This window comes from Nonomuraea corallina, assembly GCF_027620315.1.
GTDB lineage: Bacteria > Actinomycetota > Actinomycetes > Streptosporangiales > Streptosporangiaceae > Nonomuraea > Nonomuraea corallina.
In genome coordinates this window covers 1-40,823 of sequence record NZ_JAPNNL010000046.1, presented here as the reverse complement: position 1 = coordinate 40,823, position 40,823 = coordinate 1, and the positions used below count along the sequence as shown (strand labels likewise).

At 71.9% G+C, this 40,823-nt stretch carries 40 protein-coding genes and 1 pseudogene; 22 read left to right on the top strand and 19 right to left on the bottom strand.

Features of this window, described 5'->3' with window-relative positions; all coding sequences use genetic code 11:
• The 7 genes from cobA to OUY22_RS14375 all read left to right on the top strand — a co-directional run.
• Positions 1-884, top strand: an 884-nt coding sequence (gene cobA / locus OUY22_RS14405; protein ID WP_270155433.1) for a uroporphyrinogen-III C-methyltransferase, incomplete at its 5' end; no start/stop codon positions are given.
• Positions 881-2,962, top strand: a complete 2,082-nt coding sequence (locus OUY22_RS14400; RefSeq protein WP_270155432.1) for a GTPase — start codon at positions 881-883, stop codon at positions 2,960-2,962. The genes cobA and OUY22_RS14400, both read left to right, overlap by 4 nt.
• Positions 2,959-4,584 carry an ABC transporter gene (locus tag OUY22_RS14395; RefSeq protein ID WP_270155431.1) on the top strand — a complete coding sequence of 542 codons (1,626 nt, stop codon included), beginning with the start codon at positions 2,959-2,961 and terminating at the stop codon, positions 4,582-4,584. The genes OUY22_RS14400 and OUY22_RS14395 overlap by 4 nt, the downstream gene beginning before the upstream one ends.
• A 203-nt stretch (positions 4,585-4,787) precedes the next feature.
• Entirely contained in the window at positions 4,788-5,354 is a 567-nt protein-coding gene (locus OUY22_RS14390) for a single-stranded DNA-binding protein (RefSeq protein ID WP_270155430.1), read from the top strand.
• A gap of 248 nt (positions 5,355-5,602) precedes the next feature.
• Positions 5,603-6,889: a sensor domain-containing diguanylate cyclase gene (locus tag OUY22_RS14385; protein WP_270155429.1), complete on the top strand. Its 1,287-nt coding sequence runs from the start codon at positions 5,603-5,605 to the stop codon at positions 6,887-6,889.
• A gap of 65 nt (positions 6,890-6,954) precedes the next feature.
• Positions 6,955-8,619: an energy-dependent translational throttle protein EttA gene (gene ettA / locus OUY22_RS14380; protein WP_270155428.1), complete on the top strand. Its 1,665-nt coding sequence runs from the start codon at positions 6,955-6,957 to the stop codon at positions 8,617-8,619.
• Positions 8,620-8,770: 151 nt separating this feature from the next.
• The gene (locus OUY22_RS14375) at positions 8,771-9,280 is read left to right on the top strand and encodes a VOC family protein (RefSeq protein WP_270155427.1); all 510 of its coding nucleotides are present in this window, start codon (positions 8,771-8,773) and stop codon (positions 9,278-9,280) included.
• An 80-nt stretch (positions 9,281-9,360) separates the two neighbouring features.
• Here OUY22_RS14375 and OUY22_RS14370 read toward each other — a convergent pair whose 3' ends face one another.
• On the bottom strand, positions 9,361-10,515 hold the full coding sequence (locus tag OUY22_RS14370; protein WP_270155425.1) for an acyl-CoA dehydrogenase family protein: 1,155 nt from the start codon (positions 10,513-10,515) through the stop codon (positions 9,361-9,363).
• 103 nt (positions 10,516-10,618) lie between these two features.
• On the opposite strand from OUY22_RS14370, the gene OUY22_RS14365 reads away from it, so the two are divergent.
• On the top strand, positions 10,619-11,221 hold the full coding sequence (locus OUY22_RS14365; protein ID WP_270155424.1) for a TetR/AcrR family transcriptional regulator: 603 nt from the start codon (positions 10,619-10,621) through the stop codon (positions 11,219-11,221).
• Here OUY22_RS14365 and OUY22_RS14360 read toward each other — a convergent pair.
• Positions 11,208-11,909 (bottom strand): SDR family oxidoreductase, encoded by a 702-nt coding sequence (locus OUY22_RS14360; protein WP_270155423.1) that lies wholly within the window; start codon positions 11,907-11,909, stop codon positions 11,208-11,210. The two genes, OUY22_RS14365 and OUY22_RS14360, sit on opposite strands and share 14 nt — an antisense overlap.
• Positions 11,910-12,061: 152 nt before the next feature.
• Here OUY22_RS14360 and OUY22_RS14355 point away from each other — a divergent pair, with 152 nt between their 5' ends.
• Positions 12,062-12,436 carry an acyl-CoA thioesterase gene (locus OUY22_RS14355; protein WP_408638160.1) on the top strand — a complete coding sequence of 125 codons (375 nt, stop codon included), beginning with the start codon at positions 12,062-12,064 and terminating at the stop codon, positions 12,434-12,436.
• Positions 12,433-13,611 carry an MFS transporter gene (locus tag OUY22_RS14350; RefSeq protein WP_270155421.1) on the top strand — a complete coding sequence of 393 codons (1,179 nt, stop codon included), beginning with the start codon at positions 12,433-12,435 and terminating at the stop codon, positions 13,609-13,611. The genes OUY22_RS14355 and OUY22_RS14350 overlap by 4 nt, the downstream gene beginning before the upstream one ends.
• On the opposite strand, the gene OUY22_RS14345 is transcribed toward OUY22_RS14350, so the two are convergent.
• The 4 genes from OUY22_RS14345 to OUY22_RS14330 form a co-directional block, all read right to left on the bottom strand.
• On the bottom strand, positions 13,608-15,113 hold the full coding sequence (locus OUY22_RS14345) for a glycoside hydrolase family 13 protein (protein ID WP_270155420.1): 1,506 nt from the start codon (positions 15,111-15,113) through the stop codon (positions 13,608-13,610). The genes OUY22_RS14350 and OUY22_RS14345 overlap by 4 nt on opposite strands.
• A 17-nt stretch (positions 15,114-15,130) precedes the next feature.
• Complete coding sequence (locus OUY22_RS14340; protein ID WP_270155419.1) at positions 15,131-15,511, bottom strand: globin; 381 nt, start codon at positions 15,509-15,511, stop codon at positions 15,131-15,133.
• A 9-nt stretch (positions 15,512-15,520) separates the two neighbouring features.
• Positions 15,521-16,504, bottom strand: coding sequence for a mechanosensitive ion channel family protein (locus OUY22_RS14335; RefSeq protein ID WP_270155418.1), 984 nt, complete (start codon positions 16,502-16,504; stop codon positions 15,521-15,523).
• A gap of 300 nt (positions 16,505-16,804) precedes the next feature.
• Positions 16,805-17,083 (bottom strand): hypothetical protein, encoded by a 279-nt coding sequence (locus OUY22_RS14330; protein ID WP_270155417.1) that lies wholly within the window; start codon positions 17,081-17,083, stop codon positions 16,805-16,807.
• 276 nt (positions 17,084-17,359) lie between these two features.
• Between OUY22_RS14330 and OUY22_RS14325 the strand changes: the two genes are divergently transcribed.
• The 5 genes from OUY22_RS14325 to OUY22_RS14305 all read left to right on the top strand — a co-directional run bounded on the left by OUY22_RS14325 (position 17,360) and on the right by OUY22_RS14305 (position 23,731).
• The gene (locus OUY22_RS14325) at positions 17,360-18,928 is read left to right on the top strand and encodes an XRE family transcriptional regulator (protein ID WP_270155416.1); all 1,569 of its coding nucleotides are present in this window, start codon (positions 17,360-17,362) and stop codon (positions 18,926-18,928) included.
• Positions 18,925-19,410, top strand: coding sequence for a GNAT family N-acetyltransferase (locus OUY22_RS14320; RefSeq protein WP_270155415.1), 486 nt, complete (start codon positions 18,925-18,927; stop codon positions 19,408-19,410). Before OUY22_RS14325 ends, OUY22_RS14320 begins: the two co-directional genes overlap by 4 nt.
• A 238-nt stretch (positions 19,411-19,648) precedes the next feature.
• Positions 19,649-20,914 (top strand): DMT family transporter, encoded by a 1,266-nt coding sequence (locus tag OUY22_RS14315; RefSeq protein WP_270155414.1) that lies wholly within the window; start codon positions 19,649-19,651, stop codon positions 20,912-20,914.
• Positions 20,915-21,167: 253 nt separating this feature from the next.
• Positions 21,168-22,814, top strand: a complete 1,647-nt coding sequence (locus tag OUY22_RS14310; RefSeq protein WP_270155413.1) for a tetratricopeptide repeat protein — start codon at positions 21,168-21,170, stop codon at positions 22,812-22,814.
• A gap of 140 nt (positions 22,815-22,954) precedes the next feature.
• The gene (locus tag OUY22_RS14305; RefSeq protein WP_270155412.1) at positions 22,955-23,731 is read left to right on the top strand and encodes a hypothetical protein; all 777 of its coding nucleotides are present in this window, start codon (positions 22,955-22,957) and stop codon (positions 23,729-23,731) included.
• Positions 23,732-23,736: 5 nt separating this feature from the next.
• Here OUY22_RS14305 and OUY22_RS14300 read toward each other — a convergent pair whose 3' ends face one another.
• Together OUY22_RS14300 and OUY22_RS14295 are read right to left on the bottom strand one after the other, a co-directional pair.
• A complete protein-coding gene (locus OUY22_RS14300; RefSeq protein ID WP_270155411.1) occupies positions 23,737-24,174 on the bottom strand; it encodes an NUDIX hydrolase in 438 nt (145 codons plus the stop codon).
• Positions 24,171-24,521, bottom strand: coding sequence for an ArsR/SmtB family transcription factor (locus OUY22_RS14295; RefSeq protein ID WP_270155410.1), 351 nt, complete (start codon positions 24,519-24,521; stop codon positions 24,171-24,173). The genes OUY22_RS14300 and OUY22_RS14295 overlap by 4 nt, the downstream gene beginning before the upstream one ends.
• 40 nt (positions 24,522-24,561) lie before the next feature.
• On the opposite strand from OUY22_RS14295, the gene OUY22_RS14290 reads away from it, so the two are divergent.
• On the top strand, positions 24,562-25,437 hold the full coding sequence (locus tag OUY22_RS14290; RefSeq protein WP_270155435.1) for a TIGR03620 family F420-dependent LLM class oxidoreductase: 876 nt from the start codon (positions 24,562-24,564) through the stop codon (positions 25,435-25,437).
• A 65-nt stretch (positions 25,438-25,502) separates the two neighbouring features.
• On the opposite strand, the gene OUY22_RS14285 is transcribed toward OUY22_RS14290, so the two are convergent.
• Positions 25,503-26,153, bottom strand: coding sequence for a DUF47 domain-containing protein (locus OUY22_RS14285; RefSeq protein WP_270155408.1), 651 nt, complete (start codon positions 26,151-26,153; stop codon positions 25,503-25,505).
• Positions 26,150-27,094 carry an inorganic phosphate transporter gene (locus OUY22_RS14280; RefSeq protein WP_270155407.1) on the bottom strand — a complete coding sequence of 315 codons (945 nt, stop codon included), beginning with the start codon at positions 27,092-27,094 and terminating at the stop codon, positions 26,150-26,152. Before OUY22_RS14280 ends, OUY22_RS14285 begins: the two co-directional genes overlap by 4 nt.
• Positions 27,095-27,225: 131 nt before the next feature.
• Here OUY22_RS14280 and purU point away from each other — a divergent pair, with 131 nt between their 5' ends.
• Both purU and OUY22_RS14270 read left to right on the top strand, forming a co-directional pair.
• Positions 27,226-28,077, top strand: a complete 852-nt coding sequence (gene purU / locus OUY22_RS14275) for a formyltetrahydrofolate deformylase (protein WP_270155406.1) — start codon at positions 27,226-27,228, stop codon at positions 28,075-28,077.
• A gap of 41 nt (positions 28,078-28,118) precedes the next feature.
• On the top strand, positions 28,119-28,982 hold the full coding sequence (locus OUY22_RS14270; protein WP_270155405.1) for an SDR family oxidoreductase: 864 nt from the start codon (positions 28,119-28,121) through the stop codon (positions 28,980-28,982).
• Between the two features lie 79 nt (positions 28,983-29,061).
• Here the strand turns inward: OUY22_RS14270 and OUY22_RS14265 are convergent, their stop codons facing one another.
• The 3 genes from OUY22_RS14265 to OUY22_RS14255 are packed head-to-tail and all read right to left on the bottom strand — an operon-like array spanning position 29,062 to position 32,269.
• Positions 29,062-29,406, bottom strand: a complete 345-nt coding sequence (locus OUY22_RS14265) for a VOC family protein (RefSeq protein ID WP_270155404.1) — start codon at positions 29,404-29,406, stop codon at positions 29,062-29,064.
• Positions 29,403-30,206, bottom strand: a complete 804-nt coding sequence (locus OUY22_RS14260; RefSeq protein WP_270155403.1) for a helix-turn-helix domain-containing protein — start codon at positions 30,204-30,206, stop codon at positions 29,403-29,405. The genes OUY22_RS14265 and OUY22_RS14260 overlap by 4 nt, the downstream gene beginning before the upstream one ends.
• Before the next feature lie 8 nt (positions 30,207-30,214).
• The gene (locus OUY22_RS14255; protein ID WP_270155402.1) at positions 30,215-32,269 is read right to left on the bottom strand and encodes a prolyl oligopeptidase family serine peptidase; all 2,055 of its coding nucleotides are present in this window, start codon (positions 32,267-32,269) and stop codon (positions 30,215-30,217) included.
• Between the two features lie 293 nt (positions 32,270-32,562).
• On the opposite strand from OUY22_RS14255, the gene OUY22_RS14250 reads away from it, so the two are divergent.
• Positions 32,563-33,069, top strand: coding sequence for an HNH endonuclease (locus OUY22_RS14250; RefSeq protein WP_270155434.1), 507 nt, complete (start codon positions 32,563-32,565; stop codon positions 33,067-33,069).
• Positions 33,070-33,235: 166 nt separating this feature from the next.
• The gene (locus OUY22_RS14245; protein ID WP_270155401.1) at positions 33,236-33,442 is read left to right on the top strand and encodes an FmdB family zinc ribbon protein; all 207 of its coding nucleotides are present in this window, start codon (positions 33,236-33,238) and stop codon (positions 33,440-33,442) included.
• An 86-nt stretch (positions 33,443-33,528) separates the two neighbouring features.
• Here the strand turns inward: OUY22_RS14245 and OUY22_RS14240 are convergent, their stop codons facing one another.
• The 4 genes from OUY22_RS14240 to OUY22_RS14225 form a co-directional block, all read right to left on the bottom strand.
• Positions 33,529-34,023: a WYL domain-containing protein gene (locus tag OUY22_RS14240; RefSeq protein ID WP_270155400.1), complete on the bottom strand. Its 495-nt coding sequence runs from the start codon at positions 34,021-34,023 to the stop codon at positions 33,529-33,531.
• Between the two features lie 78 nt (positions 34,024-34,101).
• Positions 34,102-35,940, bottom strand: a complete 1,839-nt coding sequence (gene ilvD / locus OUY22_RS14235) for a dihydroxy-acid dehydratase (protein ID WP_270155399.1) — start codon at positions 35,938-35,940, stop codon at positions 34,102-34,104.
• A 280-nt stretch (positions 35,941-36,220) separates the two neighbouring features.
• The gene (locus OUY22_RS14230; protein ID WP_270155398.1) at positions 36,221-37,189 is read right to left on the bottom strand and encodes a TIGR03885 family FMN-dependent LLM class oxidoreductase; all 969 of its coding nucleotides are present in this window, start codon (positions 37,187-37,189) and stop codon (positions 36,221-36,223) included.
• Between the two features lie 166 nt (positions 37,190-37,355).
• Positions 37,356-38,177, bottom strand: a complete 822-nt coding sequence (locus OUY22_RS14225) for a nuclease-related domain-containing protein (protein WP_270155397.1) — start codon at positions 38,175-38,177, stop codon at positions 37,356-37,358.
• A 260-nt stretch (positions 38,178-38,437) separates the two neighbouring features.
• Between OUY22_RS14225 and OUY22_RS14220 the strand changes: the two genes are divergently transcribed.
• The gene (locus OUY22_RS14220; protein WP_270155396.1) at positions 38,438-38,728 is read left to right on the top strand and encodes a hypothetical protein; all 291 of its coding nucleotides are present in this window, start codon (positions 38,438-38,440) and stop codon (positions 38,726-38,728) included.
• 6 nt (positions 38,729-38,734) lie between these two features.
• Positions 38,735-39,097, top strand: a complete 363-nt coding sequence (locus OUY22_RS14215; RefSeq protein ID WP_270155395.1) for a TPM domain-containing protein — start codon at positions 38,735-38,737, stop codon at positions 39,095-39,097.
• An 8-nt stretch (positions 39,098-39,105) separates the two neighbouring features.
• On the opposite strand, the gene OUY22_RS14210 is transcribed toward OUY22_RS14215, so the two are convergent.
• The gene (locus OUY22_RS14210) at positions 39,106-40,053 is read right to left on the bottom strand and encodes a hypothetical protein (RefSeq protein ID WP_270155394.1); all 948 of its coding nucleotides are present in this window, start codon (positions 40,051-40,053) and stop codon (positions 39,106-39,108) included.
• Positions 40,054-40,233: 180 nt separating this feature from the next.
• Positions 40,234-40,823, bottom strand: a pseudogene (locus OUY22_RS14205) (hypothetical protein); the annotation flags it as partial.

The following is a 40,823-nucleotide window of genomic DNA, read 5'->3' as shown; positions in this document are numbered from 1 at the left end:
GCGGGGTCGACGAGATCAGCGTGGCCGTCACCGCGGGCGGCGACCCGCGCAGGGCGGCCGGGATCCGCGACGCCGTGGTGGGCGCCCTGCGCGACGGCACCGTCGACGCCCGGCGCAACCGCACCAAGCCGGTGGGCGTCGCCCTCGTCGGCGGCGGGCCCGGCGACCCCGGGCTGATCACCGTACGCGGCCGGCAGCTCCTCGCCCAGGCCGACGTGGTCGTCGCCGACCGGCTAGCCCCCCGCGCTCTGCTCGACGAGCTGGCCCCCGACGTCGAGCTGATCGACGCCGCCAAGGTCCCCTACGGGCGGTCCCTGTCCCAGGAGGCGATCAACGAGCTGCTCGTGGAGCGCGCCAGAGCGGGCAGGTTCGTGGTCCGGCTCAAGGGCGGCGACCCGTTCGTGTTCGGCCGGGGCGGCGAGGAGATGATCGCCTGCGCCCGGGCCGGCATCCCCGTGCTGGTCGTCCCCGGCATCACCAGCGCCGTCTCGGTGCCCGCCGCGGCGGGCGTCCCCGTCACGCACCGAGGGGTGAGCCAGGAGTTCCACGTCGTCTCCGTGCACGTCCCGCCCGGCGACCCGCGCTCCACCGTCGACTGGCCCGGCCTGGCGCGTTCCGGCGGCACGCTGGTGTTCATGATGGCCGTCGAAAGGCTGGCGGCGGTCGCCGAGACCCTCATCAGAGACGGACGTTCACCGGAGACTCCCGTAATGGTGGTGCAGGACGGTACCCTTCCGACCCAGCGGGCGGTCACCGCTTCGCTTTCCACCGTGGCCGACCGCGTGTCCGCGGCGGGGATACGGCCACCGGCGATCGTCGTCGTCGGCGACGTCGTCAAGGTCGGCCAGGAGGTCGAGATGGTTCGAGCGGAGCGCCTGCCGTGAACACCGCCATGGATGACGGGCGCGGGGAGTCGCCGGGGGAGCAGACCCTGAGGTTCCGCGCCATCACCGACGACCCCCCGAGCTCCCCGCCCGACCCGGAGCGCGACCTGGAGCCCGACGCCGGGCCCGACCTGCAGCGCGACCCGGGGCCCGACGCGGTAGAGCCGGCCGACGACCTCACCGCGTCCGGCGAGCCGCAGCCGGCCAAGGAGGACTCCGTACCTGACTCTGAGGCGGAGGCCGCAGCCGAGCTTGAGCCGGAGTCGGATTCCGAGGGTGAGGATCCATCCGAGCCCGAGGCGGAGGCCGTGTCGGAGGCCGTGCCGGAGCCCGAGGAGGCGGCTTCCGAGGCGGAGGACGCGTCCGAAGGCGCGGGTTCCTCGGCGGAGGAGGGGGAGTCCCGCGACGGCGGGGAGGCGCGCGAGCGCGAGGAGGAGCTGCCGCCCGAGGTGGTGGAGGCCCTGACGTCGGCGCTGGGGGCGCTGCGCGAGAGCGTGGCCTCGCTGCGGTTCGGGCTCGACCTGCCGGGCGCAGAGGAGGCCCGCAAGGCGAGCGGCGAGCTGCTCGCCCAGCTCGACGACTACGTGCTGCCCCGGGTGCGGATGAACACCGCGCCCGCCCTGATCGTCGTCGCCGGTTCGACCGGCGCGGGCAAGTCGACGCTGGTCAACTCCCTCGCCGAGAAGAACGTCTCACGCACCGGCGTGCGGCGCCCGACCACCGGCGTGCCCGTGCTGGTCTGCCACCCGGACGACCGCCCCTGGTTCGCCGAGGGCGAGCTGCTGGGCGGGCTGCGGCGGCTCGACCAGGCCAGGTCCGACGCCGGTCCACGGTCCATCGTGATCAGCTCCACGGAGAAGCTGCCCCAGGGCGTGGCGCTGCTCGACACCCCCGACATCGACTCGGTGGTCGAGGAGCACCACGAGATCGCCCGCCGGATGCTCGACGCCGCCGACCTGTGGATCTTCGTCACCACCGCCGCCCGCTACGCAGACGCCCCCGCGTGGAACCTGCTGCGCCTGGCCAAGGAGCGCGGCGCCCGGCTCGCCATCGTGCTCTCCCGCGTCCAGGACAGGGCGCGCGACGTGGTGCTCAAGCACTTCGTCCGCATGCTCACCGAGTACGGCCTGGGGGAGATCGACCGGTTCGTCGTCGGCGAGTCGAAGGTCGCCGACGGGCGGCTGCCCGACAGCGAGGTGACCGACCTGCGGCTGTGGCTCGCCGAGCTGTCCGTCGACGAGTCCCGCCGGGCGCAGGCGGTACGGGAGACGCTCAACGGCGTGCTCGACAGCTTCCGCACCCGCGTGCCGGCGCTGGCCAAGCACCTGGAGACGCAGATCGCCTTCCGCGGCGACCTGCGCCGCGACGTGGAGTCCGCCTACCTTGCCGCGCTCACCGACCTCGACAAGGCGTTCAGGAGCGGCGCGCTCATCCACGGCGAGGTGCTCGCCCGCTGGCAGGACTTCGCCGGTTCCGGCGACCTGATGCGCTCGCTCCAGCTGCGCAAGCGCGCCAGGAGCGGCAGGCAGACGCCGGAGCGGATCATCGCCTTCCGCGCGGCGCTGCGGACGGGCCTCGAATCGGTGATCGTGGCCGCCGCCACCCGCGCGGCCGAAGAGGTGAACGCCCGCTGGCGGCACCGCGCCGAGGCCGGAGCGGCGCTCGCCAAGGGGCTGGAACGGCCGTCCGACGACCTCGTACGGCACACCGGCCGCGCCGTCGCGGCCTGGCAGGAACACGTCACCGAGCTGGTCCGCACCGAGGGCGTGGCCAAGCGGTCGGTGTCGAAGCTGGTGTCGTTCGACGCCGACGCGCTCTCGCTGATCTTCATGGTCGCCATGTTCAGCGGCGGCAACGTCGAAGGAGTGCCGCACCGGCTGGTCAAGGCGCTGCTGGGCGCGGAGTCGCTGCGCGGCATCGGCGCCAAGGCGCTGAGCGACCTGAGGGCCAGGATCGGCATGCTGTTCGACGAGGAGTCCATGCGTTACGTGCAAGCGCTCGACTCGGCCGGGGTCCCGGACGAGTCCGCCGCGACGCGGCTCTACCAGGCCACGTACAACCTCGAGGTGGCACGATGACCACCGTCACCCCACAGAGGCCGGGGCTCGCCCCCCGGCTGACCGCGCTGTCCAAGCTCGTGGAGCTCGGGCCCGGACGGCTCGACCCGAAGCTGATGGCCGAGGCCGAGTCGCTGCTGCTGCGCGCCGGCGACCGGCTCAAGCTGTCGTCGGAGCACACCGTGGTCGCCCTCGCGGGCGGCACGGGCAGCGGCAAGTCGTCGCTGTTCAACGCCGTCTCGGGGCTCGAACTGTCGCCGACCGGCGTGCGCCGCCCCACCACCGCCCGGACCCACGCCTGCGTGTGGGGGCTCGAAGGCGCGGCGCCGCTGCTGGACTGGCTGCAGATCCAGTGGCGCCACCGGTTCGCCCGCGCCAGCGCGCTGGACAAGGGCGAGGGCCAGTTGCACGGGCTCATCCTGCTCGACCTGCCCGACCACGACTCGATCAGGGCGCTCAACGACAACGAGGCCGACCGGCTCATCGGGCTGGCCGACCTGGTGGTGTGGGTGCTCGACCCGCAGAAGTACGCCGACGCCTCCACGCACCGCCGCTACGTCACAGAGCTGGCGGGACACGAGGCGGTCACGGTGTTCGCGCTGAACCAGGCCGACCGGCTGTCCCCCGAGGAACTCGCCGAGCTGGTCATCGACCTCAACGACCTGCTGCGCCGCGAAGGCGTCGAGCACCCGACGGTCGTCCCCACCTCCGCCGTCACCGGGCGCGGCGTCGAGAGCCTCAAGAGCGTCATCGCGGCCGCCGTCTCCCGCCGCCGGGCAGCCATCCAGAAGCTGGAGGCCGACCTCCGCAAGCTGGAGCAGCGGATGTCGGCCGCCATGCCGGTCGGCGAGGCGCTCGCCGTCCCCTCCGCCGTCGACGAGGCCCGCAAGATGGGACTCGTGGACGCGCTCTGCGACGCCGTCGGCGTGCCCGCCGTGGGCGAGGCCATGGAGAACATCTACGTCGAGCGCTCCAACCGGTGGGTCGGCTGGCCTTATCCGCGCTGGATCGACCGGCTCCGCCCCGACCCGATCAGGGCACTGCGCCTGGAGGACGTGAGCGACGAGATCAAGGGGATCGCCACCGGCACGGTGAGCGCGCAGGCGGCCGAGGTCACCAACGCCGTCCAGGCGCTGGCCGAAGGGCTGTCGGGCGCCATGGATCCGGTGTGGCGCTCGGCGGTCCACCATGCGGCCCGGTCCCAGCTGGGCAAGGTGCCCTCCGCGCTCACCAAGGACCTCACCGAGGTCGCGCCCCAGCTCGACCGGGTGCCCGGCTGGTGGCGGCTGCTCAAGGTGTGGCAGTACGCCCTGGTCGCCGCGTTCGGGTTCGGTCTGCTCTGGATCACCTTGGGGCTGCTCGTGCCGGGCGCGCTGCCGCCCGCGCTGGAACTGATGGGCGACACGGCGGCGCTGCCCTGGGCGGCGCTGATGACGGTCTCCGTCCTCGGGCTGGGAGCGCTGTCGGGCATCGCCTCACGCAACTTCGTCGAGCTGGGCGCCTCGCGGGAGCGGGAGCGGCTCGAACGGGAGATGCGGCGGCGGGTGGCGGGCATCGCCGAGACGATGGTGGTCGAGCCGGTCGAACGCGAACTCGCCCGCCATCACGCCTTCTACACGGCCCTGCGGAGCCTGTCGAGCTGACCCCCCGGGCCGGCCGTGCCAGGCCGGCTGCCAGGTGGCCGGCTCGGCGCGGCCGGCCGTCTGCCGAGTCGGCGTTCCACAGGTCGCGCCGCCGCCAGGGGCGTCATCCCCAGAACGCGGCTCGGTGGCTTTCGGGGCCTGACGCCGGCGGCACCGTAGTCCCAGGTCGCGGGCGCCCGGCCCGCCACATGGGGAGGCAACGGATGAACGACATCTACATCACGCTCACCGGCAACGTCGCGGCGGAGCCGCGCGAATACACCTTCGACGACGGCTCCAAGGTCACCTCGCTTCGGGTGCTCACCGCCCATCGCTACTTCGACAGGAAGTCCGGCCAGTGGGTCGACGGCGAGAAGGTCTGCTTCGCGGTGCGCTGCTGGCGCACCCTCGGCGACAACGTCGCCCAGTCCGTCCACGTCGGCCAGCCGGTGGTGGTGTCGGGCAAACTACGCATCCGCGAGTTCGGTCCGGAGGGCGACCGGCGTTTCATGCCCGAGATCGAGGCCTCGGCCGTGGGCCACGACCTGCGCTGGGGCACCGGCACCTTCGTCAAGCCCGAGCGGGCCGGCGGGTCCGCCGTGAGCAGGGAGATGCGCGACCGCCTCGACGAGGAGACCCAGGACTGGGCGATGGGCGCCCGCAAGGGGCCGGGCATGGTGGTCAGGGAGGTCCCGGCGGACGAGGCGGCGGTCCGGATCATCGGCGCCGACGACAACGAGAAGGAATCCGAAGACACCGAGTGGCCGCAGGAGGAACGAGCGGCGGCCTGACCGCCCCGGCGGCGGGACGCCACCCCCGGCGTCCCGCCCCGATCACCCGGCCTTCTTTCGCGTCGGCTTTGTTCGCGGTGGCTTGTTCACGGCGGCTTGTCGCGGTGGCTTGCTCGCGGAAGCGAACCCTGTCTCCTCCAGACACCACATGACCTCGAGGGTTTCTCCGGCGAAGCCATCGTTTCCCATCGCGTACTGCACACTGCGCAACTAGTGTGTTACACATCGTTAGTGAGAGGGGTGTCCAGATGGCGGCGACCAGTCACGACTCGGTAAAGCGACGTGACGGTCTGTCCGCTCTGGTCACCCGGTGGCCATTTCTCGGGCAACGCCGGGCCCTGGTCGCCTACATCAGCGTGATCGTCGTGATCGACCTGGCCGCGATGGTGCTCACGGCCTTGGCGGTCCCCTTGGGCTGGCACGAGCCGCTGGTCTTCCTGGCGCTGATGAGCTGTGGCGCGATCTGCATCGAGGCCACCAGGCGGCTCGGCATGCCCGCCGGGGTGTCCCGCGACCTGCTGTCGGCGTGGTGGCTGCCGGTCGCGCTGCTGCTGCCTCCGATGTACGCGCTGCTCGCGCCGATCGTGCTGCAGACCTTGCTGCAGGTGCGGGTGCGGGCGGCGATGCTGCACCGGCGGGTGTTCAGCGCGGCCGCGATCGGGCTGGCCGGGTGTGTGGCGTCGTTGATGTTCCACTGGCTGGCGCCGCGGGCGTGGCCGCTGACCCAGAGCGACACCACGACCACCGTCCTGGTGGCGGTCCTGGCCGCCGTGGTGTTCGTGCTGATCAACACCACGCTGATCGCGATCGCCGCCCACACCGCCAATCCCGACGGCGGCTGGCGGGAGGTGCTGTGGGACCGGGAGAGCGTCACGCTGGACGTGGTCGAGTCGTGCCTGGGCGTCACGGTGACCGTCGGGTGCGCGCTGCATCCCCTCCTGCTCGTGCTCGCCCTTCCCCCGGTCGTGCTGCTGCAGCGCAGCCTCCTGCACGCCCAGTTGCAGGCCGCGGCCCGTACCGACGCGAAGACCGGTCTGCTCAACGCCGCCGCCTGGCAGCGGGAGGCGGACACCGAGATCGTGCGGGCGCGCCGGACAGGGGAGACGCTCGCGCTCCTGATCATCGACATCGACCACTTCAAGCGGGTCAACGACGCCTACGGGCATCTGGCGGGCGACCAGGTGCTGGTCAACGTGGCGGAGCTGCTGCGCAGCCAGTTGCGCGAGTACGACCTGGTGGGCCGGTTCGGCGGGGAGGAGTTCGTCGTGCTGCTGCCGAGGACCGATCTGCACGAGGCCCGCCGGGTCGCCGAACGCCTGCGGCACCGGATCGGGCGCATGTCCGTCCCCGCCGACGAGGCGATCATCACGGTCACCGTCTCGGCGGGCGTCGCGCTGATGGCGGTCCACGGCGACGACCTCATCGAGCTGCTCGCGGCCGCCGACCTGGCCCTCTACCGGGCCAAGGAGCTGGGGAGGAACCGCGTCTGCCTCCCGGTGGCGCCGCCCCGCCTGCCGGACGACACGGCAGGCTGATCCCCGGTCAGGCCGGGAGTCGCGGACGGCGGAAGCTCGGGCCCGGAGCCCCTAAGCTAGATAGCATGCCGGAGTACATCTATACGTTGCAGCGCGTGCGCAAGGCGCATGGCGACAAGGTTGTCCTTGACGACGTCACCCTGTCGTTCCTGCCAGGGGCCAAGATCGGTGTCCTGGGGCCCAACGGCACGGGCAAGTCGACGCTGCTCCGGATGATGGCCGGCCTGGAGCAGCCGTCCAACGGCGAGGCGCGGCTGATGCCGGGCTTCTCCGTGGGCATGCTCCAGCAGGAGCCTCCTCTCAACGAGGAGAAGACGGTGCTCGGCAACGTCCAGGAGGGCGTCGCCGAGACGATGGCGATGCTCCAGCGTTACAACGAGATCGCCGAGCAGATGGCCACCGACTACAGCGACGAGTTGCTCGACGAGATGGGCAGGCTGCAGGAGCAGCTGGAGCACCGTAACGCGTGGGATCTCGACAGCCAGCTGGAGCAGGCGATGGACGCGCTGCGCTGTCCGCCGCCCGACGCCGACGTGACCTCCTTGTCCGGTGGTGAGCGCCGCCGCGTGGCGCTGTGCAAGCTGCTGCTGGAGGCGCCCGACCTGCTGCTGCTCGACGAGCCGACCAACCACCTGGACGCGGAGAGCGTCCAGTGGCTGGAGCAGCACCTGGAGAAGTACGCCGGCACCGTCCTGGCCGTCACCCACGACCGCTACTTCCTCGACAACGTCGCGGGCTGGATCCTGGAGCTCGACCGCGGCCGTGCCTTCGCCTACGAGGGAAACTACTCGACCTACCTGGAGGCCAAGGCGGCCCGGCTCAGGGTCGAGGGCCAGAAGGACGTCAAGCGCAAGAAGCGCCTGGAGGACGAGCTGGAGTGGGTCCGGTCCAACCCGAAGGCCCGCCAGACCAAGAGCAAGGCCCGGCTCCAGCGCTACGAGGAGATGGCGGCCGAGGCCGACAAGCACCGCAAGCTCGACTTCGACGAGATCCAGATCCCGCCGGGCCCGCGCCTCGGCACCACGGTGATCAGGGCGGAGGATCTCACCAAGGGCTTCGGTGACCGCCTGCTGATGGAGAAGCTCACGTTCGACCTGCCGCGTAACGGCATCGTCGGCGTCATCGGCCCCAACGGCGTCGGCAAGACCACGCTGTTCCGCATGATCACGGGCGCCGAGCAGCCCGACGGCGGCTCCATCACCGTCGGCGACACCGTCAAGATCTCGTACGCGGACCAGAGCCGGGGCGGCATCGACCCGGGCAAGAACGTGTGGGAGGTCGTCTCCGACGGGCTCGACCACATCAAGGTCGGCGCCGTCGAGATGCCGTCGCGCGCCTACATCGCCGCGTTCGGGTTCAAGGGGCCCGACCAGCAGAAGAAGGCGGGTGTGCTGTCCGGCGGCGAGCGCAACCGGCTCAACCTGGCGCTCACCCTCAAGCAGGGCGGCAACGTGCTGCTGCTCGACGAGCCCACCAACGACCTCGACACCGAGACGCTGTCCTCGCTGGAGAGCGCGCTGCTCGACTTCCCGGGCTGCGCCGTCATCACCTCCCACGACCGGTGGTTCCTCGACCGGATCGCCACGCACATCCTGGCGTGGGAGGAAGGGTCCAACTGGTTCTGGTTCGAGGGCAACTTCGCCGACTACGAGAAGAACAAGATCGACCGGCTGGGCGCCGACGCGGCCCGGCCGCACCGGGTGACCTACCGGAAGCTGCACCGCGACTGACCCGCCGGGTCCTCACGGCCAGGCGAATCCCGCACGGAGAGTGTCTCCGTGCGGGATTCGGCGTTCTGGCCCGTGGGCGGCGCGGGGGTGCGAGAGACGGAGCGGAATGTCTAGAATCTGATTCTAGATTTCATCAGGGGAAGGAGTCCGGGTGGAGCTCGAACTGGACGGCATCGAGGTGGCCTTCGACCACACGGCCGTGGCCGCGCCGCGCATCAGGGACCTGCTGCCGATCTACCACGATCTGCTCCGCGGGCGGCATCTCGGGGGAGGCGGGGACAACCGGACGGCCGGATACCGGACCCTGCAGCTCGTCTATGCCAACGGCAGCAAGATCGAGCTGATGGAGCCGCTGGCCGGGTCGACGTTCTTCGACAGCTTCTTCGAGCTGACGCGGGGCCGGGGCGGCGTGCACCACCTCAACTTCCACGTGAGCGACATCGACGCCGCCGTGGCACGGCTGACCGAGCGTGGTTACCGGCTGCACGGGCTGAACCTTTCCGAACCTCGATGGCGGGAGGTGTTCCTGCACCCCAAGGAGGCGCACGGGGTGCTCATCCAGCTGGCCCAGGTCGGCCCCCGCCCGGACGGGCCGAGGGCGACGCTGGAGGAGGTGCTGGCCGGGAACGGCAGAAACGGCAACGGCGTCCCGAGCCCCTGAGCGAGGTCAGCCCTCCCGGCCCCGCGTCCGCGCGCGGGCCGGACCCGCTCGCCCGGGATCGGCCATCGGCGCGGCGGACGTCATTCCCCGATCGTGCCCAGCCGGGCGTGGCCCTTGATGAGGTTGCGCGCGATCGTGCGGCGCTGGATCTCGTCCGTGCCCTCGAAGATCCGCAGCAGTCGCAGCTCGCGGTACCACCGCTCGATCGGCAGCTCCTTGGTGTAGCCCATGCCGCCGTGGATCTGCAGCACCCGGTCGACGACCTGGTTGGCCATGACGGCGCCGTTCAGTTTGGCGATCGAGGCGGCGTGCCGGGCGTCCATGCCCTCCTGGACGCGCCAGGCCGCGTAGAGGGTGAGCCACTTGGCCGCCTCGATCTCCACCTGCGAGTCGGCGATCATCCACTGGATGGCCTGGTACCCGGCGATCGCCTGGCCCATGGACTTGCGGATCTTGGCGTACTCGACGGCCATGCCCAGCATCCGCTCGGCCGAGCCGATGGCCCTGGCGGGGATCATGTAGCGGCCCTGACCGATCCACTGCATGGCCAGGTCGAAGCCCTTGCCCGGCTCGCCCAGGATGTTCTCCTCCGGCACCCGGACGTCCTGGAACACCAGCGACGCGGGCCCCCACTCGCCCATGGTGGGGATGGGCTCGGACGTCCAGCCCATCTCGCGGTCGACGAGGAAGCAGGTGACCCCGTACGGCTCGGTGACGGCGAACACCATGACGAAGTCGGCCTCGTTGCCGCCGGTGATGAACGTCTTCTCCCCGTTGATGACCCATTCGGCGCCGTCGCGTACGGCTCTGGCGCGGATGTTGCGGGCGTCGGAGCCCGCTCCCGGCTCGGTGATGGCGAAGCAGGAGCGGCGCTCGCCCTCGATGGTGGGGATCAGGTAGCGGCGCTTCTGCTCCTCGGTGCCCGCGTACAGGATGTTGTCGGCGGTGCCGCCGAAGGTGAACGGCACGAACGTGCGGCCCAGCTCCATGGCGATGATCGCGGACATGATCGGCCCGAGCGCGGCGCCGCCGTACTCCTCGGGGGTGTTGATGCCCCAGAGGCCTGTCTTGCGTGCCTTGTCGCGCAGTTCCTGGTGGACGTCGGGGTCGAGCGCGGGGCGGCCGGCGCGTTCGTTGCGCAGCACGTCCGGCTCCAACGGCATGACCTCTCGCTCCACGAAGGCGCGGACGGTGTCCCTGATCTGCCGTTCCTCGGCGCTGAGCGAGAAGTCCACGGCCGCCTCATTTCCTAGAACAAACCTCTAGGACAAGATTCGGCTCTGGCGTGGCGGGTGTCAAGAATTCGATTCTAGAATCCATCGGCCATAAGATATCTCCATGGCACGGAAGACCTCGTGGGAGTGGAGCCGCACGGCGCAGACCCGCAAGAGCATGCTCCAGGCGGCGCGAGAGGTGTTCGGCGAGCACGGCTTCGCCGAGGCCAACGTCTCCGAGGTCGTCGCCCGCGCCCGCTCCAGCGTGGGCAGCCTCTACCACCACTTCGGCGGCAAGACCGAGCTGTTCCTGGCCCTCTACGAGGACCACCAGGCGGCTCACGAGCAGGCCGCGAGCGCCAGCGTGGCGCGCGCCAAGCAGGAGGGCGTCACCGACCCCGTCGAGCTGCTCATCGCCGGCGCCCGCGCCTACCTCGAGGGCGCGTGGGAGCGGCGCGACCTGGTCCGGCTGTTCATCGAGGGGGACGGGCCGCCCGGCTTCGAGCTGATCCGCCGCACGCGCAACCGCGAATGGGTACGGCAGAACGCCGTGCTGCTCGGGTCCGGCGGCGACCCGCTCGACCGGTTCACCGTGACGGTGCTGACCAGCATCATCGGCGAGGCCGCCCGCGAGGTCGCCACCAGCGACTCCGAGGAGGACGCGCGCGAGGTGGCCGAGGCGGCGATGACGCTGATCCGCCGCCTCGACCCGCTCACGATCCGGTGACCCCGGGGATCTCGCCGTTGGTCAGCGCGTTCGGCGCGGCCTTGCCGACCAGCGCGGGGATTACCTCGCCCAGCTCCGCCGGGTCCCATCGGGCGCCCTTGTCCACCCCGGGGCCGGCGTGCCAGCCCTCGGCCACGCTGATCCGCCCGGCCCGCACGTTGAACACCCGGCCGGTGATGCCGCGCGACTGCGCGCTGCCCAGCCAGACCACGAGCGGGGCCACGTCGCCCGGGTCCGCGTCGGCGTCGCCCGGGATGAGGCCGTCGGTCATCCGGGTCAGCGCGGTCGGCGCGATGGCGTTGACCGTGACGCCGTAGCGCTCCAGCTCCCTGGCGGCGATGACGGTCAGGCCCGCGATGCCGGCCTTGGCCGCGCCGTAGTTCCCCTGGCCGGGGTTGCCGTAGATGCCGGAGGACGAGGTGGTGTTGATGACCCGGGCGTCGACGGGCGCGCCGGCCTTGGCCTGTTCGCGCCAGTAGGCGGCGGCGTGGCGCAGCGGGGCGAACGTGCCGCGCAGGTGCACCCGGATGACCGCCGCCCCCGAGGAGCCGGTCCCGTCGACCTCCGCGCCCAGGTCGTTGACCACCACCTTGGCGCCCTGGCGGGCGAACTCCAGCGCGTGCCCCCGGCCGATGCCCCTGGCCGCGCCCGTGACGACCACCACGCGCCCCTCGGCGATCCCGCTCATCCGACACCTCGATCCTCGGCCTTACGGATGACGAACTGAATTCTAGTAACCAAATCTAGAAATGGTAGGGCCCCTCAGGCCGCGGAAGGCCAACCGGTACCGTTGCCTTCGTGGTTGAACATCCCCTGGCGCAACGGCACGTCTTCCCCCGCATGGTGCGATTCGCGGACATCGACTCGCAAGGACACGTGAACAATGTCCGCTTCCTCGACTACCTGGAGGACGCCCGCTGGGGCATGCTGCACGTCGATCCCTACAAAGCGGGCGATCCCCCCTTCAAAGGGCTGGTCGTGGCCCGCCACGAGATCGACTACCGGCGGCCGCTCGGCTTCCGCGCCGAGCCGGTCCGGGTCGAGACCTGGGTGACCGAGCTCGGCCGGGTGCGTTTCACCCTGCGCTACGAGATCCGCGACGACGACGAGGTGTACGTCACGGCCCTGTCGACGATGGTGGCCTACGACGCCGAGCGGGCGGCGCCGCGCCGGCTCACCGAGGACGAGATGGCATACCTCAAGCGCTTCGCGTGACCGCCCCGCACCGCAGGCGCTGGTTCATGCTGGCGCTCGGGGTCAACGCGCACGCCGGCGTCACCCTCGGCCTGTCCGGGCTGCCCCTGGTGATCCCCGACGTGCAGCGCCACTTCGCCGTCTCCCTGCCGGTGGCCGGGGTCATCGCCAACGCCCCCGGCATCGGCATCCTGTTCGCGCTGGTCGCCTGGGGCGCGCTGGCCGACCGCTACGGCGAGCGGCTGGTGCTCGGCCTCGGCGTCGGGAGCGCCGCCCTGCTGTTCGCCGCCGCGGCAGTCGCCGAGCGGGCCTGGGCGGTGGTGGCGCTGCTCGCGCTGGCCGGGGCGGCGGGCTGCGCCGCGCTGGTCGGCGGCGGCCGGATCGTGCTGCGCTGGTTCGAGCCGCCCGAACGCGGCGTGGCCATGGGGGTGCGGCAGATCTCCTACACGCTCGGCATCGCCGTGGCCGGTTTCACCCTGCCGCCCGTGGCGCGGGCGTACGGCATCTCCGGGGTCATGCTGGTCTGCTCGGGCGTGTGCCTGCTGGCCGCCGTGCTGGCGGCCGCGTTCCTGGCGGAGCCGCCGCACGCCGGCGGCTCCGCCAGGACGCCCGCCGGCTCCCCGTACCGGCAGCCCGCGCTCTGGCGCGTGCACGCCACGAGCGCGCTGCACGTCGTGCCGCAGATCATCGTCGGCACGTACGGGGTCGTCTGCCTGGTCGAGGTGTACGGGTGGGACGGCGTGGCGGCCGGGCGGCTGTTCGCGGCAGCGGCCGTCGCCGGGGCCGTCACGCGGGTCGCGGCGGGCCGCTGGTCCGACCTGACCGGGCTGCGGATGGCGCCGCTGCGCCTGCTCACCCTCACCACGCTCGCCGCCCTCGCCCTGCTCGTGCTCGGCACGTACGGGCGATCCTGGCTGGGCGTGGTCATGCTGGCGCTGGCCGCGGTGGTCAGCGTGGCCGGGAACGGGCTGGCCTACCTCGCGGCGGGCGAACTGGCGGGCCCGGCGGCGGCCGGCCGGGTGCTCGGCGCGCACAACACGGCGCAGAACGTGGTCGCCCTGGCCGTGGTGCCCCTGGCCGGGATGCTGATCACCCAGGCCGGCTACTGGGTCGCCTTCGCGGTGGCGCTGGCCTGCACGCTGATCTCGATCCCGGTCATCCCGGTCCGCCACGAGCGCGCCACCCGCTCCCCCTAGACCTCGCGCTCCAGCCAGACAGCAGTGTCGGGCGGCAGAGCCCCGCCGACCGGGCCGCTGGACAGCAGCACGCTCCGGTGCGGAGGCAGCGGCACCGCCTCGGTCCCGCAGTTGAGCACGCAGACCAGCGAGCCGCGCGCGAACGTCAGCACGTCCTCGGGCGACTCCAGCCACTCCAGCTCGTACGGGACGGTCCGCCCCAGCTCCCGCCGGCAGGCCAGCGCGCTCCGGTAGAACTCCAGGGTCGAGCCGGGGTCGCCGGTCTGCCGGGCCACGCTCAGCTCGGCGAACTCCTCCGGCTGCGGCAGCCACGGCTTGACACCCTCGGGCGAGAACCCGTACGAGTCGCCCCGGGCCGACCACGGGATCGGCACCCGGCAGCCGTCACGGCCGGGCAGCTTGCCCGCCGAGCGCTTGAACACCGGGTCCTGCCGCGCCTCCGGGGGAAGATTCTCCACCTCCGGGAGTCCGAGTTCCTCCCCTTGGTAGAGATATGCCGACCCCGGCAGGGCCAGTGTCGCCAGCAGGGCGGCCTTGGCCCGCGCCATGCCGGTGCCGGGGTCGGCCGTGCCGTAACGGGTGCGGTGGCGTACCACATCGTGGTTGGACAGCACCCAGGTCGCGAACGGGACCGTCGCCGTCGTGTCGTCGATCACCTTGCGGAACGCCGCGGCCGACCAGGGAGCCTGCAGCCAGGCGAAGTTGAAGCTCTGGTGCAGCTCGTCAGGACGCACGTACAGCGCCAGGTCCTCCAGCGTGTCGGTCCACACCTCGCCCACCGCCATCCGCTCGCCCGGGTAGGCGTCGAGCAGCGCCCGCCAGTCGCGGTAGACGTCGTGCACCTCCGGCTGGCCCCACACCGGCGAGCGGGAGGAGAACGACTGGTCGCCGACGTCCGGCAGCCCCTCCGCCTTGAACAGCCCCATCGCCACGTCGATGCGGAACCCGTCCACCCCCTTGTCGAGCCAGAACCGCAGGATGTCGAGGAACTCCTCGCGGACCTCGGGATTGCGCCAGTTGAAGTCCGGCTGTTCGGGGGCGAACAGGTGCAGATACCAGGAACCGTCGTCGAGCTGGGTCCAGGCCGGGCCGCTGAACGTGGACTGCCAGTTGTTGGGCCGGTCGCGGAAGACGTAGCGGTCGCGGCCCTCGCCGCGCAGCGCGGCCTGGAACCACGGGTGCTCCGACGAGCTGTGGTTGGGCACGAGGTCCACCAGCACCCGCAGCCCGAGGGCGTGCGCGTCGGCCACCAGCGCGTCGAAGTCGGCCAGGGTGCCGAACAGCGGGTCGACGTCGCGGTAGTCGGCCACGTCGTAACCGCCGTCGGCCATGGGGGAGGGGTAGAAGGGGGTCAGCCAGACGGCGTCGACCCCCAGGTCCTTGAGGTAGGGCAGGCGCTCGCGTACCCCGGAGAGATCGCCGACGCCGTCTCCTGAGGCGTCGGCGAAGCTGCGGACGTAGATCTCGTAGACGACGGCATCACGCCACCAGGGGATATCCATGTGGCGTGTCATGCCCGCTATGTAGGAGAGTTCACCAGGCTGTGGGCGGCGTTCACGAGGTAGGTCCAGAGCCGGGTTTCCTGCTCCTCGCTCAGGCCGAGATCGTCGACCGCGTCGCGCATGTGCCTGAGCCAGGCGTCGCGCTCCTGCTGACCGATCACGAACGGCACGTGCCGCATCCGCAGCCTGGGGTGTCCGCGCTCCTGGCTGTAGGTGGTGGGGCCGCCCCAGTACTGGACCAGGAACTTGCGCAGCCGCTCCTCCGCGCCCTCCAGGTCCGCGTCGGGGTACATCGGGCGCAGCAGCGGGTCGTCCGCCACCCCTTCGTAGAAACGGCGCACGAGCCGGCGGAACGTCTCCTCGCCCCCGACGGCCTCATAGAAGGAGGTTTCAGTCACGGCTCCAGCCTATGCGGCGGCGACCATGGGAATGCCCGCGGAGTCGAGCGCGGACTTGATCCGCAGCCGTAGCTCCCGCGCCACCTCGCCCTGCTTGGCGGGCAGCGTCTTGACCGACACGCGGAAGACCAGGCGGCTGTCGGAGAGCTGCTCCACGCCGAACACCTGCGGCTGCTCCACGATCGCCTTCTCGCGCAGCTCGGTGTCGGCCCACATCTCCTCGGCGAGGTGCTCCAGCAGCACCCGCACGGTGGTGATGTCGCTGTCGTAGGCGACGGGCACGTCCATGTAGGCGCGCGACCAGCCCTGCGACTCGTTGCCGACGCGGGTGATGGTGCCGTTGCGGACGTACCAGACCCGGCCGTCCTCGTCGCGCAGCCGGGTGACGCGCAGGGTGACCGCCTCGACGGTGCCGACGGCGGCGCCCGCGTCGATCACGTCGCCCACCCCGTACTGGTCCTCCAGCAGCATGAACATGCCCGCGATGAAGTCCTTGACGAGCTCCTGGGCGCCGAAGCCGATGGCCACGCCGAGGATGCCGACGCTGGTGAGCAGCGGCGCGATGGGGATGGTCAGCCGGTCCAGCACGGTCAGCACGGTCGTGCCGAGGATGACGATGGTGGCCACGTGCTTGAGCACCGACCCCATGGTCTCGGCCCGCTGCTTGCGCCGCTCGTGCAGCAGGGCGTCCACGCCGGCCGTGGTCGCGCCCTTGCGGAAGCGGCCCACCGGGCGGGTCGCGGCGCGGCTGACGACCCGCGTGATGAGGCGGTTGGCGATGTTGCGGACCAGGAAGCCGAGGATCACGATCAGCAGGATGGTGATCGCGCTCGCCACGAGCGGGGCCCAGGTGGCGTTGTCCATCCAGTCGGCCAGCACGGAGCAGAGGAGCGCGTCCCCTTCGCAGATCTCCGCCATCTTGGTGCTCATCTCATCGAGGTCCGGGACCATGGACGTCGTCGGCTCGGGGGATGGCGGGGACAGCGAAGACACGAAAGATCCTCCTCCGAAAAGCGGTTCGACCGGCGGCACGGGTCGCATACGACCCAGAATCTACCGCCGGTCGAACCGGCCGCCGTCACATCACGCCGGGGAAGACGGGGTCGTCAGGCCCTGGGCCGCGGAGGGAGGAACCTGACGCTCCGATGACGTGCGGCTCGGACGGGCCACGCACCCGGAAGCATGGCCCGTGCCGTTCGAGGGGGAGGGGGATCGGTTTTTCAGGAAGACCGGAGAAAAGCTATCGGTCGTCACTCTCCGTGATGGAGGGCGGTGGGACGGCCGCGCGCCTGATCACTCTCCCACCGCGGCGAGCACCCGGGCGACCTTGGTCGCGGCGCCGGCCGGGTCGTCGGCCGTGTGCAGCCGCTCGCCCCAGGACCAGCAGTACCACCAGTCCGGCAGGTCGGTCCCCGGGCGACAGGTGACGCTCTCGGACAGGCTGGTCGCGTTCGGATTGATCACCCGGACGAAGAGCCTGCCGCTCTGCGCCCGTACCACTCGTGCGAGCAACCCGCGGGCGTCGAGCTCCGACACCAGGCGCTCAAGATGCCCGAAGTTGTCGTCCCCCACCTTTCAGTCCTCCCTCGAATCGTTGCTGGTGGGCCCAAGATGACTCATGTCGGCTGTCGGCGCAACGCGCACAACCGGTCACAGGGAGTCGCCTTCTCCCTCCGGGAATGGAAGAAACAGTCCGTGGGGGGATGATTCTTATCCGTTACTTTCGGGAAGGCGTTTTCAAGGTGTCAACCTTGCGCCATAGTCGCATCTAGGCGGACTGCAACCTGGACGCTACTCTCAGTGACTAGGGTGAGAGTCGGTCAGGACGGATGCGTGAGAGGGGCCGGGATGTCCGGCAGACAACACCGGGAAACGGAGCTGGCGCGGCGGATCAGGGCCAAGGGCCTCGCCGCCGGCCGCACCGCCGCCCAGATCGCCGAGGAGATCCACGAGGCGTGCGGCGCGCAGTTCGCCACCACGAAGATCAAGAGCCACCGTCTCGCCCACGGCATCGCCCTCGCCGACGTCATCGAACAGGTCAGAGCGCTGTTCGAGCGCGACGAGAAGCCGGCGCCGGGCATCGGGGAGACCCTGCTGTCGGCGTACGAGAGCGGGCTGAAGCGCCCCGGCCCCGAGTATCTCCACTATCTGTGCACCGTCTACCGCGTCGAGCCCCCTTCTCTCGGCTACGACGGCCCGTGCATCTGCGGCCACGGCCATCGGATGCCCGGCGTCCTGCGGGGCGCCGACCTCCACGGCCGCCACGGCGCGGCGCTGCCCGAGCCGACCGAGCTGCGCACGCCGTCGATGCACCCCGACAAGAACGTCGACAGCGAGGAGGACGAACACACCGTCCGCCGCAAGCTATTAGCGATCCTGGGCCAGAAGCCCGGCGCCAACGAGCTCGACGGGCAGATGCTGGGCGCCTGTGAGGGCATCCGGCGGCGGATGGACTCCACACTCGTGTCGTCCACCGTCTCTCCCGCCATGCTGGACCAGTGGGAGGAGGCCACGCTCGCCTTCGGCCGGCAGTACACGACCACGGCGCCGCTCCGGCTGCTCTGCGACGTGCTGCTGGAGCTGAGCGCGGTACGCAACGCGATGTCCCGGCGCCAGCCGGTCGACCTCCAGGAGCGCCTGTGCCGGATGGCCGCGCAGCTCTCCGGGCTGAGCGGGATGATCATGATCAACCTGGGCGACCACCGGCTCGCCCGCTCGTTCTTCCGCACCGGACGCATCGCGGCCGACGAGACCGGCGACCGGGCGCTGCGCGCGTGGGTGACCGCGCGCGAGGCGCTCGTCCCGCTCTACTACGGCGACGCCCGCGAGGCGCTCAACCTCGCCAAGAAGAGCCGTGACCTGGCCGGTCAGACGCCGTGCGCGGCGCAGGCCATGGCCCCGGTCGTCGAGGCCAGGGCGCTGGCCGTGCTTTCGGGCACCGACAGCCGTAAAGAGGTCGTCGACCAGGCCAAGCGCGCGCTCGCGCGGGCGCGCAGCGCCTTCTCCCACATCAAGGAGGGCGAGCGCGAGGACGTCTGCTTCGGCTACACCGAGAAGCAGCTCTACTTCTACCAGGGCGACGTGCTCACCAAGCTCGGCCAGACCCTGGAGGCGGAGGTCATCCTCGACCAGGCCCTCCACCAGTATCAGGACCACATCCTCGACCAGACGCTGATCCGGCTGGACCAGGCCCAGTGCAGGCTGATCGAGGGGGAGACGGGTGAGGCGCTGCGCATCGCCACCGAGGCGCTGGGCCTGCTGGGCGACGAGTACCGCACCGACTTCATCCTGCGTCCCGCCGTCGCGCTGGAGCAGTCGATCATGGCTCGGGACCCCGACCATCCGGCCCTGCCCACCTACCAGGCGCAGCTGCGCCCCCGGCGGACCGCCGAGGGAGAAGGGGCCGGAGGTGCATGAAGCTCCGGATTCGCCGCTACAGGTGGTCTGACCTCGACACCCTCCTGACCCTCCACCAGATCTGCCTCGCCGAGGTGGGGCTGGTGCCGGGTGACGGCGTCTACTACGACGACGACTTCCCCCGCATCCAGGAGATCTATCTGGCGTGCGGGGGCGACTTCCTGGTGGGCGAGACCGGCGGGAGGGTCGTCGCCATGGGCGGGCTGAAGCCGGTCGACAGCGAGACCGCCGAGGTGTGCCGGCTGCGGGTGCATCCGGACGTCCAGCGGCGCGGCTTCGGCGAGGCCATGCTCTCCGCGCTCGAACGGCGCGCGGCCGAGCTGGGCTTCCAGCGGCTGCGCGGGGACACCACCCTCAACCAGGGAGCCGCGCTGGCGCTGTACGAGCGGCACGGGTGGCGGGAGGTCTCGCGGGAGCGGGTGGGCGCCCTGACCGTCGTGTACGGGGAGAAGCGGCTCCCCCCGGTGCCTGCGGAAATGTAGTGATCTGCCGAAAAGGCGGCCTTATCGGGCGCTTTTTCCTTTTTGCGATGTATTGCGATGACGGGCAGCTGGGACCCAAGAGGGCGCGGCGTTATGTGGGGAATGACCGGTTCACTGCGTCGAGAGGATAAGGATGTCCGGTCCTTTAGTGAGGCTCTTCACTCCCGGTGGTAGAAGAGCATCACCGCGGACCGTCCGCGATCCGGCCGTCGCGGACCGTGGTGGGATGCTTCCGTCCATGGCAGTAGTGGCCGCTCCCCGGCCCCTCACGGGCGCCGTGCTTCTGTTGTTCGTCAGTGCCGCCTGGGGCTCCGCCTTCCCGCTGATGAAGGATCTCATCCCCCGGTTACCGGTCGAGGACCTGCTCGCCGAGCGCTACACGCTGGCCGCCCTGACGCTGCTCGCGATCCGGCCCCGCTGCCTCAGAGGTCTCTCCCGGGGGACGTGGGGCAACGGGGTCCTGCTGGGCGTCATGTTCGGGGTGGGGCAGAGCGCCCAGGCCATGGCGCTGGGCAGCCTGCCCGCGGCCGTCTCGGGGTTCGCCGTCGGGTGCAGTGTCGTGATCACGCCGATCATGGCGCTGGCGCTGTTCAAGGCCAAGGTGCCGCTCCGGGTGTGGATCGGGGTAGCGCTGGCGACGGCCGGCATGACCGTGTTCACGCTGCTGCGCGGGGTCGAGGGCGGCGGCTTCTCACTGCTGGCCCTCGCCGTGACGCTCGGCGCGGCCGCGCTCTACTCCGGCCACACCCTGCTGCTGGCCCGCCTGTCCAAGAAGGGCGAGCAGTTCGACGCCTACGCGCTCACCGTCATCCAGCTCGGGGTGATCGGCCTGGGGACCGGCGTGCCCGCCGTGCGGGACGGCCTCACGCTCCCGGGCAGCGCCTCCGACTGGCTGGTGCTCGGCCACCTGGCGGTCGTGTCCTGCGCGCTCGGCTTCCTGGCTCGCTCGTACGGGCAGGCGCACGTGCCCGCGGTGCCCAGCGCCGTGCTGATGTCGTCGCAGCCGTTCTGGGTGGCGGCCATCGCGGTGATCTGGTTCGGCGAGCAGACGGGCTGGAGCATGGTGATCGGCGGCGCGCTGATGGCGGCGGCGATGCTGCTCGCGGTCCCGTCGCCCGGCCCGGCCCCGCTGGACGAGCCCCAGGCGCGCCGCCGTGACCTGCTGCTGATCTCGCGGCGGGCGTCCCAGGTGCTGAGCGAGCTGAAGGTCAAGCGCGAGGACCCGCTGCGGCTGGACGACCGGAAGCTGCCCGAGGCGCCCCCGGGGGAGTGCGCCGAGGCCGAGGAGTGCCCGTGGCGGGACCGCGCGGTCAAGGGAACGGCGGAGCCGAGCCTGGAGCGGCTCCTCGAGCGCGCCGGCCGGATCGTCCGCGCCGGCGGCGAGGCGGAGGAGGGACGCTGTCAGTCGGTGCCCTTCCTCGGCCGGTGCCTGTGTGAGCTGATGAACGAGGCGAGCAAGAAAAGATCGGGTGAGACCTACCCGTGCTGGTTTCGCCTGGAATAGGACGATAGCCAAGGCAAATATCGAACGCTTTTTAGTTATTATAATCTGACTTATGCGGTATAAATCTTGATATTAGCTGGGGTGTCCGAATAATGAACCATACCCCAGTGAAGAGGTGCATGATGAAGCGCATCGTCGTCCGCAAGCCCGGAACCGCGCGCCTCGGCGGGACCTCCAGCGTCATTCACAAGGGGTGACGAGGGACAGGTCCCATCTCAGAGCGCAGGGCGGTCCGCCCGCCCGGTTCGGGAACATGCGGCTGCTGATGCCCGCCATCGACGGTCATCGGCAGCCGCTCGGTCCGTACACCGTGGGGGCGGCTCTCCTGGGCAGGCTGGTGCCGGAGGCCCTCGACCGGCGCCCCGAGCTGGTGGCCGAGCACGACATCGAGATCAGGGCCGTGGCGCCCGCGCTCACGGATCTCGTGCCCGCCCGGCGGGTGACCCTGGACGCCTGGCTCCCCGACGACGAGCGGATCCTCGTCCCCGCCCCCCGGCGCACGCTCCGGCTGGCCAACGGGATCGCCGAGTTCGTCCGGGAGGCGGTCGAGCCGGGCCTGTGCGTGGTGGTCTGCAACGCCGACCACGCCGACCCCACCGACACCGAGCTGCTGGACGTGCTCATGCGCAGGATCCCGGCGTCGGTCCTGGCGGTCATCGCGTACGCCGGCGGTCCCGAGCGCCCGCCCGACACCCGCGACGCCGCCGAGCTGTGGGCGCTCGTGGACCGGTGCGTACGTGAGGGGTTCCTGCACGCGGCGGCCGAGCTGGGGCAGCGGGCGCTGGCCCTGGTCGAGCCCGGCCGCGAGCCGTGGTGGCGGCTCCTGCAGCGCACCGCGACCGCGCTCGGCGGCCTGGGCCGGCGGGCGGAGGCGCGGTCCGTGTGGGAACGGGCCCGCCGGTCCAGCCAGGACCCGGCCGTGCACGCCGCCACCGCCTACGGGCTGGCCATGCTGGACGCCCGCGACCCCGAACCGGAGCGCCGCGACCTGGGCAGGGCGCGCGGCTGGATCAACCAGGCGATCGCCATCTCCACGCTGCTGACCGACCCCCGGCAGCGGGCGTTCAAACTCGGCTTCGACCGCAACGGGCTGGCGCTCGTCGAGCTGCGCGAGGGCCGCCCGGCGCGGGCGCTGGCACTGGTCGAGTCGGCCATCGAGCTCGCCGGGGAACTGGAGAACGGGCACCCGGTGCACCGGATGGTGCTGCTGGCCAACCGGGCCCAGCTGCTGGCCGGGATGGGGCGGGTCAAGGAGGCGCTGGAGGACTTCTCCGCCGCGATCGCCGTCGACCCGATGTTCCCCGACTACTACGTGGACCGCGGCAACCTGCTGTTCAAGCTCGGCCTGTACGAGGAGGCGCTGGCGGACTACGAGTCGGCGCTGCGGGCCGGGCCGCCGCTGCCCGAGGCACACTACAACCGGGCGGAAGTGTTCCTCGCCCAGGGTGACGTGCCGGGGGCGCTGGGAGACCTGGCCCGCGTGATCGAGCTGGATCCCTCGTACGTGGACGCGTACATCAACCGGGCCGGGCTGCTCGCCGCGCTGGAACGCGACGGGGAGGCGCGGGCGGACGTCGAGGCCGGGCTCACGCGCGCGCCGGGGAACCCGCACCTGCTCACGGTCCTCGGCCAGCTGGAGACCGCAGCGGGACGGCTGGCGGAGGCGCGCGATGCGCTGGACCTGGCGATCGACCGGGCGCCCGGGCTCGTGGCGGCCTGGGGCAACCGGGGCGTGCTCCGGTACGCGGCCGGGGACCCGGCGGGAGCGGTGGCCGACCTGACGCGGGCGATCGAGCTGGGCCCCGAGCCCGACCTGTACGCCAACCGGGCGGTCGCCCTGCGCGCGCTCGGCCGCGCTGACGAGGCCGCGGCCGATGAAGCCCGCGCCGGCCCTCTGTGAGCCGCCTGCGAGCCGCCCGGTGAATCACCCCGTGAGTCACCCCGTGAGTCACCCCCCTTGAGTTCGCCCTGTGAGCGGCTCGGCTTCGGGAGTGAGCGAATCGCCTCGCTCCGGGGTGACTCGGGGGCTAGCGTGGGCGGGTGGCCTTCAACGAGCTGCTCTGCGATCTCCAGCCGGGAGCGGGCGCCCAGGCGGCCGGTGTCAGCCGGGGGCACGGCGGCCCGCCCGCCCGGACCGTCGCCGTGCGCTCAGGCCCGCACCGGCTGCGCTGCGCCTCCCTGCTCAAGCCGCTGTACGCCTGGGTGACGGCGGGGCGCATCCCCGACACCGAACGGTGGCGCCGCCACGCCGAGCCCGCCGTCGTCATCTCGTCGAACGCCGACACCCGCAGCCTGTGGCTGGCCGTCGGCCCGCTGGTCATCCTGGACGACATCTACCAGCGCACCGGGGTGTCCTGGCCGATGCACAACGGCGACCCGTCGCGGTTCGGCTCGATCGAGGTGGCCGCCGAGGAGGTGGCGGCCGCGTACGCCGCGCTCGCCCAGGCGGCGCTGGCCGGCGACCCGGTGGCGGGCGACGTGCTGGCGTGGATGCGGCAGGTGTCGGGTGACCAGGCGTTCGGCGTACGGGAGGCGCTGGGCGCGCCGGGATCGGGGGTCAAGTGCGGCTGGTTCGGCGAGCCGGACGAGACCTGCCTGCGCACCCACGCCGTGGCCGTGCTGCCCACGGAGGGCACCCGCGCGACGGTCGTGGTCGCGCTGACCGCCCAGCCCTACGCCGACGCGGGCGCGCGGGAGTCCTACCGCGCCGACGTGCTGGCCGGCATGTCGGTCGAGTCGGAGCACGAGCGGGTGTCGGGGTCGCTGCTCCGCTCGCTGCTGACCGTGTCGCTGGCCGAACTGGGCCCCCAGGCGTAAGGGGGTCAGGGCGCGGTGAGGCGTTCGATCACCTGCGCCAGCTCCGGCGGCTGCACGGTGTCGGGCAGGCGCTCCACCCACTGACAGCCCAGATAGGCCTCGCGCTCCTCGTCCGTGAGCTCGCCGGGGTCCACCGGGGGGCGGGCGGCGGCGAAGCGGGCGAGGTAGAAGCGCTCGCTCTTGACGTAGCGCACGCCCAGCCACGGGAAGTCGCGGTCGACCGCCACCCATCGGTCCTCGACGGCCGAGCCCGGCAGGCCGGTCTCCTCGGTCAGCTCCCGCCGGGCCGCCTGCAGAGGCGTCTCCCCGGACTCGATGCCGCCGCCGGGGGGCTCCCACAGATCGGCGCCGCTGACCTTGTCGTACCAGTGGATGAGCAGCACCCTGTCGTCACGGTCGAGGCAGACCACGCGGGCGGCCGGCCGGGCGTTGACGGCCGTCACGCCTCCTCCTCCAGCACGAGGCGCAGCAGGCCGGGGAAGCGGGACTCGAACTCGGGCGCGCGCAGCCGGTTGAGCCGGCGCGCCCCCTCGTCGCGCTGCTCCAGCAGCCCCACGCCGCGCAGCACGGCGAAGTGGTGGCTGAGCGTGGACTTGGCCACGGGCAGCTGGTGGAAGGCGCCGCAGGGGTAGGTCCAGTCGGGCGCCCCGGCGAGCCGGCGGACGATGCGGCGGCGGATGGGGTCGCCGAGCGCGTCGAGGGCGGCCTGGAGTGTCGCCTCGGCGGGGGACGCGTGGGAAGGCGGGCGTGTTGTGTTCGATGATGGTCGAACTTCGGTGTAGTGTTCCATCTCGATCGAACATCCTACTCGTGAGGAGCGCGTCGTGAACATGGGACAGGTGGGCGTCTGGCATCCCCTCCTCGGCGACGGGCCGGGCATGGCCGGCCCCCGGGCGGCCGGCCGGATCGAGGAGCTCGGCTACGGGTCCCTCTGGGTGGCGGAGACGCCCGGAGGCAAGGACCCGTTCGTGTGCGCGGCCCTCCTGCTCGGGGCCACCCGCAGGATCGCCGTCGGCACCGGCATCGCCAGCATCTGGTCGCGCGACGCGGCGGCCATGGCGGGCAGCCGGTTCGCGGTGGGGGAGGCGTTCCCCGGCCGGTTCGTCGCCGGGCTCGGCGTCAGCCACGCGCCGCTGGTCAACGCCCGCGGTCACACCTACGCCAAGCCGCTGACCGCGATGCGCCGCTATCTGGAGGCCATGGACGAGACGGCGAAGCGCCGGCGCGAGGTCGACGCGCCCCGGCTGCTCGCCGCCCTCCGGCCGGGCATGATGAAGCTGGCCGCGGAGCGCGCCGACGGCGCTCACCCGTACTTCGTGCCGCCCGAGCACACCGCGGAGGCCAGGGCGATCCTCGGCGCGGGCAAGCTGCTCGTGCCCGAACAGGCGGTCCTCGTCGAGACCGACCCCGCGCGGGCCCGCGCGGCGGCCCGCGCCTACATGGCCCCCTACCTCACGTTGCCCAACTACGTCGACAACCTGCGCCGCCTGGGCCACACCGACGACGACTTCGCCGGCGGCGGCAGCGATCGGCTGGTGGACGCGATCGTGGGCTGGGGGAGTCCGGACGCGGTGGCCGCGCGGGTGCGCGCCCACCTCGACGCGGGCGCCGACCACGTGGCGATCCAGCCGCTGTCGCCCGACGGCCCCGACCTCGACGACGCGCTGCGCCAGTTGGAGCGCCTCGCCCCCGCCCTCGGCCTGTGACGAGGCTCTCCCGCGCCTGACGCGATCCGGGCGGGTCTCACGCCGCGTGGCTCCAGGAGACCCGCCTAGCGCTTCATCGCGCCGTCGGCGATGGAGTCGGCCGCCTCGCTGATGGCGATGCCCACGATCTCCAGGCGGCGTACGAGCTCGCGCTCCTTCATGCGGTCGGCGGTCAGCTCGCCGGAGAAGATGCGCGAGATCTCGTACTGGTACATCCGCCGGATCGCGCTGCCGGACTTCTTGGCCTCGAGGGCGTCATGCACCACGGCCGACGGGCTGGAGACGAGGTCGCGCACGGCGGTCTCCAGCGCGTCGATCCCGACGATCACCTGATCCAGCAGCGGGGTGAAGCGGATCTGGTCGGGGACGCGATAGAGGTGCGACTCGCGGACGAAGTCGCGCAGCGAGTCGAGCACGTCGTCGATCGAGCGAGACAGCCTGAACAGGTCCTCCCGGTCGATGGGCGTGATCAGGGCCGACTCCAGCTCCTCGACGAGCAGCCGGCGCTCCTCGTCGCCCAGGTGCTCGATGGTGCGCATCTGCTCGTGCGCGCCCGTCCTGCCCACCTCGCCGCCGATCATCGCCATGGCCAGCCACGCGCCCTCCTTGGTCGCCTTCAGCTGACCGAGCAGCGCGTCCGACAGCGCGCTGTCCATGCGCCCCGTCAGCAGGTCCCGGATCCTGCGCAGCCTCCTCACCGGCCTGCTGCCCTTCACCCCACCACTCCCTTTCCGACATACGCCGCGGCCGCGGCCAGCAGGCCGCTCGCCGGAAGCGTCAGAACCCACGCAACGACGATCTTGACGGCCGCGTACCAGCGGACCCGGCCGCTGCCCCGTACCAGTCCCGCGCCGATCAGCCCGCCGGCGACCGCCTGCGTCATGCTGACCGGCATGCCCACGGCCGAGCACCCGAGCACGGCGGTCCCCGCCGACAGCTCCGCGGCCACGCCGTGCAGCGGGCGGAAGGCGATGATCTCCCGGCTGAGCGTGCGCCCCGCCTTCGGCAGCCCGTACATGGCGCCGAGCCCGAACAGCACGGCCACCAGGATCGTGTACCGCGGCGGCGCGTCCGAGAAACCAACCGCGATCATGAAGATGGCGAGCATCTTCTGCCCGTCGTTGGCGGCGTACGCGAGGATCTGCAGGAGGAATCCCAGCCGATGCCAGCCGCTCAGCTGGCGCGCGTCCGAGACCCGTACCAGCAGCGCCGTCACCCCCCACGCCACCAGGCCGCCCACGATCGGGGCGGCCAGCCCGAAGCCGAGCACCAGGGCCACGTACGGCCCCGAGACCGGCAGCCCCCAGCCCAGGCCCGCCCCGGTCAGCCCGCCGACGAGGGCCAGGGTGAGGCTGGTCGGCCGGCCCTTCCAGGTGAGCACCGTCACCACGGTCAGCGCGCTCAGCACGGCGATCGCGGTCGCCGCCCGGCCGCCGGGCCCGTCGAAGGTGGCCAGCCGGTTCACCAGCGTCAGCGCCACCTCGTGCGTGGCCAGCGGCACCAGCGCGATCACCACGACCATGGCCAGGATGCCGGTCGCCGGGCGCACGGCCGGCAGCTTCAGTCCAGTGGCCAGGAGCGCGCCGCCGTCGTTCATGCCGGACACGATCGCGAACAGCCCCGCGACCACGACGAGCACGACGGCGTCTACAGGCATGGGCAACCTCCGGGCCAAGCAACGGATATGGGATATCTACCCAAGATCGAGCGAATGAGGCAGGTGAGTGTGGGGTTCGTGGGGCGGTAATCTCGATGAATCAGTCGCGCAGACCTCACCGAGAGCGATCCATGAGCGTTGCCGAGTACGTCCTCACACTGTCCTGTCCCGACCGGCCCGGAGTCGTGGCCGCCGTGTCGAGCCTGCTGTCCCGGCACGGTTGCAACATCACCGAGAGCCAGCAGTTCGGCGACCGGGAGAGCGCGCGCTTCTTCATGCGGGTGCAGTTCACCTCCCCGCTCGGCGAGGACGAGGTGCGTTCCGCCTTCGCCGCCCTGGCCCCCGACTTCGCCATGGAGTTCCAGCTCCGCGACCTGGCCAGGAAGCCCAAGGTGCTGATCATGGTCAGCAGGTTCGACCACTGCCTCAACGACCTGCTCTACCGGGTGCGCAGCGGCGCCCTCGACATCGAGGTCGCCGCGGTCGTCTCCAACCACCCCGACCTGCGCCCGCTCACCCAGTCCCACGGCATCGACTACCACCACCTGCCGGTCACGCCCGCCACCAAGCCGAAGCAGGAGGCCGAGGTGCTCGCGCTGGTCGAGCACTACCAGGTCGACCTCGTCGTGCTGGCCCGCTACATGCAGGTGCTGTCGGAGGAGCTGTGCGCCAAGCTGAGCGGGCGGGCGATCAACATCCACCACTCGTTCCTGCCGTCGTTCAAGGGCGCCAAGCCCTACCACCAGGCTCACGACCGCGGCGTCAAGCTGATCGGCGCGACCGCCCACTACGTCACGTCCGACCTCGACGAGGGGCCGATCATCGAGCAGGAGGTCGCCCGGGTCAACCACAGCCATTCGCCGGAGGACCTCGCCGCCATCGGCCGCGACGTCGAGAGCCTGACCCTGGCCAGGGCCGTCAAGTGGCACACCGAGCAGCGGGTGCTGCTCGACGGCCACAAGACCATCGTGTTCCCGCGCTGAGCTCGGTGTTAGCCGTGCCCCAGCGGGGGCACGCGCCTGACATGCCTGAACAACCGAACTCCACACCACCGCCGCAGACCCAGTCCTACCCCGGCGACTCCGGCGAGATGACGCCCGAACCGCGCGACGAGATGCGCCGCTACCAGGGCCGGGGCCTGCTGTCCGGCAAGCGGGCGCTCGTCACCGGCGGCGACTCTGGCATCGGACGGGCCGTCTCGGTCGCCTTCGCCAAAGAGGGCGCCGACGTCGCGATCGCCTACCTCAGCGAGCACGAGGACGCCGAGCACACCAGGAAGCTGGTCGAGGCCGAAGGGCGGCGCTGCGTGCTGCTCCCCGGCGACCTGGGCGAGCGCGAACACTGCGTGCAGGTCGTCGAGCGCACCGTCTCCGAGCTGGGCGGCCTGGACGTCGTCGTGAACAACGTCGCCTACCAGGAGCCGGTCGACTCCCTGGAGGAGCTGACCGACGAGCAGTGGGAACGCACGTTCGCGGTCAACATCCACAGCTACTACCGCGTCACCAAGGCCGCGCTGCCTCACCTGGGCGAGGGCTCGGCGATCATCAACACCTCGTCGATCAACGGCCTGCGCGGCAACAAGACGCTCCTGGACTACTCCGCGACCAAGGGCGCGATCAACGCCTTCACCTACGCGATGGCGCAGAACCTGGTCGACCGGGGCATCCGGGTCAACGCCGTGGCCCCCGGGCCCGTGTGGACCCCGCTCATCCCCGCCACCTTCCCCGAGGAGAAGGTCGAGCAGTTCGGCAAGCAGGTGCCGATGAAGCGGGCGGCCGACCCCGACGAGATCGCGCCCTCGTACGTGTTCTTCGCCTCGGAGCTGATGTCGTCGTACTACACCGGCGAGGTGCTGGCGCCCATCGGCGGGGAGACGCTGCCCGGCTGACCACGTCAGATGAGAGCTCTCACCGGGCGCCGCGCCACTACTTCAGCCCGGCCACCGGCGATGACCGCTCGCCCCGAGGTCAGGGGCGGTAGGTGCCGAAGTACCAGGCGTTGCCCTGCGGGTCCTCGGCGGCGTACTCGCGGGAGCCGTACGGCTGATCCACCAGCTCCATGATGATTTTCGCGCCGGCGGCCCTGGCCCGGTCGTGGTGGGCGTCCACGTCGTCGACGGCGACGTAGACGCCGGGGCCGCCGGGCCTGCCCAGGCCGAGCATGACGATGTCGTCGCCGGCACGCAGCTCGGCGTGATGGACCGTGCCCTCGTCGGTCCTGGACACGTCGTGCGCCTCGAAGCCGAAGGCGCCGGTGAGGAAGTCGACCGCCGCCGCGCAGTCGTGGTAGCGGGCCAGTGCGTAAACCTTCATGACGCCAGTGTCGGGCGGCGGGCAGCCGGAGGTCTTGGAGAAATCTGACCGGGCGTGATCGCGCCCAGCGCGCGGAAGTCGCGGTTCATGTGCGCTTGATCGTAGTAACCGCACGTCGCCGCCACCTCGGCGATCGCGGTCCCCGAGCGCAGCAGCCCCGCCGCCCGGTGGAAGCGGATCACCCGCGCCGCCGCCTTCGGCGTCAGCCCCACCTGGTCGTGGAAGCGGGACACCAGGTGGCGGTGGCTGCGCCGCAGCGACCCGGCCAGCGACGCGACCGGGACCGTGCCGCCCGACTCCAGCAGCCGCGCCCACGCCCACCGCACCTCCGGATCGGGCTCCGGCCCGGCCGCGAGCCGGCCGGCGAGCAGCCGTTCGGCCAGCGCCAGCCGCTCCGGCCAGGACGGCGCCGCCGCCAGCCGCTCCGCCGCCTCCACCGCCCACCGGCCGAGCAGGTCCTCGGCCGGCACCGCCAGGTTGGCCAGCTCCCGCAGCGGCATCCCGAACAGCCGCCTGGCCCCGAAAGGCGTCAGATCGATCTGGACCCCCTCGGTCGGCGCGGTCATCCGGGTGCGGGTGAACCGGTCGGACGTCCCCGCGCCGAACGACGTCAGCCGCCGGCCGCCGACCTCCATCGGCGCGGCGAAGCCCAGGATCAGCACCGCGTCCGTCGCCGCCGGCTGCACCCGCGCCAGCGGCCCGCCGTGGTCCTCGCGGTAGACCGCCAGGCGGCGGGCGTAGGGCCGGAGGGCGGGGCGGCCGGGCGCCGAACCGGACAGGACCAGCCCTTGCTCGCTCATGGTCCCGGCTACAGCCCGAGCTGCCTGGCCATGAAGGTGAGCGTGTCGGCCGACAGGTCGACGGACCGGCTGATCGAACGCGCCCCGTGGCCCACCTCCGTCTCGTTGCGCAGCAGGATCGGCCCGTCGCCGGCGGTGGCGTACTGGAGCGCGGCGCACATCTTCCACGCGTGCAGCGGATGCACCCGCGTGTCGGACTGGAACACCGTGAACAGCGTCGCCGGGTAGCGCACCCCCTCCTTGACGTGGTGGTACGGCGAGTAGGAATGGAGCCAGCCGAACTGCTCGGGGTCGGCGGCGGAACCGTACTCGACGTTCCAGGTCGCGCCCAGGCCGAAGTGCTCATAGCGGATCATGTCGAGCAGCGGCGCCGAGCACACCACGGCCCTGTAGAGCTCGGGACGCTGGGTGAGCGCCGCCCCGACCAGCAGGCCGCCGTTGGAGCCGCCGGAGATGCCGAGCATGCCCGGCGTGGTCACCCCGGCCTCGATGAGGTACTCGGCAGCCGCGTGGAAGTCGTCGAACACGTTCTGCTTGTGACCGAGCATGCCCGAGCGGTGCCAGTCCTCGCCCTCCTCGCCGCCGCCGCGCAGGTTGGCGATCGCGTACACGCCGCCCGCCTCCACCCAGCTCAGGATCGACGCCGAGTAGCCGGGGGTCATCGACACGCCGAACCCGCCGTACCCGTACAGGATCGTCGGCCGCGGGCCCCGGCCGTCGACCGGCGAGATGACGAGCATGCGCACGTCGGTGCCGTCCGTGGAGCGGTAGACCACCTGCTCGGTGCGCACCTGGGGGACGTCGACCGCGCCCGGCGAGGCCGCCCACAGCGTGGTCTCGCCCGTCAGCGCGTCGTAGCGCTGGACGCTCGGCGGGTTGGTGTTGTCGGTGTAGCCGAACCACGCCTCGTGGCCGCCTTCGGGCCGCTCCACGATGCCGCCGATGCTGCCCAGCCCCGGCGTCGGCACCTGGCCGAGGCGCTCGCCCGTCGCCAGGTCGTGCACGGTGATCTCGCTGATCGCGTGGCGGGTCCAGCCCACCAGCATCACCGGGCGGTCGAGGCCGTCGAGGATCGCGAAGTCGGACAGCACCGCCTCCGGGTCCTGTGGGATCAGGTCACGCCACGCCTCGAACTCCGGCCGGTCAGGGTCGGTGACGCAGACCCGCGACCGGGGCGCGTCGCGGTCGGTGTGGACGTACAGCCTGCCGTCGCGGCCGAACACCAGCCCGGTCTGCGCGTCCACGCCCTCCTGCACCGCCCGCAGCTCCGGCCGGTCGGCGGAGGAGGCGGTCAGGTCGGCGATCCACAGGTCGTTGCGCGGGGCCGTGCCCTCGCTGGCCGAGATCTGCAGCCAGCGGCCGTCGCGCGACACCGCCACGCCGTAGTAGTTGGTCATCTTCATGCCGTGACCGAAGATCATCACGTCGTCCTCGGTGGACGTGCCGACCCGGTGCAGGTAGACGCGGCGGTGGAACTGCCGCTCGTTCTCCGGCACCTCGGTGCCCGGCAGCCGGCGGACGTAGTAGAACGCCTCGCCGCCCGGCAGCCACGCGATCGGCGAGTAGCGGCAGCGGTCGATCGGCCCCTCGACGCGCGTGCCCGTCGCCACGTCGATCAGGTAGAGCACCGACTCCTCGTCGCCGCCCACCGAGATCTGGTAGGCGAGCAGCCGGCCCTCCTTGTCGGGCTGCACCGCGTCCAGCGTCGTGAGCCCCGACGGGTCCAGCGCCATCGGGTCGATCAGCGCCCGCTCGGTGCCGTCCGGCTCCACCACGTAGTAGACCGCGTGCTCCTGCTCCGGGGTGCGGCGGCTGAAGAAGTAGCGCTCGCCGCGCCATGTGGGTGAGCCCACCGACCCCGACTTGAGCAGCTCGGCGATCCGCGACTTGAACCGCTGGGGCTCGCTCTCGCGCTTGAACAGCTCCGCCTGCGCGACCAGCCATCGCTCCGTCTCGGGGCTGTCGGGGTCCTCGAGCCAGCGGTACGGGTCGGGGACGGTGATGCCGTGCAGGACGTCGGCGGTCTCCTCGCGTGGCGCCGCCGGGTAGGACTCTCGCGTCATGCTGGAACCCTACGGCAAAGCACGAGCCCCGGCGGCGGGCGTAAAGCCCAGGTGATGCGGGAATAAACCGTAACGTGCGTCCCTCTGGTCATCCGGGCCGGAGCTTAAGGGGTGGCGGGGACGCTGCGGTAAACGCCAGACTTGCTGACAGGACGGTGCCGTGGTGTCCATCCGCTGGGCCGTCCGGCGGAGGTCCACGTGACGGTTGTGTCGATGCCCCAGGAGGGGCGAATAGCCGGGACATGCCGCGGCATGTCCCCTTTGATACGGGTGCAGCAGGGAGAGGCCCGATGATGCGCCAAGTCCTGCTGCTCAACGCCACCTACGAGCCCCTGACCACGCTTTCCCTGCACCGCGCCGTCGTGCTGGTGCTGCGGGAGAAGGCCGACATCGTGCACCACGACGGCCGCGGGGCCGTGCTGCGCTCCGCCAGCCGCACCCTCGACGTGCCGTCGGTCATCCGGCTCAGGAGATACGTCCGCATCCCGTACCGGTCGCGCATCCCCCTGACCAGGGCCGCCCTCATGCGGCGCGACGACTACCGGTGCGCCTACTGCGGGCAGCGGGCCGAGACCATCGACCACGTCGTCCCCCGTTCCAAGGGCGGCACCCACACGTGGGAGAACTGTGTCGCCTCGTGCTCGCCGTGCAACCACAGGAAGGCCGACAAGTTCCTGGAGGAGCTGGGGTGGAGCCTGCGCGTCGCCCCGTCCGTCCCCCGCGGCGCCCACTGGCGGTTGATCGGCGCCTCGCTCGTCGGCGACCCCCAATGGGCGCCCTACCTCGAGGCGGCCGCCTGACCCGGGCCCGGCACCCCGTGCCGGGCCCGTGACCCTCCGCCGTGCGTCGCCTCACGTCGCCTGAAGCGGTTTCCGCCGGCAGGCGACGCGACACACCGGTCGATCGGGTCCGAGCCGGTGTCGTTCCGGCCCTGACGCCGGTCCCGGCCCCCGGTACGCTGGTCGCATGCCGCGTTACGACTACCGCTGCCGCGCCTGCGGCTCCACGTTCGAGCTGTCCCGGCCGATGTCGGCGTCGGGCGACCCCGCGACCTGCCCGGAAGGCCACGACGACACGGTCAAGCTGCTGACCACCGTCGGCATGACCGGCTCCGCCGCCGCACCCCGCCCCGCCTCGGGCGGCGGATGCTGCGGCGGTGGCTGCTGCGGCTAGGCCCGTTCGAGCAGCTCGGGCTTCCGCGGGCTCCAGAAGGGTGGGCGGCGTGCCTGGTGGGATGGGCACGCCGCCCCTGGGGGAGGTCAGGCCGCCTTGCCGCGCTTGCGGCGCTGGAACGGCAGGAAGCGGTCGGCCAGGTGAGGGCGGGACGGCGTCAGGGTGGGCTCCACCGCGATGATGCGGTCGAACCGGAAGGCCCGGATCGCGCGGCGCATCCGGCACACCCCCACGAGATACCAGTAGTCGCGGTGGACGAGGCAGGTCACCGGCTCGACCTCGCGGCTCGTGACGGCGCCCGAGGCGTCGCGGTAGTGGAGACGGACCATCATCCGGCTGGTGATGGCGTCGGCGATGAGCCGGGCCCGGGCGGCCACGTCGGCGGGCAGCGGCTCGATGAGGGTGTCGAGGGTGGCGGCGATGACGTCGTCGTCGAGGTCGAGATGGTCGAGGGCGTGCTGCAGGCCGCGCCGGGCGGTCACGGCTTGCGGGCCCGACCCGAGGTGGGCCAGGGAGAGGGCGAGGGCGGCGATCTCGGCGGTCGTCAGCGGTTGCGTCTGGGACGTCACGACTTCAGCCATACCCCAAGAATAGGTAAAGCCACTGACATTTTCGAAAGTGTGTACGGCAGGCGACAGGGATGTCGCCTGCCGTTCGGATCACCTGGACAGCTGCGACAGGTCGCGCGAGGCGCCAGTGGAGGCCGAGGTCGTCATGGCCGCGTACGCCTGCAGCGCGGCGCTGACCGGCCGCTCGCGCTCGCGCGGGCGGAAGCCGCCCAGCTCGGCCAGCAGGCGCTCACGGCGGGCCGCCAGCTCGGCCTCGGGGACGCGCAGCTCCAGCTTGCGGCCGGGGATGTCGATCTCGATGAGGTCGCCGTCCTCGACCAGCGCGATCGTGCCGCCCTCGGCCGCCTCCGGAGAGGCGTGGCCGATCGACAGGCCGGACGTGCCGCCGGAGAAGCGGCCGTCGGTGATCAGCGCGCAGGCCTTGCCCAGGCCCTTGCCCTTGAGGAACGAGGTCGGGTAGAGCATCTCCTGCATCCCTGGGCCGCCCTTGGGGCCCTCGTAGCGGACGACCACCACGTCGCCCGCCTTGACCCGGTCGTTGAGGATGCCCTCGACGGCCTGCTCCTGCGACTCGAACACGACGGCCGGCCCGGTGAACCTCCAGATCGACTCGTCGACCCCGGCGGTCTTCACCACGGCGCCGTCGCGGGCGATGTTGCCGTAGAGCACGGCCAGGCCGCCGTCGGCGGTGTAGGCGTGCTCGCGGTCGCGCACGCAGCCAGCGGCGCGGTCCAGGTCGAGGTCGTCCCACCGGTTGTCCTGCGAGTAGGGCTTGACCGTGCGGACGTTGCCGGGGGCGGCGTGCCACAGCTCGATCGCCTCGGGCTTGACCGTGGGCGACATCGGGTCCCAGGCGGCCAGCAGGTCGGCGAGCGTGCCGCCGTTGACCGTCGGGACGTCGCGGTGGAGCAGCCCGGCCCGGTCGAGCTCGCCCAGGATGGCCGGGATGCCGCCGGCGCGGTGGACGTCCTCGACGTGGTACTTGTTCGTGGCCGGGGCGACCTTGCACAGGCAGGGCACCCGCAGCGAGATCTCGTTGATCTCCTTGAGCCCGAAGTCGACCTCCGCCTCGCGGGCCGCGGCCAGGATGTGGAGGATCGTGTTGGTGGAGCCGCCCATGGCCACGTCGAGGGCCATCGCGTTCTCGAACGCCTCGCGGGTGGCGATCGAGCGCGGCAGCACCGACTCGTCGCCCTCCTCGTAGTAACGGCGGGTGATCTCGACGAGGGTGCGGCCGGCCTCCTCGAAGAGGTGCTTGCGCGCCTTGTGGGTGGCCAGGATCGTGCCGTTGCCGGGCAGCGCGAGGCCGATGGCCTCGGCCAGGCAGTTCATCGAGTTGGCGGTGAACATGCCGGAACAGGAGCCGCAGGTCGGGCAGGCGCTCTCCTCCATCTCCAGCAGCTCGGCGTCGGTGACCGACTCGTCGGCCGAGGCGATCATCGGGTCGATCAGGTCGAGCTTGCGGCCGGGCGTCTTGCCCGCCTCCATCGGCCCGCCGGAGACGAAGACCGTCGGGATGTTGAGCCGGAACGCGGCCAGCAGCATCCCGGGGGTGATCTTGTCGCAGTTGGAGACGCAGATCAGCGCGTCGGCGCAGTGGGCGTTGACCATGTACTCGACGGCGTCGGCGATGAGCTCGCGCGACGGCAGCGAGTAGAGCATGCCGCCGTGGCCCATGGCGATGCCGTCGTCGACCGCGATCGTGTTGAACTCGCGGGGGATCGCGCCCGCCTCACGGATCGCCCCGGACACCACCTCGCCGACCTCGCGGAGATGCACGTGACCCGGCACGAACTGGGTGAAGCTGTTGGCCACCGCGACGATGGGCTTGCCGAAGTCGCTCCCGGCTACGCCGGTCGCCCGGAGGAGGGCCCGGGCGCCGACCATGTTCCTGCCGTGGGTGACCGTACGTGACCTGAGGGCGGGCATCGAGCTTCTCCCATCGTCGTGCGTCCCACCATGGTACGACCAGCCGCCCGTTGATTGAGACGGGTGTCCACGACCCGATACGGGCCGATACGGGGGCCGAGGTCGTAGGAGACCTGAGAACGTGCCGGAGCGACGAGTACGGGCCCGCCGCGGTGAGGGCGCCGCGCGGGGCCGCGCCTGACGGGCCCCGCCGTCCAGCCGGGACCTAGCCGCCGCGCTGGACGCCTTCGCGGCACGCCTGTCGGCCGGGGAGCCGCCGCCGAAGCCCGGGCGCGCGGCCTCAGGACGGCTCGGCGAGCTGGGGGAGCACCTTCTCGCCGAAGGCGTCGATGAACGGCCGCTGCTCCTGGCCCACGTGGTGCAGGTAGAGCGCGTCGAAGCCCAGACCGGCGAGCTCGGCCAGCCAGCCGGCCTGGCGCTCCAGGTCGGCGGAGACCAGCACGCTCTTCCGTACGTCCTCCGGCCGTACGGACGTCGCCGCCTGCTCGAACGCGTCCGGGGTCTCCAGGTTCCAGGCCACGTCGCCGCCGAACAACCCCGTGCGCCACTGCTCGTGCGCGATGCGCAGCGCGGTCTCGTCGTCCTCGGCCCACGACAGGTGGACCTGGAGGTAGATCGGCTTGCCCTCGCCGCCTCCCTCGCGGAACGCCTCGATGACCCGGCGCAGCCGCGGCACGTCCTGGTTCACGGTGATGAGCCCGTCGGCCCACGAGCCGGCCCACCGGGCCGTCTCGGCGCTGACCGCCGCGCCGACCAGCGGGGGCGGGGACTCGGGCAGGGTGTAGAGGCGGGCACGGTCGACGGTGACGAGCCCGTCGTGCGTCACGCACTCGCCGGCGAACAGGGCGCGCATGACCTCGACGCACTCCAGCAGCCGCGCGTTGCGCTCCTCCTTGGGCGGCCACCGGTCACCGGTGATGTGCTCGTTGAGCGCCTCGCCGCTGCCCAGCGCCATCCAGAACCGGCCGGGGAACATCTCGCACAGCGTGGCCGCCTTCTGCGCGGCCACCGCCGGATGGTAACGCTGGCCGGGGGCGCTGACGACGCCGAACGGCAGGCCGGTGCGGGCCAGCGCGGCGCCCAGCCAGGACCAGGCGTAACCGGAGTGGCCCTGGGCGTTGCTCCAGGGCGCGAAGTGATCGGAGCACATCGCGGCGGCGAAACCCGCCTCCTCCGCTTGGCGTACCGCCTCCAGCAGGGCGCTCGGCGCGAGCTGTTCGTGGGAGGCGTGGAAACCGAATCGGGCCATGGGCGGCTCTCCTTCGGGGGATCGTCCGGGTGGTCATCCGGGGCCGCGGCACGCCGCCTGCGCGCCCGGCCCCGCCATCCCGCTTCCCCGAAGCGGCCGGGTTACCCGGGGATCTCCCGACGAAGAGCGAGAAGGACGCCCTCACGGAAGACCGCTCCGCCCGGGGTCAGCCCTCGCCGTAGCGCGGCGGCAGCACCTGGGCGGCGATCTCATAGATCCTGTCGATCTCCGTCTCGGTGAGGGCGCGCTCCCGCTTGGTGATCCACCGGCGGGCCCTGACGCCCTCGTAGACGTCCACGCCCTTGATCGTCATGATCTTCCAGGGCACCGGCGGGCCGTAGATGGCCAGCGACGGCACCACCGAGATCTGGCGGCCGTAGACCTTGCTGATCAGCTCGGCGGCCCGGGTGGCCTCGCCCCTGGCCTCGTTCAGGCGGTCCTTCTTGTCGAAGGGGCCGTGGAAGAGCTTCCTGCCCATCTGGACCCGTACGGGGAGCCGCTTGTCCCACTTCTCCGAGTCGACCGCGTACACGCCCGTCGGCCCCACGACCAGGTGGTCGATCTGCGCCTCGGTGCCGGGGATGGCCCGGGCGTGGAGCGTGCGGTAGCCGCGGCGTTCGAGCTGGCGCAGCTGCGCCTCGGTGCGCCGCTCGGCCACGGAGGACCGCCGCCAGGCGGGCACCGTCGAGTTGGAGCGGGCGCGGTAGACGGCGTCGCCGATGGCGGCGATCACGCCCGCGGTCGCGCCCAACCGCCAGTCCATGAGGAGGAGACCCACGACGGCGCCCACGGCGAGAGCCAGCAGGGCGCGGTTGCGCAGGCGGCGCACGCGCGGCTGCTGGAGCAGCACGCGCAGGGGGACCCGCTCGACCGGCGCGTACGTGGGAGTGGGCGCCGATGGCTTGGCGGTCTGCTCGTTTTCCGGTCTGTCGCTCACCCAGATCGGGGACGTGTCGTGACCGTCTTCACGCTGAGGGTCGGAGTCCACGTCGATCACCGTAGCCCGCGGTTCTGATGCATTCCTAGTGCTGCCTTGTCCATAGTTTTATGGCCCCAGCTCACTGTGTCCTACGCCCGGTTTCCGGGTATCTATTACGTTCCTCTCTAGAGAAGTCGAGAGGCGTCCGCAAGCGATCCTAGCTCCGCCGGAGCGCCTGGCGATCATGTTGACCGGGTCTTGGCGATGTCCTGTCAAGACTCTCGTCCGGGGGTCTGGCCGGACCGGCCACCCGGGATTACGTTCGTGATGTGGACAGCGCGCTGGAGATCCTGCTCTTCCTCATCGGGGTGTCACTGGGGCTGTTCGTGCTGATCAGCCTGCTCGTGCTCATACCGGGGCGCGGCGCCGCGCGCAAGGCGGAGGCCGGGCCGGTGTGGATCGGCGGGCCCGGCCGCACCGACCGCGGCGTGAGCACCTCCGGCCTGGTGCTCGTCGACCGGCCGCCGCAGTGGGCGCCTCCGGGCGACGTCGACTGGGTCGCGGCGGCGGAAACGGCCGAGCCCGGCAGGCGGGTCGGCGGCGCTTCGGCGGGATGGTGATCGGGCATGCGAACTCTCACCGCGGCTCAGGCCGACGACGTCCGTGACGCCCTGCGGGCCGCCGAGCGGCGCAGCGGCCTGCGCTTCGCGCTCTTCCTGGGCTCGCCCGTCGGCGGCAGGCGCCACTTCGCCGAACGGCTGCACGCCGCCCTCGGCGACGAGGCCCCCGACGCCGTCGTGCTCCTGGTAGACGTACGGGGCCGCGCCCTGGAGATCGTCACCGGCGAGCAGGCCAGACGCAGGCTCTCCGACGCGTCGTGCCGGCTGACGGCCATGTCCATGGCGACCGCGTTCAGCGCCGGCGACCTGGTGGGCGGCCTGCTGTACGGGATCGGCGCCCTGGGGGAGCAGGCCACCGCCCGCCGGTGACCGGCGGGTCAGTCGCCGATCAGTGAGGCGACGTGCTCGCTGACGCCCTTGAGCAGCGCGGACGGCTCGATCGGGGCCGTGGCGACGGCGGAGAAGAACGACGGCAGGCCCGGCAGCGGGAAACCGTCGTCGCGGGCGGCGGCCTCGCCCACCGCGCTCTTCACGAGCACGCTCCGGCTGCGCTCCCACGCGTCGAGCACCTCCTCCGGCGACGGCACGCCGAAGCCGTGGCCCACCGGCGCCGCATGACGCAGCCGTACCAGCGGGGTCTCCGCGAACGCGAGCGCGGTGCGGGCGCGCTGCTGGAGGTCGGCGCGCGGCTCCGGAGCGATCCACCCCATGGCCGTGCAGGGGTTGCGGCAGGTGGCCACGCAGACGGCGAGCGCGCCGGCGACCTGGCTGTGCTGCCGGTCGAAGTACGCGCGCCAGCCCTCCGCCGGCTCGCCCGCCACCCGCAGGGTCCGGTTGGTGGCCGACTGCTCCGCTTTGGTGTGGTCGCACTCGCGGTCGCCGATCACGCCGAACCGGCTGCCGACCGCGCTGAGCCCCTCCGGCCAGCGTCCCGGATCGCCCGCGTGGCCCAGGTGCGGCTCGAACGCCAGCAACGGCAGGTATTCGGCCGCGATGTGCACTGCGGCGATCATCGGGCTCAGCTCGCGCCGGTGCCAGCGGATGGCGATGACCTCCAGCAGCAGGCCGTAGGCGGGGCGCAGCGACTCCAGCGCGCCACGCGGCTGCTCGCGCGGGGTCTGCGGCATGTGGCAGGCCCGCGCCTGCCGCCTGAGCCCGGGCGGCACGGCCTTGGTGTCGACGGCGAAGTCCTCGGCGTCGAGCGACAGCAGCCGCTGACCGAATTCGCAGGCCTCCGCGATGCGGGGGTCGGGCGTCAGCGCCCCGAGGTCGGCGAACGCGTAGCGCCGGGCCAGCGCCAGGAACAGATCACGAGTCGTCTCCACCGCATCACCCTACTCAGCGCCGCGGAGGGAGAGGCGCCTCCATGATCGCGGCCCGAGCGGCGCCGGGTCAGGGCGACGGAGGGTCAGGGCGACGGAGGGTCAGGAGTGACTGCGGGTCAGGCCGCGACAGCCGGTCACGTCGGGAGGCGGCCGGTCGAGACTCGAGACGGAGGGCCGGGACTAGGGACAGGGCGCCCGGACGCACTGGACCTCCTGGGTCGGCTTGGAGGTCGTGGGCTCCTGTGTCGGCTCGTGCGGGTCGGGCTCGGTGGGCTCCTGCGTCGGCTCCTCGGTGGGGTCGGGCTCCGGCTCGGTGGTCGGGTCGGGCGCGGGAGTGGTCGGCGGATCCGTCGGGGTGGGGGTCACCGTGGGGGTGCCGGTCGGGCGAGGCGTGCCGGAAGGGGTCGTCGCCGGGACCCGCGTCGGCCGGGTGGCGGCCGGCACCCGGTTGCCCGCCTCGGTCGGGGACGTCGTCGCGGTGGCGGAAGGACGAGGCTTGGACGAGGTGGCGGGCGCGGGGACCGGGTCGCCCTGAGCGGTGTCCGACGGGCGCAGCAGCACCATGGCCGCGACGCTCACGGTGATCAGCGTGGCGAGCGCCATCGCGAGCGCGGCGGAGAGCGCACCCCCGCGGCGGCGCGCGGCCTGCGCACCGCCCGCAGAGACGGCTCCCCGGCGGGGGGCCGTCACGTCGTCAGGGTTGACCGTGTCCCCGAGGCCGGAGGCCGGAGCGGCTCCGGGGGAGGCCATGCCTCCGAAGCCGGGGGCCG

Coding starts and splice junctions, on each gene's coding strand:
- ettA (WP_270155428.1), top strand. CDS start 6,955: ATGCCGGAGTACATCTATACGTTGCAGCGCGTGCGCAAGGCGCATGGC.
- ilvD (WP_270155399.1), bottom strand. CDS start 35,940: ATGCCCGCCCTCAGGTCACGTACGGTCACCCACGGCAGGAACATGGTC.
- OUY22_RS14365 (WP_270155424.1), top strand. CDS start 10,619: ATGGCACGGAAGACCTCGTGGGAGTGGAGCCGCACGGCGCAGACCCGC.
- OUY22_RS14290 (WP_270155435.1), top strand. CDS start 24,562: ATGGGACAGGTGGGCGTCTGGCATCCCCTCCTCGGCGACGGGCCGGGC.
- OUY22_RS14360 (WP_270155423.1), bottom strand. CDS start 11,909: ATGAGCGGGATCGCCGAGGGGCGCGTGGTGGTCGTCACGGGCGCGGCC.
- OUY22_RS14265 (WP_270155404.1), bottom strand. CDS start 29,406: ATGAAGGTTTACGCACTGGCCCGCTACCACGACTGCGCGGCGGCGGTC.
- OUY22_RS14325 (WP_270155416.1), top strand. CDS start 17,360: ATGTCCGGCAGACAACACCGGGAAACGGAGCTGGCGCGGCGGATCAGG.
- OUY22_RS14270 (WP_270155405.1), top strand. CDS start 28,119: ATGCCTGAACAACCGAACTCCACACCACCGCCGCAGACCCAGTCCTAC.
- OUY22_RS14230 (WP_270155398.1), bottom strand. CDS start 37,189: ATGGCCCGATTCGGTTTCCACGCCTCCCACGAACAGCTCGCGCCGAGC.
- OUY22_RS14315 (WP_270155414.1), top strand. CDS start 19,649: ATGGCAGTAGTGGCCGCTCCCCGGCCCCTCACGGGCGCCGTGCTTCTG.
- OUY22_RS14280 (WP_270155407.1), bottom strand. CDS start 27,094: ATGCCTGTAGACGCCGTCGTGCTCGTCGTGGTCGCGGGGCTGTTCGCG.
- OUY22_RS14320 (WP_270155415.1), top strand. CDS start 18,925: ATGAAGCTCCGGATTCGCCGCTACAGGTGGTCTGACCTCGACACCCTC.
- OUY22_RS14260 (WP_270155403.1), bottom strand. CDS start 30,206: ATGAGCGAGCAAGGGCTGGTCCTGTCCGGTTCGGCGCCCGGCCGCCCC.
- OUY22_RS14250 (WP_270155434.1), top strand. CDS start 32,563: ATGCGCCAAGTCCTGCTGCTCAACGCCACCTACGAGCCCCTGACCACG.
- OUY22_RS14245 (WP_270155401.1), top strand. CDS start 33,236: ATGCCGCGTTACGACTACCGCTGCCGCGCCTGCGGCTCCACGTTCGAG.
- OUY22_RS14345 (WP_270155420.1), bottom strand. CDS start 15,113: ATGGATATCCCCTGGTGGCGTGATGCCGTCGTCTACGAGATCTACGTC.
- OUY22_RS14295 (WP_270155410.1), bottom strand. CDS start 24,521: ATGGAACACTACACCGAAGTTCGACCATCATCGAACACAACACGCCCG.
- OUY22_RS14215 (WP_270155395.1), top strand. CDS start 38,735: ATGCGAACTCTCACCGCGGCTCAGGCCGACGACGTCCGTGACGCCCTG.
- OUY22_RS14390 (WP_270155430.1), top strand. CDS start 4,788: ATGAACGACATCTACATCACGCTCACCGGCAACGTCGCGGCGGAGCCG.
- OUY22_RS14395 (WP_270155431.1), top strand. CDS start 2,959: ATGACCACCGTCACCCCACAGAGGCCGGGGCTCGCCCCCCGGCTGACC.
- OUY22_RS14240 (WP_270155400.1), bottom strand. CDS start 34,023: ATGGCTGAAGTCGTGACGTCCCAGACGCAACCGCTGACGACCGCCGAG.
- OUY22_RS14355 (WP_408638160.1), top strand. CDS start 12,062: ATGGTGCGATTCGCGGACATCGACTCGCAAGGACACGTGAACAATGTC.
- OUY22_RS14310 (WP_270155413.1), top strand. CDS start 21,168: ATGCGGCTGCTGATGCCCGCCATCGACGGTCATCGGCAGCCGCTCGGT.
- OUY22_RS14385 (WP_270155429.1), top strand. CDS start 5,603: ATGGCGGCGACCAGTCACGACTCGGTAAAGCGACGTGACGGTCTGTCC.
- purU (WP_270155406.1), top strand. CDS start 27,226: ATGAGCGTTGCCGAGTACGTCCTCACACTGTCCTGTCCCGACCGGCCC.
- OUY22_RS14255 (WP_270155402.1), bottom strand. CDS start 32,269: ATGACGCGAGAGTCCTACCCGGCGGCGCCACGCGAGGAGACCGCCGAC.